The organism is Eubacterium sp. BIOML-A2 (genome assembly GCF_009680135.1).
GTDB classification, from domain to species: domain Bacteria; phylum Bacillota; class Clostridia; order Lachnospirales; family Lachnospiraceae; genus Faecalicatena; species Faecalicatena contortus_B.
The window spans coordinates 1-43,291 of record NZ_WKZK01000043.1 but is presented as its reverse complement, the minus strand read 5'-3'; the positions used below and the strand labels follow the sequence as shown (position 1 = coordinate 43,291).

The 43,291-nt window shown below is 47.0% G+C and carries 40 protein-coding genes and 2 tRNA genes; 4 read left to right on the top strand and 38 right to left on the bottom strand.

All coding sequences use genetic code 11. The annotated features are described in order from the left end of the window. Positions 1-34: 34 nt before the first annotated feature. From GKG43_RS15105 to GKG43_RS15090, 4 genes are read right to left on the bottom strand one after another with little or no spacing between them, the layout of a single operon-like run. Positions 35-1,474 carry a GntP family permease gene (locus GKG43_RS15105; RefSeq protein ID WP_129879289.1) on the bottom strand — a complete coding sequence of 480 codons (1,440 nt, stop codon included), beginning with the start codon at positions 1,472-1,474 and terminating at the stop codon, positions 35-37. A gap of 4 nt (positions 1,475-1,478) precedes the next feature. After that, positions 1,479-2,693, bottom strand: coding sequence for a Tm-1-like ATP-binding domain-containing protein (locus tag GKG43_RS15100; protein ID WP_055153897.1), 1,215 nt, complete (start codon positions 2,691-2,693; stop codon positions 1,479-1,481). A 13-nt stretch (positions 2,694-2,706) separates the two neighbouring features. After that, a complete protein-coding gene (locus GKG43_RS15095; RefSeq protein ID WP_050641656.1) occupies positions 2,707-3,504 on the bottom strand; it encodes an N-acyl homoserine lactonase family protein in 798 nt (265 codons plus the stop codon). A 21-nt stretch (positions 3,505-3,525) separates the two neighbouring features. Then, the gene (locus GKG43_RS15090; RefSeq protein ID WP_050641657.1) at positions 3,526-4,131 is read right to left on the bottom strand and encodes a class II aldolase/adducin family protein; all 606 of its coding nucleotides are present in this window, start codon (positions 4,129-4,131) and stop codon (positions 3,526-3,528) included. A gap of 290 nt (positions 4,132-4,421) precedes the next feature. On the opposite strand from GKG43_RS15090, the gene GKG43_RS15085 reads away from it, so the two are divergent. Next, entirely contained in the window at positions 4,422-5,132 is a 711-nt protein-coding gene (locus tag GKG43_RS15085) for a FadR/GntR family transcriptional regulator (protein ID WP_129879288.1), read from the top strand. A gap of 585 nt (positions 5,133-5,717) precedes the next feature. Here the strand turns inward: GKG43_RS15085 and GKG43_RS15080 are convergent. The 15 genes from GKG43_RS15080 to GKG43_RS15010 all read right to left on the bottom strand — a co-directional run bounded on the left by GKG43_RS15080 (position 5,718) and on the right by GKG43_RS15010 (position 22,975). Then, positions 5,718-6,842, bottom strand: a complete 1,125-nt coding sequence (locus GKG43_RS15080; protein ID WP_050641659.1) for an ROK family transcriptional regulator — start codon at positions 6,840-6,842, stop codon at positions 5,718-5,720. A gap of 483 nt (positions 6,843-7,325) precedes the next feature. Next, positions 7,326-8,360 carry an NAD(P)-dependent alcohol dehydrogenase gene (locus GKG43_RS15075; protein ID WP_129879287.1) on the bottom strand — a complete coding sequence of 345 codons (1,035 nt, stop codon included), beginning with the start codon at positions 8,358-8,360 and terminating at the stop codon, positions 7,326-7,328. Between the two features lie 70 nt (positions 8,361-8,430). Further along, complete coding sequence (locus GKG43_RS15070; RefSeq protein ID WP_055153903.1) at positions 8,431-9,945, bottom strand: sugar ABC transporter ATP-binding protein; 1,515 nt, start codon at positions 9,943-9,945, stop codon at positions 8,431-8,433. Positions 9,946-9,992: 47 nt separating this feature from the next. Beyond that, positions 9,993-11,084 carry a sugar ABC transporter substrate-binding protein gene (locus GKG43_RS15065; RefSeq protein ID WP_055153905.1) on the bottom strand — a complete coding sequence of 364 codons (1,092 nt, stop codon included), beginning with the start codon at positions 11,082-11,084 and terminating at the stop codon, positions 9,993-9,995. Between the two features lie 18 nt (positions 11,085-11,102). Then, positions 11,103-12,092, bottom strand: a complete 990-nt coding sequence (locus GKG43_RS15060) for an ABC transporter permease (protein ID WP_129879286.1) — start codon at positions 12,090-12,092, stop codon at positions 11,103-11,105. A gap of 14 nt (positions 12,093-12,106) precedes the next feature. Further along, positions 12,107-13,384, bottom strand: a complete 1,278-nt coding sequence (locus GKG43_RS15055; RefSeq protein ID WP_129879285.1) for a uroporphyrinogen decarboxylase family protein — start codon at positions 13,382-13,384, stop codon at positions 12,107-12,109. Between the two features lie 179 nt (positions 13,385-13,563). Continuing rightward, positions 13,564-14,769 (bottom strand): ROK family protein, encoded by a 1,206-nt coding sequence (locus GKG43_RS15050; RefSeq protein ID WP_173020117.1) that lies wholly within the window; start codon positions 14,767-14,769, stop codon positions 13,564-13,566. A 157-nt stretch (positions 14,770-14,926) separates the two neighbouring features. After that, positions 14,927-15,757: a carbohydrate ABC transporter permease gene (locus tag GKG43_RS15045; protein ID WP_050641666.1), complete on the bottom strand. Its 831-nt coding sequence runs from the start codon at positions 15,755-15,757 to the stop codon at positions 14,927-14,929. A 3-nt stretch (positions 15,758-15,760) separates the two neighbouring features. Further along, the gene (locus GKG43_RS15040) at positions 15,761-16,675 is read right to left on the bottom strand and encodes a sugar ABC transporter permease (protein WP_050641667.1); all 915 of its coding nucleotides are present in this window, start codon (positions 16,673-16,675) and stop codon (positions 15,761-15,763) included. A gap of 152 nt (positions 16,676-16,827) precedes the next feature. Further along, positions 16,828-18,183, bottom strand: coding sequence for an extracellular solute-binding protein (locus GKG43_RS15035; protein WP_173020116.1), 1,356 nt, complete (start codon positions 18,181-18,183; stop codon positions 16,828-16,830). A 138-nt stretch (positions 18,184-18,321) separates the two neighbouring features. Further along, positions 18,322-19,020 carry a class II aldolase/adducin family protein gene (locus GKG43_RS15030; protein WP_242843879.1) on the bottom strand — a complete coding sequence of 233 codons (699 nt, stop codon included), beginning with the start codon at positions 19,018-19,020 and terminating at the stop codon, positions 18,322-18,324. A gap of 39 nt (positions 19,021-19,059) precedes the next feature. Further along, positions 19,060-20,544, bottom strand: a complete 1,485-nt coding sequence (locus tag GKG43_RS15025) for an FGGY-family carbohydrate kinase (RefSeq protein WP_243125860.1) — start codon at positions 20,542-20,544, stop codon at positions 19,060-19,062. A 311-nt stretch (positions 20,545-20,855) separates the two neighbouring features. Continuing rightward, positions 20,856-21,350 carry an 8-oxo-dGTP diphosphatase gene (locus GKG43_RS15020; protein WP_243125859.1) on the bottom strand — a complete coding sequence of 165 codons (495 nt, stop codon included), beginning with the start codon at positions 21,348-21,350 and terminating at the stop codon, positions 20,856-20,858. A gap of 74 nt (positions 21,351-21,424) precedes the next feature. Beyond that, a complete protein-coding gene (locus GKG43_RS15015; protein ID WP_330377689.1) occupies positions 21,425-22,081 on the bottom strand; it encodes a DUF4317 family protein in 657 nt (218 codons plus the stop codon). A gap of 24 nt (positions 22,082-22,105) precedes the next feature. Beyond that, positions 22,106-22,975 carry an aminoglycoside 6-adenylyltransferase gene (locus tag GKG43_RS15010; protein ID WP_055153921.1) on the bottom strand — a complete coding sequence of 290 codons (870 nt, stop codon included), beginning with the start codon at positions 22,973-22,975 and terminating at the stop codon, positions 22,106-22,108. Between the two features lie 205 nt (positions 22,976-23,180). Here GKG43_RS15010 and GKG43_RS23395 point away from each other — a divergent pair, with 205 nt between their 5' ends. After that, complete coding sequence (locus GKG43_RS23395) at positions 23,181-23,276, top strand: putative holin-like toxin (protein ID WP_242843882.1); 96 nt, start codon at positions 23,181-23,183, stop codon at positions 23,274-23,276. Positions 23,277-23,688: 412 nt separating this feature from the next. Here the strand turns inward: GKG43_RS23395 and GKG43_RS15005 are convergent. The 9 genes from GKG43_RS15005 to GKG43_RS14965 all read right to left on the bottom strand — a co-directional run bounded on the left by GKG43_RS15005 (position 23,689) and on the right by GKG43_RS14965 (position 30,152). Beyond that, positions 23,689-23,762, bottom strand: a tRNA-Pro gene (locus tag GKG43_RS15005). Between the two features lie 63 nt (positions 23,763-23,825). Then, a tRNA-Gln gene (locus GKG43_RS15000) sits at positions 23,826-23,896 on the bottom strand. A gap of 193 nt (positions 23,897-24,089) precedes the next feature. Further along, the gene (locus tag GKG43_RS14995; protein ID WP_129879282.1) at positions 24,090-25,304 is read right to left on the bottom strand and encodes an LL-diaminopimelate aminotransferase; all 1,215 of its coding nucleotides are present in this window, start codon (positions 25,302-25,304) and stop codon (positions 24,090-24,092) included. Between the two features lies 1 nt (position 25,305). Further along, the gene (gene dapF / locus GKG43_RS14990) at positions 25,306-26,157 is read right to left on the bottom strand and encodes a diaminopimelate epimerase (protein WP_050641671.1); all 852 of its coding nucleotides are present in this window, start codon (positions 26,155-26,157) and stop codon (positions 25,306-25,308) included. A gap of 24 nt (positions 26,158-26,181) precedes the next feature. Next, on the bottom strand, positions 26,182-26,730 hold the full coding sequence (locus tag GKG43_RS14985) for an ANTAR domain-containing protein (RefSeq protein ID WP_050641672.1): 549 nt from the start codon (positions 26,728-26,730) through the stop codon (positions 26,182-26,184). Between the two features lie 66 nt (positions 26,731-26,796). Beyond that, a complete protein-coding gene (locus tag GKG43_RS14980; protein ID WP_050641673.1) occupies positions 26,797-28,128 on the bottom strand; it encodes a glutamine synthetase family protein in 1,332 nt (443 codons plus the stop codon). A gap of 212 nt (positions 28,129-28,340) precedes the next feature. Then, positions 28,341-28,589 (bottom strand): HPr family phosphocarrier protein, encoded by a 249-nt coding sequence (locus tag GKG43_RS14975; protein ID WP_050641674.1) that lies wholly within the window; start codon positions 28,587-28,589, stop codon positions 28,341-28,343. Positions 28,590-28,728: 139 nt separating this feature from the next. Next, complete coding sequence (locus tag GKG43_RS14970; RefSeq protein ID WP_347562064.1) at positions 28,729-29,295, bottom strand: polysaccharide deacetylase family protein; 567 nt, start codon at positions 29,293-29,295, stop codon at positions 28,729-28,731. 272 nt (positions 29,296-29,567) lie between these two features. Next, the gene (locus tag GKG43_RS14965) at positions 29,568-30,152 is read right to left on the bottom strand and encodes a TetR-like C-terminal domain-containing protein (RefSeq protein WP_050641676.1); all 585 of its coding nucleotides are present in this window, start codon (positions 30,150-30,152) and stop codon (positions 29,568-29,570) included. A gap of 383 nt (positions 30,153-30,535) precedes the next feature. On the opposite strand from GKG43_RS14965, the gene GKG43_RS14960 reads away from it, so the two are divergent. Together GKG43_RS14960 and GKG43_RS14955 are read left to right on the top strand one after the other, a co-directional pair. Further along, a complete protein-coding gene (locus GKG43_RS14960; protein WP_050641677.1) occupies positions 30,536-31,555 on the top strand; it encodes an NAD-dependent epimerase/dehydratase family protein in 1,020 nt (339 codons plus the stop codon). A 324-nt stretch (positions 31,556-31,879) separates the two neighbouring features. Beyond that, the gene (locus tag GKG43_RS14955; protein WP_050641678.1) at positions 31,880-32,707 is read left to right on the top strand and encodes a C39 family peptidase; all 828 of its coding nucleotides are present in this window, start codon (positions 31,880-31,882) and stop codon (positions 32,705-32,707) included. A 469-nt stretch (positions 32,708-33,176) separates the two neighbouring features. Here the strand turns inward: GKG43_RS14955 and GKG43_RS14950 are convergent, their stop codons facing one another. The 10 genes from GKG43_RS14950 to GKG43_RS14905 form a co-directional block, all read right to left on the bottom strand. Beyond that, positions 33,177-34,136: a carbohydrate kinase gene (locus GKG43_RS14950; protein ID WP_050641680.1), complete on the bottom strand. Its 960-nt coding sequence runs from the start codon at positions 34,134-34,136 to the stop codon at positions 33,177-33,179. Positions 34,137-34,266: 130 nt separating this feature from the next. Continuing rightward, positions 34,267-35,214 carry a GTP-binding protein gene (locus tag GKG43_RS14945; protein WP_129879281.1) on the bottom strand — a complete coding sequence of 316 codons (948 nt, stop codon included), beginning with the start codon at positions 35,212-35,214 and terminating at the stop codon, positions 34,267-34,269. A 61-nt stretch (positions 35,215-35,275) separates the two neighbouring features. Then, positions 35,276-36,514, bottom strand: coding sequence for a CobW family GTP-binding protein (locus GKG43_RS14940; RefSeq protein WP_129879280.1), 1,239 nt, complete (start codon positions 36,512-36,514; stop codon positions 35,276-35,278). Positions 36,515-36,541: 27 nt separating this feature from the next. Next, positions 36,542-37,300, bottom strand: a complete 759-nt coding sequence (locus GKG43_RS14935; protein WP_050641683.1) for an exodeoxyribonuclease III — start codon at positions 37,298-37,300, stop codon at positions 36,542-36,544. A 118-nt stretch (positions 37,301-37,418) separates the two neighbouring features. Continuing rightward, a complete protein-coding gene (gene truA / locus GKG43_RS14930; RefSeq protein WP_129879279.1) occupies positions 37,419-38,165 on the bottom strand; it encodes a tRNA pseudouridine(38-40) synthase TruA in 747 nt (248 codons plus the stop codon). Beyond that, on the bottom strand, positions 38,152-38,808 hold the full coding sequence (locus GKG43_RS14925) for a dipeptide/oligopeptide/nickel ABC transporter ATP-binding protein (protein ID WP_129879278.1): 657 nt from the start codon (positions 38,806-38,808) through the stop codon (positions 38,152-38,154). The genes truA and GKG43_RS14925 overlap by 14 nt, the downstream gene beginning before the upstream one ends. 1 nt (position 38,809) lies before the next feature. Beyond that, the gene (locus GKG43_RS14920) at positions 38,810-39,634 is read right to left on the bottom strand and encodes an ABC transporter ATP-binding protein (protein ID WP_055153934.1); all 825 of its coding nucleotides are present in this window, start codon (positions 39,632-39,634) and stop codon (positions 38,810-38,812) included. After that, complete coding sequence (locus GKG43_RS14915; RefSeq protein WP_173020115.1) at positions 39,631-40,476, bottom strand: ABC transporter permease; 846 nt, start codon at positions 40,474-40,476, stop codon at positions 39,631-39,633. Before GKG43_RS14915 ends, GKG43_RS14920 begins: the two co-directional genes overlap by 4 nt. 4 nt (positions 40,477-40,480) lie before the next feature. After that, positions 40,481-41,419 (bottom strand): ABC transporter permease, encoded by a 939-nt coding sequence (locus tag GKG43_RS14910; protein ID WP_050641687.1) that lies wholly within the window; start codon positions 41,417-41,419, stop codon positions 40,481-40,483. Positions 41,420-41,502: 83 nt separating this feature from the next. Beyond that, complete coding sequence (locus GKG43_RS14905) at positions 41,503-43,047, bottom strand: ABC transporter substrate-binding protein (protein WP_055153936.1); 1,545 nt, start codon at positions 43,045-43,047, stop codon at positions 41,503-41,505. Positions 43,048-43,291 lie beyond the last annotated feature (244 nt).

Sequence of the window (43,291 nt, the reverse complement as noted above, 5' to 3'; positions counted from 1 at the left end):
TCAATATCTACAGTTTTCAAGGTTCAATTGAGCCTTATTTATTTGACTCGTTTTTCCATACATCATTTGACACTATCAACTGAAGCCCCAAACTAGCCAATATTACCATGATTACAGTTACACACATCGGAATAATAACAGATACTACACACATATCTTTATAGGATTGCTTATGGGTCATCCCGCATAACGCAAGCGTAGTGAGTACCGCTCCGTTAAACGGAAGCGTATCCAGTCCCCCGGATGCAAGCGAGGCAATTCTGTGCAGCACCTCCGGTGATATGCCGGCGGATGCAGCCATCTGCATATAATTGTCTGCAAATCCGCTGATCGCCGCACCCAGACCGCCCGAAGCCGAGCCGGTAATTCCACAGAGTATATTTACCGACAGAGCCTCCGATATCAGTGGATTCTGTGAACTTCCGACCAAAAGCTGCTGAAGTCCGGTGTAAAGCGGCAGAGAAGTAATGACTGTTCCGAATCCAACAATCGCACAGGCATTTACGATTGGACCGAAAGTTGTTGTCACGCCGTCTTTTAAGACGGTATTAATCCCCATCCCCTTTAGTTTTTTAATGTTCATTAGTAAAATCACAACGATGGAGATTACAATGGCAATAATTACGCTCCAATTTCCGGCAACCGCCGGCAAGCTGGTTCCGTACTCCTCCAGATATCCACCGTTTACCCGTGGGTAATACACTTTTGATAAAAACAGATTCAATCCGAACATCAGGACAATCGGAAGTACCGCCAGACAGACCGGAGGCACATCCGTGCTATCAGCCATATCGACTGCAGATGCTTCATCCTGGTGTTCTCCATACCCTTCTCCCAGCGCCTTTGCCTTTTTCGCCCTTGCCGACAGCCACAGATACCCCAGTCCGAAGAGCAGGATACTTGCTATGATTCCCAGACCCGGAGCCGCGAAGGAATCCGTGCCGAATACGGACATGGGAATGGTATTCTGTACCTGCGGCGTGCCCGGCAGAGCCGTCATGGTAAATGTAAACGCACCCAGAGCGATAGTTCCTGGTATCAGCCTTTTAGGGATGTCCGCTTCCCGGAACAAAGAAATCGCAATCGGATACACGACAAATGCCACAACAAACAGTGACACGCCTCCATATGTCAGGATCGCTCCCGCAAGCACTACGGACATGATTGCCTTGCCTTTTCCCAGCCGCCGTGCCACAAACCTGGCAATTGATTTGGTATAACCTACACTGTCCATCATTTTGGCAAATAATGCACCCGTAACAAACAACGGGAAGAAATTTTTAGCGAAATTCCCAAAGCCTTTCATATATACTTCCGTATATGCAGCCATTACTTTGGCATCCAGCCCGCTTGCAAACAATATCAATATGATCGCGCCTATAGGAGCTATAATCACGATCGGTGCGCCTTTATAAGAGAAATAAATCAGAAATATCAGTACCGCTATCAAACCTATAACTGCTGAAATCGTCATAAATCTACCTCTTTTCTATTAATTTTTGAACCTCCCGTATGCAAAGGCCAATACAGGCGTCATCATTAATATTTCCTTCCACCTCCAGCACACGGATGTTTTTATCCAGTTTCGACTTCAGCGCTTCCGTAAACGCCTGATCTGCAGCCGGATCACAGAGCGCCTGCCCTTTTCTCCCCGCCTCGCAGAAGCCATCATCCGGAAGCACTACGGTCACCTTTCCCTTCGCACGGTTCAGCCGCTTCGCAGTCTCTTCCCCCAGCTGCCGCATTTCTTCGGGAAATGCTTTTGTATGGCATATATTCGCATTATGAAATACATGCTTCCGTTCCAGAAATCTTTCAGGACGCTCAGTCACTCCATCCTCAAAATAATAATCAATGACATCAACCGCCCCTGGAACGCAGAGTATCGGAATCCCTGAATCAGCAGCCGCACGAAGACGCCCTGGCGCCCCTTCGCAAAAGCCGCCCAGCATTTCACAGGTAAGTTCGTGGAGATTCGCATCCAAAGACACATCAAATACGCCCTGCCTCATCATCTCCTCATAGCATCTTCCACCGGTGCCGTTGGCATGAAAGCAGACAACCTCTTCCCCCATGCCCTTCACAATTCCATCCGCAAATCTGGTGGTAACGCCAAGCATTGTCATGCCAATTTTAACCCCCCCTGCATCCTCTCTGCTATAAGGATGCACTACCATCCCAACCACAGCCTGCACACATTGATAAATCACCTTCCTGCTGATCGAGTTCAGCCCGGAGAAATCTACCACGGAATGCCTGAGAATAATATCGCTCGCCCCCATAAACTGTTCGATCGTTCTTTTCCCCGATATGAGAGGCGATACGATCATCTTAGGCACCCCAAGGGGCAGTTCTCTCATTACCTCTGCCGCCATCCTGGCATTTTGACCTCCCCCAATACAGAGAATCCCCTGGAACCGGCCATCAGCATATGCCGTTTGAACGGCAGTTTTGGCCGCATTCTCCATGGCACTGATACAGTCCGCCTTATCCATAGCCCGGATTTGTTCCTCCCCAATCCCTGCGGCTCCCAGAATCTCCTTCGCTTTTAAATCAGCATGGGCATTCTCCAGCCTGCGCGTGCTCAGATCAATTAGAAAGGTAAACAGGCCTCGTTTTTCTATCAGTTCTTTTGCATACAGTATTTCCTCTTCTTTTGTATCCAGTGAAGAAATCAGCGCTATTGTCTTCATATTTTATCCCCGCCTATACGCCAAGTATTTTTCCCGATTCTACCAGTTCAATCATTTCCGGCGCATGGGTCGGCAGAATAAAGTCCGGTGATTTCGCTCTTCTTTTCAATTCAACAATGCTGTTCCAGGAATCAACTATGTCCAGGAATCTGCCGGGAGGGGTGATGTCATAATGCGCTTCCGGCACCTCTTTTATATTGTCATAAGTAAAGATCAGGTCACCGCAGCAATGGTACTCCCCGTCTTTCGTATTGACCACCACCGTCTGATGGCCAACGGAATGTCCTGTGCTCGGGTACACATAGATTCCGTCCATAACCTCACATTCCCCGTCCAGAAGCGTAATTTCCATATCCGCAAACTGGGGCCGGATTCCCAGCGCCGGGTACTCGTAAGACTTATAGTAAAGCGGGATCGGGTTCATGGCAAATTCATATTCTTTTCGCTGTGCATACATCTTCGCATTTGTAAACCGGTCCGTATAATAGACATGATCCCAATGTAAATGTGTAAAAATGATAGTATCAATCTCCCCGCATCCAATCCCCAGCTTATCCAGCTGTTCGTATACTGCATGCCCTTCCGGCTGCACAGATCCCGGGTGATGATATTTTCCCGCCCTGTCTGTATCAGACATTCCCGTATCAATCAGGATCTTGCGGCCGTTTCCCTGCACCAGAAAAATGGTAACCGGCAAATCTACAAACCCCTCTGTATCATAGTACTTATGTATACTGTGATGGTAGAGGTATGTAGCCTTGTTTGTATGTGTATAACCTGTAATAATTGGGGTAATTGTATAGTTCTGCATAGGTATCCTCCTGATTTTAATTCAACTGTTTTTCATATATTTCATTTTTTCGTCTTCCCAGAAAATCATCGCGGTTTCTTCAATAAGTTCTGCAGTCTGTCCCGCTTTTTCCGCGGTTTTCCCGATTGCAACGATCCCGTGTCCCCTGAGAATAAAAGCGGACAGGGACGGATTGTTTTCAAAAGCGTGAAACACTTTATATAGCTCCTGTGCTTCTACCGCCTGTGTTTTTACATCAATGACAGGGATGGACTCCCTCAGTTTCAAGGCTGAGTGCATCGTGACGAGCTCAACCTGGTCATAATGCAGCGATGCCAGGATTGCATATGGAGAATGGACATGGACAATCCCCCCAATATCCGGAAACCTGTTATATAGATTTCCATGCAGAACAGATTCTCTTGTGGGCTGATAGATACCATGCATGAGTTTTCCGCTAAAATCTGTAACTGTCAAATTTTCTTCCGAACACGCTCCGTACGAAAAACCGCTCGGCTTTACGAGCATACAATGATCATCCAGTCTCACGCTCAGGTTTCCACCCGTTCCGGTTTGTATGCCGCTTTCATATGTACGTCTGGCTGCACGGAGGAAATCGTTCTTTTTTTCTATAAAATTAAGATACATAAATTTTCCTTTCCTCATTGTTTTTGGTTATTTTTTATACCAACTATTTTTCTTTTAACAGGCCCTGTTTATATTAAAATAGTATAACCTTTATCTCTTTTAGTCAATATCACTTTCATTTCTTTTTATTATTCGTTTAATATGCACTATTTTCAACAGTTGTTTTTATACAATAGGTTTATTTTTTATTCCATATTGGTATTTTTATATACCATTTTTTCAAAACCATTGCTTTATGTTCTTGCTTTTGGTATAATTTATTTACAAGATATATTTGCGGAGGAAGAGACATGAAGAAGAAATCCCTTGGAGAAATCATTTCAGAAGATATAAAAAAAGAGATTATATCCGGCAAATATCAGGCCGGAGACAAACTGCCCACTGAGCGGGAGCTTGCAGAATATTATAAAGTCAGCCGTGTACCGGTAAGAGAGGCAATTTCTTTGCTTACCCAGGAAGATATCGTTTCTGTCAAAAGAAGTTCTGGCATATTTGTAACCAATGTCCCGCCATCTTTTATCTCTTCCGGAAAAAATACGCCCTATCTGAAAAATGAAGTAATCTTACAGGAGTCCGTGCAGCTCCGCTGCCTGATTGAATCCGAGGGGAGCCGGCAGGCCGCTGTCCATGCCAATGCAGAAGATATTATCCAGATACAGGAAAGCCTGTTCCGATCCATTGATGAAATCCGTAAATTAAAGGCAGGGCAGGATCATTATTTTTTTCAGGCGGACGCCGACTTCCATCTGGCCGTGGCTAATGCTTCACATTCAGACTTTTTTACCAACTGCCTTTCCGCCATGCCCCAGATCATATCTAATCATCAGTATTGGAGCCTGAAAAACACGACGCCTATGGATGAAGTTGTTTCCTATCATACCTCGATATTTGAGGCGATACTGACAAAAAATCCCGATCGGGCATATGAGGCAATGTACCAGCATCTGAGCAGGGTGAAAAAGCTTCTGACCAGCAAGCCCCCGGAAAACACAGGCAAATAAAGGTATCCAAAAACATTATAGGACAAAGTGCTCATCCCAACGGGAAGGCTTTTTCTATAATAGAAAGGTTCTTTCCCCTTATATAACAAAGTATGCAAGCTTCATCATTGTCAACGGACAGGGACGCTTCATGACAGGGCGGATCCCTGACCGGGGCAGCGGATGTATGAAAGTACCACCAATTCAATACCATACGCTGCCCCCGTATGAAGCTCTACCTTAGGGACGAACTTTACCTACCGGCCGGATGCGCCAGCTCCATGAAGGGATAGCCGAAAGCCTTCCGGAGAACATCCATGTCCTTTCAAAAACGCTCAAAGCGGGGCTTAGAAATTCTTGGTGGGAAACAGCCGCAAAAATGGAGAGATTTTTGGATACCGAATCCAAAAATCGGCTGACCCAGCGCGAGAAATCATCGGATTTCTCGTGATGTGTCAGCTGTGCTCCATTTTTGCGGCTGTTTCCCGCCTAGAATTTCTTAGGCCCGTGGCCGCATTTTTGAAAGGACATGGATGTTCTCCGGAAGGCTTTCGGCTATCCCTTCATGGAGCGTCCCCGTCCGTCGACAAGTCTAAAGCTTGCCGCCTAAATCCCCGATACAAACTCTTTTACATGCATGAGCGCCGCCCCGACCGCAGAGGATTCATACTGATAATAGCAGGTTTTGATAAAGTTCACTTCTTCGCCAAACAGGCTGTTCTTTTGCACCTCAGCCGCTATTTCCTCCACATAATCTCCGAGAAAACTTCCCACATATCCGCCCAGAATGATATCGCAGTCAAAGGATGTCCTAAGGTTTAATATAGTCAGTACCAGATATTCTTTATATTCATCCCACACTTTCTTTTGTATCTCTTCGCCTTTTGCAAGCTTTCTGAAAAAATCTTCCAGAGTCTCCTCCCCCAAGCGCAGGTTCGTAGCAGAGCAATATGCATTCACACAGCCCCTGCGTCCGCAGTAGCACGCCTTCCCCCCCGGCTTTATGATGAGATGTCCGAATTCACCGCCTTTTTGCGTCTCTCCGTAGTAATTCTGCCCGTTGATCAGAATCGCCCCACCCACCGTATTACTAAGCGATAGGTAAATCACATTTTCCAAATTACCGGCCCGCCAAAGCTCTGCAAATCCACCCGCATTAGCGTCATTGCTAAACAGGCAGGGATAGGGAATCCTGCTCCGGAATTCATCCAGGTCTCCGCCGTCAAAGTCCAGCACCTTGCCGACCATCATGTACTTTGAGTCCGCATCAATGATGCCCGGCAGAGAGATTCCCACCCCGAGAATTGTGCTGCGCTCTACATCCCATTCTTCCAAAAAATCTTCTAATTTGATCACAAGATTGTCAAAATATTCTTTTTCGTTTTTAAATGTATAACGTATTCTTCTGTATTGAAGTATATTGCCCTTCAGGTCAATCAACATGAATACTGCGTGATTCCTTGTAATGTCCAGACCAACCGAGACCTTCGCAGCAAAATTACAGCCAATGACCTTTGGCCTCCGCCCTCCTGTAGATTCTTTAACCCCTGAATCCATGATCAAATTCTCTGCCTTCAGCTCTTTCACATTCTGCAGCAGCGTCGGCATACTCATGTCCAATATTCCCGCAATATTCTTTAGTGATTCTGGCCCATGTTCATAAAGGAGGTGATAAACCCTGCTCCTGTTATTCCGCTTAACATCCATATTATTCAGCTTATTTTCCGTCATATCTTCCCTCGTTTTATAAAAGTATTTTATTAATGTATTAATTTTAACACATATTCCTTACCAATACAATCATTTTCCCACAACAGAACCATTCACAATTACGCTGTAAGCACATAATGATCTCCTTTTGCAAAAAACAAGGCTCCTTCTGTGTCCCGGGACTATGCCATACCAGCAAAAGGAAGGGATAGCCGCAAGCCGCCCAAGTGCAGCTATGCCGTTGTGAAACGCTAAAGCGGACCTTAGAAATTCTTGGAAGCCGACAGCCGGGAAAGTGGGGAGATTTTGTGATCTCCGAATCACAAAATCGGCTGACCCAGCGCGAGAAATCATCCGATTTCTCGTGATGTGTCAGCCCGTGCCCCACTTTCACGGCTGTCGGATTCCTAGAATTTCTTAGGTTCGTGTCCGCATATCACAACGGCATAGCTGCACTTGGGCGGCTTGCGGCTATCCCTTCCTTTTGCGCCCCGCCCCCATCTACTACGAAAATGCAATCACAGACTTCACCATTTCGGACTTATGATTGATGCTGTCATCGAGAGCCTGGCTCGTCTGCTCAAAAGTATACGTATTTGTTACAATCTTTTTCAGCGGCAGGTGGTAATCGGATACCGTATGTATCGCCGCCTCGTACAGATTTTGATAACGGAACACCGTATGCAGCTTTACTTCTTTATTCATAATCTTCCCGAAATCATACTGGAAAACCGGATTTGCCGCCATGCCTACCATAACTATAGTCCCGCCTCTTGCCACCAGTTCCGCTGTCTGCTGTGCTGTCTGCTGGCTCCCTGCAGTTTCAAAGACCAAATCCGCACCTCTGCCGTTTGTGGCATCCATGACTGCCTGTACCGCGTCTTCCTGATCAGCCCGGATTACTTTCACTGCTCCCAGTTCTTTTGCCATGTCAAGACGGCTTTGGATCACATCCACCATGTATACGTTTTTCACGCCCATCGTCGACAGCGCCATCAGTGTACACAAACCTATGCATCCGGCCCCCAGGATCACTGCACTCTGTCCCACTCTGGCTTCCGCCTGCATGGCTGCATGCATTCCCACACAGAACGGTTCGATCAGCGCTCCCTCTATTGTATCCATCCCTTTTGGAAGTTTAAAAACCATATCAGACGGATATTTTATATACTCCGCAAAGGCCCCGTCATAAGGAGGCGTTGCCAGAAACACGACATCCGGGCATAAATTATATCTTCCACTTTTACAGAATTCGCACTTTCCGCATGTATAACCAGGTTCCACAGCCACGATATCCCCGCTTTCCAGATTCTTTACCGAAGATCCGACTTTACAGATTTCCCCTGCGCATTCATGGCCTAATACCATCGGCTGGTTCACTACAAAATCCCCGATTCTTCCATGCTCATAATAATGGATGTCGGAACCGCAGATCCCGCAGTGTTTTACTTTAATCAGAACCTCGTCATCCCCGATCTGCGGAATATCCCTCTCTTCCATCACAACTTCTTTTATTTTCGTCATTACCGCTGCCTTCATAGCTGCCTCCTATCCTGATCAGTTACCCTATTCGTTACTATTCACGGCCTATGGGCGTGCATAGTAACCCCTATTCCCTCTTGTTTGATGCCAGGGCAAGAATTTTTTCATCGCTGACATCCTTATGCATAAGCTCACCAGTGATCTGCCCCTCATACATGACAATCACTCTGTCGCAGAGCGAGATAGTCTCCTGCATCTCGGACGATACCATTACGATACTGACGCCCTCTTTTACAAGCTCATTCATAATCTGATAGATCTCTTCTTTGGCTCCCACGTCTATCCCCTGGGTCGGCTCATCCATGAATAATATTTTAGGATGGTTCATCAGACATCTTGCAATTACAACTTTCTGCTGGTTACCGCCGCTTAAGTTTTCAATCAGCTGTCCCTGTGAAGGAGTCTTGATGTTCAGCTTCTTAATATACTGCTCCGTCAGGCTCCTGCATTTGCGGGTGTTTAAAAGCCCCGCCTTAGACCTCAGTTTCCTGAGATACATGACCGATGCATTATCCCGGACACTCAGCTTCAGGAACAGCCCCTGGGTCTTCCGTCCTTCCGGCACCAGCCCCATTCCCTGTTCAATCGCCTCTCCTGTCCTCTGCAGATGGCATTCTTTTCCCAGGATTTTTATAGTTCCGCTCTGTCTTGGGTCAGCACCATACACTGCCTGCAGCACTTCACTTCTGCCTGCCCCTACAAGCCCTGTAATACCCAGAATTTCCCCCTCGTACAGTTTAAATCCTACATGTTTCACTTTGTTGCCCACGCACAAATCCTCCACTTCCAGTATCACACGGCGGTTCTCATAATCATCAAGGAAGCTTTCTCTCACCGTTATCTTGCTGTATTCCCTGCCCACCATATAGGAAATCATCTTCTCAATTGTCATATTGCTTTTGTCGTCAGTCACAATATGGCAGCCGTCTCTCAGCACCGTGATTTTATCCGCCAGCCGCATGATTTCATCGAGTTTGTGCGAAATGTAAAGAATTGTCACTCCTGATTTTTTCAGTCCCAATATGATCTCTTCCAGAAAGTTTGCTTCACTGGCCGTAAGAGAACTTGTGGGTTCATCCATAATAATCAGTTTTGATTTCAGTGCCAGCGCCTTTGCAATCTCCACTAACTGCTGCTGAGAAGTGCTGATATCCCGGATCAGTGTATGGGCATTTAAATAATCCAGCCCAACTTCTTTCAGCGCCTCCTCCGTTTTAGCATACAGTTTCCGGATATTCAGGAAGCCGCCCTTCCCTTTTGGAAGTCTGCCCGCAAATATATTTTCGGCAATATCCAGCGCCGGGGACAGGGAAAGTTCCTGATGAATCATCGAAATCCCCATATCCTGTGCGTGACTTACACTCTTTAGCTCAAGCCTCTCCCCTTCGAACACCAGGCTGCCCGATGAGGGCTGGTAAACGCCTGATATGATATTCATCAGTGTAGACTTACCCGCCCCATTTTCTCCGACAATTGCGTGAATCTCCCCCTCCATGATATCGAAGCTGACATCATCCAATGCCTTGACACCTGGAAAATATTTGCAGATATTCTGAAATTTATAGATTGCTTTCCGCTCCATATGCGCTCCTTTTGCCTTGCAGCATTCTTATCACCTGCAGTCATTATTTATTCCGGAAAATATTCATTTACATTTTCTGGTGTTATCACGTCTAAAGCAGTAAACACATTACCGGTTACTTCCGGCTTTCCTGTAATCACCTGATTGTATCCATAAACGATCGGATTTGCGCCCTGGTCAAATGGTCCCTGGCTTATAGTTGCATTGATTGTTCCCTTTCTGAGAAATTCAATGACTTCATCCATATAGTCGTAGCAGACAATTTTCACTTTTCCTTCCAGCCCTAAGTCTTCAATTGCCTGAGCCGTTCCAATCTGGCCGTTTGCAGTACAGATAATCCCGCTCAGATCGGGATTGCCGGTCAGAAGGTCTGTTGCCACATTATAGGCTACCTGGTCATTATCACTGCACTCTATGGTTTCCAGTAATTTGATATCCGGGTATTTTTCTTTAAACTGGTCTTCGCTTCCTGTCCTGCGCAGTTCATGGGCATTGACGCTGAAGAGACCTGTAATGATACCCACCGTGCCTTTTCCGCCAAGTATATCTGTCATCAGGTCAGCCGCTTTCTGTCCCGCTGCATATAAATCCTGGCCGATAAACGCTACTCTTGAACATTCCTGGGCCGTGTCTGAATTGTAGTAATAAACCGCAATACCAGCGTCCGTTGCTTCGTCTACGATGGGGCAGATGGAATCGGATACGCCGAATGTGCTGATCACATCGTATTCCTTTACGATACAGGTCTGGATTGCGTCATAGAACAGCTGGCCGTCCAGGGATTCCAACGGGATCAGGTCTACCGTACAATTATAGTCCGCAAGCAGTTTCTTTGCGGATTCCATTCCGTTTACGACTTCCAGCCAGAATGGGCCGTAAGGTACACATAAAGCTGCAATTCTGATCTCTTCCCCGGAAGTATTTTCAGCCGGTTTCACCGTGATTCTGGAGGTATCCACCACGACATCGTCCAGAATATTGTCGTCTCCAGCCTCTTCCTCTGCATCATCCTGCTTCGTTTCCCCGGTTGTCTCCGTTTTCGCCGCCTTTTCTTCTGGCGCATTGTCTGCTCCGCATCCTGCACAAAGGCAGATTACCATTGCTGCACTTAAAATAAATCCCAACACTCTTTTTTTCATAAAATAATTCCTCCCTTTTTAAATTCCTTTGTTGATTTTCCGCTGTTTAAAAAATGCCTTGACCGGATCAATTGACACCGCAATAATGATTACGATTCCAATGCTTGCCGTCTGCCAGTAAGAAGGTAACCCCAGGAGCACAAAAGCATTTTTCAGTACCCCCATGATTGCCGCCCCGACCATGACGCTCCAGATCTTTCCTTCACCTCCGCTCATACTGAAGCCTCCGATTACAACGGCAGCAATGACATCCATCTCATACCCGTTTCCAAGCTGGGAATCCGCGCTTCTGAGTTTACCTGTCGCAATCACCCCGCATAATGCGGCCAGAAACCCGTGGATAACATAGACCAGCACCTTAATACGCTCTACTTTGATTCCCGAGATCTTTGCTGATCTTTCGTTATTTCCCACGGCATAGATGTTCCTTCCGGACAATGTATACTTGGAAAAGACTGTTCCTATTATAATCACCAGCGCCATAATAATAACGGCAACCGGGATCTGTCCTACTTTTCCATTTCCCAGCCAGTTCAGGGGCGTATTTACACTGATCGGCATTCCATTTGTAATCAGCAGGATTAACCCCTGCATAATCTTCCCTGTGCCCAATGTGACAATAAATGGGGCAAGTTTCATATATGTAACCAGCACACCGTTCACTGCACCAATAAAAACCCCCATCAGCAGGACACCGATAAACGTCAGCCACATATTGCTGCCCTTACTTATCATGCTTGCAAGCATACAGCCGCAGATCCCTACCGTGTAACCGACCGAGAGGTCAATTCCGCCGGTCAGTATGACAAAGCCCATGCCGATTGCCAATATGGCATACTGGGAAACCTGATACAGGATATTTATAATGTTAGAGCTTTTTAAAAAATAGGGACTTAGGAATGACATCGCTATACACAATAATGCCAGTGCAATGATCACGCCAAACTCGCTGGTACTTGTAAACTTATTGATGGATTCTTTATTTTGAACCTTTGCCTGCTCTCCCATGCGCCGTCCCCTCCCTATTTTGCCATCCGGTTATAATCCCGGACAGCCTCAAACATCGCATTTATATTTTCTGGTTTGGTCGGACCCTGGATGTTATGGATTGCATTAAATACAAAGCCTCCGCCCGGCGCAAATATTTTCAGACGTTCCAGCACTTCCGTATAAACCTCTTCCGGTGTCCCGAAAGGAAGCGTCCTCTGCGTATCTACTCCCCCGCCCCAGAAAACAAACTTGTCTCCCCATTTTTCTTTCAGCATCCTTGGATCCATGCCGTCCGCGGAACATTGTACCGGATTCAGGATATCAACGCCCGCCTCATATAGTTCGGGCATTAGTTTTTCGATCGCCCCGCAAGAGTGGAAAAAGACTTTCCAGTCTGTATTCCGGTGGATCCAGTCATTCAGTTTTTTATGGCGGGGAAGGTAAAATTCGCGGTACATATCGTTGGATATATACTGTGACCGCTGTGTCCCCAGATCTGTACCGCTGACAAATACGGCCTGGATTTTATTCCCCGCTATTTCTTTTAAGAGCTTCACGTTTTTCATCGCTGTTTCTAACTGCATCTCATAGCATTCATGGACATATTCCGGAACCGTGTAATGCGCTACCAGCCAGTCTTCCGGAGAACGGATTCCCTTTGGAAGCTTCTGTGCCGGTCCCGGTATATAAGCCATATCCCCCATAGCCGTCAGTGCAGCCGCACCAAAGATTGCGTAATCCGTATTGTTGTAATAATAATCAATCTGTTCTTCCATGAAGCGAAGCTGTTTGTCTGTGTAGACCTGATAATCGTTCTTATAATCTTCTCTGGCATTGGCATTATCTTCGTCGAACTCTCCCACTGTGTGATCCACGTTGTCGAAAAAATACCCCCCAGCCGGCAGCTTAGCGACAGGCTTTGCGTGTCTGTCTCCGCACGGGTACATGTATGTATTATTCTTTTCGTCAACTGAGCAGACAAAACCGGCCGGCACCTCTACCTCCAGTCCCTGAGGAAGATGCCAGGACTTCCAGCCTGCATTTTCGAAGCCATAGATCGTCGTGTTTGTGCCAATTCCCACAATATCAATTCCAAGAGCCTTCCTGATCTCCTCATCTACCTCGCCCAGCAGCTGAAAGGGTTCGCTGATCCGTTCTCTTTTAGGAGTCAAACCCAGATAACTGCGCAGATTAGACAGCGCTTCTGCATGAATGCCGGTTGTAGAAGCAGCGCCCAGGTCCACCACTACTTGTCCAGGGTCCTGATGATGAATCGTTTGAATAAATCTTTCTCTTGATGTACCGCCCATTTTGCACCTCCGAATAAAGTAAAATACTTTATTTAAATTGTTTTATAAATGTATTATAGTGAATAAGTGTGAATTTGTCAATTCGTGTTTTTTACTAATCTTTTCTTTTGATTTTTTGCTATTTCTACCAAAAAAAAATGCCATTCGATAAAAATCGAATGACACTTTAAAGCTTTTCTTTATATCGTTTTTTCCACAAACTCAAATTCTTCCTGCATAACCAGCGCTGCCGCACCAATGGCGCCCAGATCCCGGCCGAATTCAGAGCCAAGTATCTGCAGCCCTTTGTAATTTTCTTTTAAAGAGTTTTCTTTTACACATTTTCTCAGTATCTCAAAAAACGGTTCACCGATCCTGACCATCTCGCCGTAGAATACAATTTTTCTGGGGGCAAATATATTTACAAGCATACTGAACGTCTCGCCCAAATACCCCGCCACCTGTTTCATCAGATTCTGTGAATCAGGATGCTTCAAAAGTACGGAATCCACAAAAGTTACGATTGTAATTTCACTCAGATCACCGTTCACCATATCCACAATTTCCCGAAACCGCCCTACTTTGATCCCATCTTTAATCTTACTCACGATTGCAAAGTCCGATACTTCCGTGTTCAGGCAGCCGTAGCGCCCACAGGAACATATCCGGCTCCCTCCGCTTACCTTTACATGGCCAATCTCCCCCGGAAAGCCATTGATGCTGCTGACCGGCATATTATTGATAATCGGCATAACCCTCGCACCGGTACGTACAGAGAAAAAGAGCATATCTTCACATTTTCCGTTGTATACCAAACATTTATATGCATAAATCATACCGCTTACATTGTTCTCCATGTAACACGGAAGCCCAAACTCCTCTTCAATCATCTTCTTCAGGGGTATATTATCCCAATCCCTGATGTGACTGTACGAAATGGCGATTCCCTTCTTTTTATTGCTGTATCCGGGCACACCCAAACCAATACCAAGCACTCTTCCCTTTTTTCCATGCAAAATGTCCATAGCCCGGTAAATATTCTCTTTCAGCATTGTCAGAACTGCATCCGCATGGGTTTGTGACTCTGCTATTACACTTTCTCTTGAGTATATAACATTGCCGGCAAAATCCAGAACAACACAATGCATAATCCGGCCGTTGAATTCCAGGCCGATGAAATATCCTCCATCCGGGTTGATCCGAAGCCACACCGGCTTTCTTCCTACTCTTGCTTCCGCACATTCCTCCTCATATATCAAACCTTCGCCAAGCATCTCTTCTATCGTATTCAATACAGTTGTCATACTATATGCTGTTGCTTTTTTCACATCATATCTGGAAACATCCTTCTGATACCGAATAATACTCAGCATTTTATTCCGCTGATAATATTTTCGACTTTCCATGATGGATTCCCTGCTCATAGCCTTAACCTCTCGGATTCATGAATTTTATATATATTCTTTATATATCATACTCTTAATCCATCCGGCATGCAAGCTTTAGCGCCCATTTTCAGGGGCTTCCTATCCTTTTGCAAACAGTTCGGTCCCGTCTGGACTGTTAGCCCTTTACGGCCCCTGCTGTCAACCCCTTTACAAATTGTTTCTGAACGATAATATAGAATACAAGCATCGGTATCGTAATCAATGTCAGCGCAGCGAATAATGTCCCCGGCTGGCTGAAATAAGCTCCATTGTACTGTTGTGCGATCAGCGGCAGCGTTTTCACAGACTCCTTGGTCAGCGTACACATGGCAAGAAAGAACTCATTCCATGAAGTCAAAAACTGCCAGATGACAATGACCACAATCCCCGGCTTCAGAAGAGGACATACAATCTGCAGGAATAACCGGATAATCCCGCACCCGTCAATCACCGCAGCTTCTTCCAATTCTTCTGGAATGCCTACCATAAAGCCCTGAAGAATCGTAATGGCAAAAGGGATTCCGAGCGCAGCATATGGAAAAATCAACCCTAAGTAATTATTAATCCAGCCCAGTCTGCTGTTCAGCTGCGTAATCGGAACAACAAGCCCCGCTATCGGCACCATCAGAGTACATAAGAGGATATTGTATATCAGAACCTTCCCATGCACATTCTTTCTGGAAAAGCCGAACACAGCCATGCTTGCACAAATTGTAACAAGCGCCACTGATGTAACCGTAACAATCACGCTTCCCATAAAATTCTTCCATAGATCAGGGTTCTGTCTCAGTACATTTGCATAGTTTTTAAACGTCACGTCCGATATAAACAGCTGCGGTAATCCGATGGTATCCGGTGTCCGAAGAGACATGCTTACCATGAAGATCAACGGAACCATAAAAATCAATGTCACGACTATGAGAACACTACTCCAGATTATCTGTTTTTGCTTCTCTTTTGCTGTCATGGTTTAATCCGCCTCCTTCCTCATAAAATCGCCCGCTCCGAGTCCCTTCACCTGGAATACAGTAAGCACCAGAGCGAACAGTAATATTACTACGGATAAAGCGGAAGCATATCCCATCTGCTGATTTGTAAACCCGGACTGGAAAATGTAAGTTCCGGGCATCTCTGATGCATGATTCGGACCTCCTCCGGTCATGGTATAGATCAGGCCGAAGGTCTGAAGTGAGCCGATGATGCCAAGCATCAAAAGGGATTTATGTGTGGATGCCAGTGAGGGAATATAAATATAAAGAATTTCCTTCCACCGCGTCGCCCCATCTATTTTGGCCGCTTCTTTCATATCCTCCGGGATCTGGGACATTCCGGCCACATACATGATCATGGACCACCCCGTCCATTCCCATATGTTGGCGATAATACAGCCAAAAATTGCAGTATTGGGCATTCCGAGGATATTTACCTGTCCTCCGATACCGAGAACCGATAAGTAGTGTGTAATGATCCCCTGATATGGCTGCAGCATTTTTCCCCAAACAATAGCTACAACTACTACAGACGTAACTACCGGAAGGAAAAATACTGTTCTGAAAATACCTTTTCCTTTTTGAAGCTGTTCTTCTATTATATATGCCAGGAAAAATCCGACTCCCGCCTGAATCGGCACTGTCGTGATAATCCAGAAAAGAGAATTCCTCATAGTCGTCAGAAATACTTTATCCTGAAAAATTCTGATATAATTCTCCATCCCGACAAAAGTCATATTTTTCAGAGTAGACCAACTGAACAAACTGCTCCAGCCTACAAACCCTATCGGATATAAAATATAAAACAGGAAGAACAGTACAGACGGAAGAATAAACAAATACCCTGGGATATTATGTTTTTTCTTTCCCTTTGCCTTTACTGCTGTGTTACTCATCTTTTATCCTCCTTCCAGCCGCATTACTGTATATGTTTACACTGCCGTGTTCAAATATGGGAGAACCTCTGCCCCATAAAAAGGGTTTGGTTCTCCCAGTTAAGTTCACCTAAGGCTTATCTGTTTGGGATTATAAACAGTGGCTCCGCCGCCTATAATGCATCCTGCGCATCCTGTACTGCCTGGCATCCCTGCTCTGGCGTGAGTTCGCCGGAACCAACGCCTGCAAGTGCATTCTGCAGTGCTGTTTCAATCGTAGGCTCGCCGATCCTTTGATTCATTGCGCTGTTCAAATCTTCTGAGAAGCTGTTATACTGTTCAACCAGGTCTTTATTCAGTTCTGTATTCTTAGGTTCGATCCCTTTGAACGCCGGAAGATTGTTTACATCATCCACACATGCCTGGATACCAGCGCCTGCGCTGAATGATTTGAGTGCTTTCCATGCGGCATCCGGATTTTTGCAATTCTTTGTGATTCCATAACCAAAGTCAATTCCGCCTACTGGAGTTGCCGGATTTTTAGCCGTACCTACAGCCGGCAGATAGAAGAACCCAAAATCCCAGTCAGCAATCGTTGTTGCCGGATCTCCAGCCGTAAATTCCTGACACCACCAGGAACCAAGCGCCATCATTGCCGCTGAATCTGATACGAAAGCAGGAGTTCCGTTCGTATTTGCATCTGCAGACATCGCTCCCGTCTGAACGATCCCATCATCAAACATCAGTTTAAAGTTGCTCATTGCCTCCACCATAGCAGGATCTGTCCATTTAATTTCGCCGGACTGTGCTTTGTCAAATATCGTTGTGTCCAGCTGTGAACACAGCATTGTAAAGAGATTTACACACTGCCATCCATTGGCTCCGCCAAAGAACAGTGGCGCCACGCCATTATCATTCAGTGTCTTGCAGACCGCTTTAAATTCGTCATATGTTTTCGGAATATCGAGGTCGTATTTTTCGAATACGTTCTTATTGTAAACAATAGAAATCACCTGTGCCTCTACTGGAAGTATGTAATTGCCTTCATCTCCTGACTTATTCCCCATCTGAATCTGGTCTGCAATCATCTCCGGGTAATTATCTTTCCAGTTATCGCCCCACTCCTCCTGTGCGTAAGAAGAATAATCCATAAGGTAATCCGCATACTGCGCGGTCAGGGAGCCTGGCTGAAGGCCAATAATATCCGGAAGATTGTCCGATGCAGCAGCTGCAGACAATGCGGAGAGATATTCCGGATCATAATTATAATAGGTAAACTCAATCTCAATATCCGGATTTTCTTTTTCAAAAGCCTCAATCATCTTGTCACATGTACGTGTAATCGGGGACCATGACCACATGGTCAATGTCGTCTTTTCTGTTTCGTTGCCGCTGCTCTCACTGGCTTTGGAATCACTGGTTTTGCTGTCACTGCTCTTGCTGTCTCCGTCTGAAGAGCTGCCGCAGGCTGCCAGACCCGCAACCATCGTCAATGCTAATACTACACTTGCCACTTTTTTCAACTTCATACTGTTTTCCTCCATCTCTTTCTACGTGTTTCGCCTTGTTCTGCTGTTTTACTGCAAAACGGTTCCCCGGGGGCGTGTATGACAGCATGCCCTTCGGTTATATTACTCTCCCACTAGTGGAAGTAGGATTCCTCCCTGTTATTTAACTCTGCCTAAACGGTTCTCCTTATATATCTCAAAGAATCTTGCTATTTCGTCCACATCCAATGAAGCTTCTCCGCCAAGTATATATTTTGTAATCAAAATCTGTTCTGCTATTGATTCGCATGCTTCCACAACATTCATGGCTTCCTCCACAGTCCTGCCTACGGCAAGGCTTCCGTGGTTTCCCAGAAGTACGATTCTGTAGCCCTCCGCAAAGTAAGGCTCTGCCATCGTCATAATGAACTTTGTTCCCGGCGCCCCATATGGCGCACAGGGAATCTTATGGAAGTTTCCCATCATCTCCGGAAGCGCCGTTGTCTCCACATCCAGCCCCGCCATAGAAAATGCAGTCAGTACTTTCGAGTGACTGTGAACAACACCTCCCACATCCCAGCCGTTCTCTTCGCAGATATCATAGGCCATACTGTGCATGATAATTTCCGAAGTTTCTTTCATCCCAAAGATACGCTCCCCATCCCGATTCACAACAGCAATCTTCTCCGGTGTGAGAAGGCCTTTATTTTGTCCGGTTGGCGTAATATAAATTTTGCCGTCCACTTTTGCAGAAATATTCCCTGCAAAGGAATTGACCAGTCCTTTGTCGTCCATGCGCTTAGCTACGGCCAGCACCTGATTTACCACCTCCTCGGATATTCCCAGTTCTTTCATTTTTTCCATGTAATTTTCGCTCATCTTTGTCCTCCTTTTTTTACATGCAGGTTTCTTCCCGTACTACTTGCAGATCCCTTTTTCTGTCATTTTCTGCAAATCCTCTTTCCATCTTTCTTTTTCTTCTGTATGCGGCTGGTATTCCTTCATTTCGAATGAATTTGCGGCTAATTCCCGGATCTCTTTGATCGACGCCACCTCCCCCATCGAATACATCTGTGTCATCACATTACCGGCCAGTGTTGCATATGGCATGCCCCCATAGACAGGCATTCCCAGCGCATCGCTGATGAACTGCATCAGCACGTAATTTCTGCTTCCGCCATTTACTCCCGACACCCTCTCTACCGGAATCTCAAGCTCCTTATTCAAGTACTCAACACAATACATGACTTTCAATGCAATGCTTTCCAATATACAACGGACGAATTCTGCATCCGTCTGCAGTGTCTGCTGCCCGGTCTGTTTCAGATAGGCATTTATTTTTTCTTTTGCGTTGCCGCCCGCATTATTTAAATGTGTATCATCGGCATCCACGTACACCCGCTTTGATTTACATGAAAGGGCCATTTTCATAATTGCGTCATACTCATAATCATGTCCCTCGGCCTTCCAGGTTCTTCTCAGTTCATTCAGAAGCCAGAATGCCGCAAAATCCCGATATAGAATCTTCCGGTCTTCTATGACTCCCGCATTTTTAAATCCGCCTTCATAGGCCTTATCAGTTATAATGCAGCGGGAAAGTTCGATTCCCATATTAATATTGGTTCCAATACTCATGTATACCTGGTTTACGCCGAAGCCCGGGATTCCAACCACCGCCGACGCTGTATCATGTCCCGGCACTGCAATGACCTTCGTATCCGCGGTTCTCGTAATCGAAGCAATCTCCGGGAGAACACAGCCTTTTACCGATCCTGTATCCACAATGTCCGTCAGCATCCTTTCCTGTATGCCAAGCCTTCGGAACACCTCCCACGCCCAGTCATCCTGCTCCGGCTTCATGAGCCCCGATGTTCCGGCAATCGAACGCTCGGTTGACATCTGCCCACAGAGAAAATATCCCAGCAGATCCGGCAGAAAAAGCATCTTATCTGCCAGCTCAATGATCTTATCCCCATGTTCTATGTAAGAGTAAAGCTGAGGCAATGTGTAAGAACGATTAGGCTGGCATCCGGTGAGTTCAAATAGTTTTCTCTTCGGAAGCACTTCGTAAGATTTCTCCAGAGATTGTTCTGTGCGCAGATCCCGATAATGATAAACCGGCTCCAAAAGCCTTCCCCTTTTATCCAGAAATCCGTAGCTTGCCCCCCATGTATCAATACCAATCGTGGCTGCCCCCTGCTCCCTGGAGTAAAAGTCAAGACCTTTTAATATGCTATTGTAAAGCGCAAACAAATCCCAATATAGATTTCTATTCAAGGATAAGGGCCGGTTTGGAAAGTCAAAATAATCACCAATCTCGACGTGATCCCCGTCAAAATATCCTCTTGCCATCTTACCGCCGCTGGCTCCCAGGTCTGCCGCAATAGATATCTGCTTCTTCATTGCTTTCCTCCTGTTATTTTTTCTTTTTCGATAATATTATTCTACCTAATAACAACTTAAATGTCAATATTTAAATTCTGTATCGATTATATTTAGTATTTTTGCCTAATATTATTATTGTTTTCGATATAAATGCCCTCTAAAATCTTATTATTTCTCTATAAAAACGCACAAATGATACAATGCCCTTTTGCGGCCAAATATAAATGGCATTAAAAAATAGGAATATGCCGTGATAAATCATGTGCTGGAAAGCACTCAATTCCACGGCATATTCCTATTCTTTGGTAAAGGACTTAAAACATATCTGTTCAGTACAAAGTCCCCACATATCCATCTGCTTTCTGCTGCATATAACATTCGCAGAACTGACTCGATTCTATGATCTTCAGTGCATACTCCATCCCTGCTGCAAGTTCTTTCTCCTTTAATTCGTCCATCGGGATCCAGTAGACCCGGCCTTCTTCTGAGCTTTTTAATTCTCCTGCATATTTATCTGCCTTATACAGGAAGATTATATGATGAATCCCCGCTTTCTTCCAATGATAGACTCCGCAAAAACGGGGATTTTCTATATCCAATCCCGTTTCCTCATGAATCTCACGAACTACAGAATCATGAAAATTTTCTTCCTGTTCAACATGCCCTCCTGGAAATGTTGTTCCGGTATAACTGTCATTGACTTTATCCAACGCAAGTACATTCCCTTTTCCATCCTGGATCATGCACATATTCATAAAACAGACGGTTTCTGTCTTATTTTCCGATTTTACATTCAGTGATCGCTTTACTCTCTTTGTCTGCAACAATTTCCCCTCTAACATTTTATGATTTTTTTGTGGCACCGGGATCATCTCCTTCCTTCAACAAATTGTATATACTAAAATAATTGTACCCCCAGCAGCTCCAGTATTTCATCATGTGGGGCGTCTGCGTCCGCCTGGAACACATCAATATGATTCAGATCCCCGCATCTGTCTGTGAACGCAGGGAATAAGAAGCCGCACTCCGGATTCCCGGGATTGTATTCCCCAAGAAGCGGGCATACAGCGCAGATAATATATTCAAATACTTCCTCGGACTCCCACAGGCGTTCATGATCAGATGCCTTTGCCGGAATGTCATAGCGGTCATGAAATAGTAGAACAGCGTAATCCGATTTTGCGTGGTATTGTTCCATCACAGTTTCATAAAATGTGTCCAGCAGGGCATCATTTTTCAACCCGCATTCTTTTATTGCCATAAGCATCTGCCACATACTGCCTGGTTTTTGCTGTTCCTGCGGAAATTCATATTTTTTCAGATTTACATTCGTAGGGGAGTAAGGAATTGCCTTCGCCAGCGCCAGCTTATTTGTCCGCTCCGCCGGGGACAGTTTTAAAAAATTTATATTAAAACTTCCGTCGAATATTCCTTCTCTGTCTGCATAGCACCCGGCAATTCTTGTAACCGAATTACGGGCGAGGGTCATACGTCTGGTCAGTTCCAACATGTCTTCTCTGTTTATTATGCTATTTGTGTTTTTTGTTTTTATCATTATTATTCTCGCTTTGATTAGTCACTATATTTCTGTTGAATCCGGGGGCAGGTTTCTTATATGCACCAAGAATGCTCTTGCAGCTTTGCCTTCATCCTGATTATAAACGTAACCGCTATGTTCTGCTACCCAAAGAGCTGTGTTTTCGAAAAGATCACACATTAACATAACAGATTTCCACGCTTCATCAACACGCCCCCCGAAATAGGTATCTAAGTATAGCTGATATTCTTCGCCCGAAAGCCACCGGTACATGTATTTTGCTGATTTTCCCACGCTTACCTGATAATCCGTCATATATCCTATTTTCCAGGACAGCATCTTTTCCAGCTGCTTACGCACAACGTAATTTGCCATATCCTGCACATAAGGAATTTCTTTGCGCCATAACCCCTTTGCTATATTATTACTGCACCACCAGAATTCATTACAGCACGCAGTATATTGTTCTGCTGTGGGTTTTTGTACCCAATACTGCTGATCGGTGGGTTCCCCTATCAGCGGCAGTATACCCTTTTTATCTAATAAGATTTGACACAGCTTGTCTTTTTCAATATTCTGCAGTGCATGTTCTGTTGATTCGACGTGTAAGTCCACGCGGATGCCATCTTTGAACTGCATAAGCCAGCCATAAAAATTTTCCTTATCGTTAGGGTAATCCGGGCTTTCATCCGGATACTGCATGTACATGATATCCCCAAATTGGGTTATCCACAGGAGGTCATTTATGAAATCGGCAGTTTTTTCTACAACATATACGATATCATAGTCCTGAAAGATATCCTTCGGCGCATTTTTATTTGTGCGAGAGCCGTTCATATATACCGCTAATATTCTGTCATCATTGTTTGCTATGTCTAAAAAGAGTTGGTACATTTCCTGTTCGTTTCGCATAGGTATCGTTCGATTTTCCTTTTCCATTTTATTAAAGATGTGTACGGCACGGTCTAAACTATAACCATTGCTCCCAGACAGAACACCCTGACAAAAGCAGTTTCTTGTTTATTGCCGAATCAGTCTGATAATGATATAATCGTTCAAGAGTACCGTGTACAGGGTAGGATCCTCCCAACTTCACAGAAGAGGGGAGGTGGTGCGGATGGACGCTTATGAAGTGTTGTCGTTGCTGTTTTTAGGCGGCGGTTTTCTGCTCGCATTACTTACCTACATAGATAGGCATAATAAGCGAAAATAAAAAATGCCTACCCTGTTCGGCAATAACGGGGTAGGCGCGTCCTTATGTAGGACGTAATCCTAAACTGTGAGGCTCCCACCACTGTGGGCGGTACTCTCCTTATTTCTAAATATAACACATCTTACATCTGATATCAAGTTTCTATTCCTTAAAAATCCACAAAAGACAATCTATGAAACCTTTCTAAGCCCCAGTCCTAAATATCAACCAAACCATACTTAAAGATAAAACATAAAAAAAAAATACACTATCTCCTATTTTAAATTTTTCTAAATTCTTTCAAAATTATTATCCCCCAGTATCACCTGTCACAAAAAAATTCTTAACAAAATTCTTAATTATCGGTATTTTCATTAAAAAGAAAGAGACTGCAGAAATCTGCAATCCCTTATGTCTCCAGCCTTGTAACCAATCGGAGTGACGTGATTCGAACACGCGACCTCTACGTCCCGAACGTAGCGCTCTACCAAGCTGAGCCACACTCCGATATGTATAAACCTCTGCTTCTCTTAAAGAGAAAATTAAGAATCTGCTTTCGCAGATTCTCAACTACGGATGAAGGACTCGAACCTTCACAAACAGAGTCAGAGTCTGTTGTGCTGCCATTACACCAATCCGCATTATCCTGTCTTGTCCTTGTCAGACGCAACATGGTTATTATAGCAGACTCCCCGGAAAAATCAAGCCCTTTTTGTAATTTCCATCAAAAAGTTTTTTGAGACTCTTTTTTCTGAATATTCTGAATACGGTGTGCAATGGGGTCAGACCCCTCTGAAGAGGGGTCTGACCCCATTGCACTGCCCCCTTACCATTTTACAATGCTTTTATTCTTTCTATTGCCTCCACCGTTTTCTCATGACTGCCGAACGCAGTCAGACGGAAGTATCCTTCTCCGCTTGGACCAAACCCTGATCCCGGTGTTCCGACTACACCTGCCTTCTCAAGCAGATGATCAAAGAAATCCCAGGAGCTCATTCCTTTCGGGGTCTGCAGCCATATATATGGCGCGTTTACTCCCCCGGACACGGTGTATCCGGCATCCTTCAGGCCCTGATATATGACTTTCGCATTGTTCATGTAATATGCGACCTGTTTTTTCAGCTGTTCTTTGCCTGCTTCGGAGTATACGGCTTCCCCGGCACGCTGTACAATGTAAGGTGCTCCGTTGTATTTTGTGCCGTGGCGTCTGGCCCACAGTGAATGCAGGGTTACCCCATCGCATTTTATGTCTTTCGGTATGATCGCCGCTCCGAGACGCACGCCTGTGAAGCCCGCGTTTTTGGAGAAGCTTCTGAGTTCGATTGCACAGGTTCTGGCGCCTTCACATTCATAGATTGTATGTGGGACGTCCTCCTCTGAGATATAAGCCTCATAAGCAGCATCGTAAATGATGACTGCCCCTGCCTTGTTTGCATAGTCTACCCAATCCTGGAGCTGCGCCCTGGTTATCGTTGAACCGGTCGGGTTGTTGGGGAAACACAGATAGATGATATCGGGTGTCTCTTTTGGGAGCTCCGGTGCAAAGTTCGTTTCTGCTGTGCAGGGCATGTAGATCACATCGCTCCATGTCTCTGTCTTCGCATCATAGACGCCTGTCCTGCCGGCCATGACATTGGTGTCTACATAGACCGGATATACGGGGTCACATACAGCGATTTTGTTGTCTGTGCTGAAGATTTCCTGGATATTTCCGGAATCGCATTTTGCACCGTCCGAAATGAAGACTTCATCCGCGGAAATATCGCAGCCGCGGGCCTGATAGTCGTCTTCCGCCATGGCTTTCCGCAGGAATTCATAGCCCAGATCCGGTGCATACCCGTGAAATGTCTCTGCTTTTCCCATCTCATCCACAGCGCTGTGCAGGAATTCGATGATGGCCGGAGCCAATGGCTGTGTGACATCCCCGATGCCAAGGCGTATGATCGTTTTTTCCGGGTGCTCTTCGGTAAAGGCATTCACCTTTTTCGCAATTGTAGAAAATAAATAGCTTCCCGGCAGTTTTAAATAATTGTCGTTTATTTTGAACATGCTAGTTCTCCTTTGCTGATGATTGATTCCATTCCCCGTCAAAAACAACTTCCGCGGGGCCCGTCATATATACGGTATCCTTTTCCCGGTCCCATTTGATCAGCAGGTCGCCTCCCAGCAGCCTGACTGTCACTTCGTCCTCTGTCAGGCCGTTTAAGATACTGGAAACAGCTACTGCGCATGCTCCCGTACCGCAGGCAAGCGTCTCCCCGGAACCCCGTTCCCACACGCGCATGCTGACCGTATGTCTGTCGAGGACAGCCGCAAACTCTGTATTGATCCGTTTGGGGAAACGCTCATGGTGTTCAAATTTGGGACCTGTCTTTTCTATATCCAGATGCTCGATATCCTCCATGTAGACAACCGTATGGGGATTGCCCATAGACACACCCGTCATCTTATATTCTGTTCCGTCTACTATAATCGGTTCATTGATTACCAGCTCTTCCTCTGAGATAATCGGAATCAATGCGGCCTTAAGCTCTGGTTTTCCCATGTCTACCTTCACCTGCACTACTTTTCCGTCCTCCACGGAAAGCTCCAGATATTTGATGCCGCCCAGCGTCTCCACCGATATCGCAGTCTTGTCCGTGAGCCCGTAATCGTAAACATATTTTCCCACGCAGCGGATACCATTTCCGCACATCTCCCCCCTGGAGCCGTCCGCATTGTACATTTCCATCTCAAAATCAGCCACTGCAGACGGATTGATCAGAATCAGACCGTCAGAACCGATTCCAAAATGCCTGTCGCTGACCTGTACGGCCACTTCGGACGGATTTTCTATTTTCTCGGTAAAGCCATTTACATAAACATAATCATTTCCCAGTCCCTGCATCTTTGTAAACTTCATTCTTGTCTCTCCTTTTCGCATCTTCTATTCTGACATGATCGTCAGTACCATCTGCGCAGTCTCCAGCATATTGTTCCCGCTGTCCATGCTGCACTTCTGCAGATAGCGGTGCGCCTCTTCTTCCGTCATATGATTGCGCTCCATCAAAAGCGCTTTTGCCTGCCCTATGAGCGCCCGCTGCCCGGGATCCCTGTTCCTGGCTGCCTCTCTTCTCTTCCTGCGTCTTCTCTGCATGGTCTGCATCATCATTTGCAATGTGTTCAGCAGATCATAGCCTTTGACCGGCGTCGGAAGCCCTATCACGCCCTTCACCAGATCCTGGCTCCACTTATCAGGCGAGGCAATCAGGAGCATTTCGAAGGATTCGGGCAGGCATTCCCTTAGTTCTGAATATAACATATCCTGCATTTTATATCCACAGATCATAATGCCTTCCCCAAAATTATCTGCATATTGAAGCGCCTGGGCCCCGGTGGTACAGATACCGGATATGTCAATGCCGCCCCGTACTAACAGGTTGCGAATATTTGCCGCAGTCTCTTTTTTGGGAAATACTACCACAATACTGCTCATACCCGCTTACACCTCCTGCCCATTTTCATTCCAAGCCACACTGTTTTCGTTCCCCATACAGGACGTTTACATTTTATGAAGATAATTCGCAAGTTCCCAGTCCGTCACCTGCATACAATAATCATGGTATTCCTTTTTATGTGAGGCAATCGTTTTAGCTGTCAGGTCCGCTCCCAGCACTTCACGGATGAGTGCGTCTCCCTCCAGTTCGCGAACCGCCTCCATCAGGTTCCATGGAAGAGCTTCAATATGGAGCTCACGGCGCTGTTCCTCTGACATTGCCTGAATGTCTTCATCCACACTGTCCGGCGGCAGAATCTGATTTTTAATGCCGTCCAGCCCGGCAGCAAGCAGAACTGCCAGTGCCAGGTACGGATTCGCAGAAGGGTCGGGGCTTCTGAGCTCTATCCGCGTCTTCTCCCCGCGGACAGACGGAATGCGGATCAGCGGCCCCCTTGTTCTTGCTGACCAGGATATATATACCGGCGCCTCATATCCCGGCACAAAGCGTTTGTAGGAATTCACAGTCGGGTTCGTGATGCAGGTAATGGCCTTCATATGTTTCAGCAGGCCGCCCATAAAATAATACCCGTCCCGGCTCAGGCCGTTTTTATCATTGCTATCCTGGAATATATTCGTGCCGTCTTTTGAAAGTGACAGGTTCAGATGCATTCCGGATCCATAGGTTTCGGATTTGGGTTTAGGCATAAATGTAGCATGCAGTCCGTGGCGTTTTGCAATGGTCTTCACAACCAGCTTAAATGTCATAATATTATCCGCCGTGGCCAGGGCTTCATCATACCGGAAATCAATTTCATGCTGCGCAGGGGCGATTTCGTGGTGGGATGTCTCAATCTCAAATCCCATTTCCTCCAGGGTAAGCACCATATCCCGCCGCGCATTTTCACCGTAGTCCAGCGGCCCGACATCAAAATAACTTCCTCTTTCATGTGTAATCGTGGTCGGAAGACCGTCATCATCCGTATGAAAAAGGAAAAACTCGCACTCCGGGCCGGCATTCATAGTATATCCCATTTCCCGGGCTTCACGTATGACTTTTTTCAGCACGCAGCGGGGATCACTTTCATAGGGTGTGCCGTCCGGGCGGTATACGTCGCATATGAACCGCGCCACCTTTCCCTGCTGCGGCCTCCAGGGGAAGATCTCAAACGTATTTAAATCAGGATATAAGTACATATCTGATTCTTCTGTCCTGGAAAACCCCTCAATAGATGAGCCGTCAAACATGCACTCGTTATTCAGCACCTTCTCCAGCTGGCTCACCGTAACGGCCATATTTTTCATGGTGCCGTAGATGTCTGTAAACTGAAGGCGGATAAAGCCGACGTCCTCTTCCTCTACCATTTCTAAAATATCTTCTCTCGTGTAATCATTCATAAATTACCCTCCTGACTGTTATCTGACATATTTATATCTTTTATACTTCTCACGTGCTTATTTTGTTTCTGTTTACAGGCTTGCCTGCGGAAAAGTTTTCTGGAATTTAAAAATGGGCGTTCTCTCCCCTGAAGAAAACGCCCTTGTTTCGTCTTATTATAACGACCCTGTGAAAAAATGTCAATCTTTCTTATCCGACTTTTTTCATTTTTTTATTTTATGAATTTGCGTATTTTACTTTTGAGTTTTTCAAACTCTCCGCTGTGTACCTGGAGTTCCATTTCGTCATGCATATTAAGGCTGCAGATTCCTAAAATTGACTTGGCATCCACGGTCATTCTTCCCTGCGCCATATCAAGATCTCCTTTATATTCCTTGATAAGCTGTACAAATTCCTGAATCTCGTTAACAGTTGCAAATCCCACTCTTACTGCGTTCGCTGTTAATATTTCCCCCGCCATGGTTCTTACCTCCTGATTGCTATAGAGTACACCCATCCATTGACATTTGATGGAACCGCTTGTTACGTGGCAATATTTCATCACCGATTCAATATTGTACACTATCTTGCACAAAAAGGAAAGTCCTAATGTTAAATTTTTATCTGCTTTTAATCTGCCTTCCGGATGCATCCATATGATAGTCTTCCTTATAGATCAGCTCCGAAACCGGTACAATCTGGTACCCTTTTTCCTGAAGTCCTGTAATCACCTTTTCCAACGCGTCCGCCGTATACTTTGCGCCATTATGGCAGAGGATAATGGAGCCGTTCTGCAGGGATTTGTTATCCAGAACTGTATCAATGATGTTCTGTTCGCCATAATCCTTCCAGTCCAGACTGTCCACGTCCCACTGAATCGCATAATATCCGCATTTCGCGGCAGTCCGGATCACCGTATCATTGTAATCCCCGTAGGGAGCGCGGAACAGCTGCATATCATAGCCTGTAAGCTTCTTTACCTTGTCGTGCACGCCCATGATTTCCGCTTCCTGTTCCGCCTCGGAAAGCTGGCTCATATTCGGGTGTGTCTCACTGTGGTTTCCCAGGTCATGTCCCGCCGCCAGTATGGCTTTCACATCCTCCGGGTATTTCTCCACCCATCCCCCCGTCGTAAAGAAAGTCGCATGGATCTTGTATTTTTCCAGAATGTCCAGAAGCTTCTGCATAGACTCATTGCCCCATGCGGCATCAAAGGTGAGCCAGCCTTCTTCTCAGGTGTGTCCACGGAATAGATGGGAAGCTCCCTTCCGCTTACATTACTCGCCACCTTGGCATGACCCGCCATATACTTCACCGAACATCCTAAAATCATAATAACCAGAAACGCACTAAAACTGACCTTGAACAGCCTTTGTCTCATAAAAAACTCCAGAGTATATTTGCTTAAAATAAGTATATGCTGTGTGGGCACAAAAATAGAAGCAAAGGGGTCAGCCCCCTATGCACCTCTCTCCCCCGTTTCCATCCCCTGTACACAGCTCCGGAACATCCGGGCCATGAACTCTGCGATCTCTTCCGGTTCTGCCTCAAATCCGTTCAATGCCCATTTCCGTATAATTCCCTCACAGCCATTTACGATAAATTCATACAGCCACTCCAGCCGTTCCTCTTCCATTCCCGGATACAGCCTTTTCCAGGCGACGAGAGAATCTGCCTTTGCAAAATACATCATCCTGGCAAGAAATTCTTTATCTCCATATTTGCTGAACATCGCTTTGCACAGCTCTTCATTCTCTCTGATTTTTTTTAATATTTCAGCCGGCAGAATTCCTGTAAGATTTTCCTGCCCCATATCCCCCGCAAATGAGAGTACCTCCTGATAAAATTCCTCCTCAATCTTGCAGAGAAGGTCATACACGTCCTCATAATGAGCATAAAAAGTGGCCCTGTTGATGTCGGCCTTTTCGCAGATCTCCTTAACTGTGATTTTTCCCAGCGGTTTTTCCTCCAGCAGCTGCAGAAAACTGTGCCTGATCATTTTTCTTGTATACTTGATCCTGCGGTCTAAATTTGAATTTTTCATGAACAATCAACACTTCTTTCGTTTTTGTTGTATTACTTACAGATACACCTAATCTGGCGGTTGCCATTTTCTGATACCTCTATTATATTTAAAATAAGAACAAAAAGCAACGCTGTGTCGTATATCTTTCACCAGATTTACCCAGACGTTACTATTCACGGCCCAGGGGCCGCGCATAGTAACGGCATCTGGGCCATTTAAAGTCGCCTGGGGCGAGGGCCCAGATGCCCGGCTCCATTACTTTAATGGCTCGGATGCCGTGCAGCGGGGTGCACGGCCCCGTGAATAGTAACACCCAGACAGCAGAATATTCCTGCCCCTGGCAGTATGTATTTCACCGCTGCACATCAGGGATGTTCCATCATGATCGGGAGGTGTTGATTATGAAAAATACAATATATATCGTTACCGGAGCCGCCGGCCATCTTGGCAGCCATATCGTTTCGGAACTGGTCAGAGAGGGGAATACAGTGCGGGCATTTATACTGCCCTCCGAAGCCGGACTGATCCGTACTTCTTCCCCAAACCTCACCTGGATCACAGGGGACGTCTGCCTCCCGGATACTCTGGAACCTCTTTTTCTGCAGGAAGATTCCGGCCCGGCAGAGGATCTCATCCTGATCCACTGTGCCGGCCTGATCTCCATCTACGGCGGGAAAACACCGGGTGTATACGCCGTCAATGTGGAGGGCACGAAAAATGTGGTGGACGCCTGTATCCGACACCATATCAAACGCCTGGTATATGTAAGCAGCGTTCATGCAATCCCCGAGGCGCCGCAGCATAAGGTTATTTCCGAGATCCGGACCTTTTCCCCCGGACACGTCACGGGATATTACGCAAAGACCAAGGCAGAGGCCACCCAGTATGTTTTGGACAGTGCCGCACGCGGGCTGGATGCAGTCGTCGTACATCCGTCCGGGATTATAGGCCCCGCAGAGCGCCCGGCGGGAAGCCTGATGCATATGATATCCAATTATACGAAAAAGGGCATGCCGGTGGCCGTACACGGCGGGTACGACTTCGTGGACGTAAGAGATGTGGCTTCCGGGGCCATTAAGGCCGCCCAAAAAGGCAGAAGCGGGGAATGCTATATACTCTCCAACCGCTTTATCTCACTGAAAGAATTATTCACAGAAATGTCAAAAGCCGCCGGACAGAAAAAACCCCGTCTCTTCCTGCCAGCCTGGACTGCCAAATGTGCGGCCCCTTTTGCACAGCTCCACTATAAATGCTGGAAGAAAACCCCCGTGTTCACCCCCTATGCCATGTATACCCTGACTTCCAACGGAAACTTTTCACATGAGAAGGCCAGCCGTGAACTTGGATACCACCCCAGGCCTCTGCATCAGACCATCGCTGATATGATACGGCAGCTCCGGGAACATTCCGTCAAAAAATAGAACCGGCCGGGTGCGGCGGTGTAACCAGCACTCTGCATCTGTCCTAGAGCGTGTCTGAAAATTCATTGCCGCAAGATACCGCCCCACTTCACGGTCTATTTACTGCCAAATCCAGAGGGCGTAGCCCACTACGCCTCCTGTATTTGGCAGTAAATACCCCGCAAACTGGGACAACATCTTGCAACAAGCAATTTTCAGACACGCTCTAGACTGGCTGGGGTGTCAACAGTAAAGAATTTGTATTCCGTTTTTTTAGATCCTTCAGAATATAGGACAATCCCTGGTGATTATAATATATATAAGAAGCAAACACAGCGGTGTACAATGGCAGAAAATGGCAGAGACAGCAGATATAGGAGGCAGCGGCTCAGAATCATACTGATCGGAGGCATTGCGGCCGCCAGCATTTTGTATACAAAGGCAGGGCAAAGGGGCACGGCTGCTGCAGGAAATGAAGAAACGGCAATCGAAGAGAGCCGGGCGGGAGAAAGCGATAAGCAGGATCCGTCCGGCTCTTTAGAAACACAGCCAGAGAAAAAGATCCTGCCAGTTCCATTTCTGAGCCAGAACGATTATCCAACGGGCTGTGAGAGCGTGACCGCTGTCATGGCGCTTCAATATGCCGGGGTTGATGTTTCTGTGGATGACTTTATTGACAAGTACCTGAGAATCGGGACTTATTATGAAAAGGACGGCGAGTATTACGGCAACAGCCCCTACTATTATTTTATCGGAGATCCAAGGACCGGCAGTGGATTTGGCTGTTTTGCACCGGTGATTCATGATGCGCTTGCAGCGGCAGCAGGAGCGGACCGGGTGAAAGATCTGACCGGAACGCGCCTTAAGCAGATTACGGAGAAATACATCGGACAGGAGATACCGGTGATCATCTGGGCGACCATTGATATGCAGCCAACCTACGAAGGAAATGGGTGGACCATACTGGAAACGGGGAAGTATTTTACGTGGCCGGCGGAGGAACATTGTCTGCTGCTGGTGGGATGGGATGAGGAGTACTACTATTTTAACGATCCAAACCAGGACGGGGGTGTGACAGGATATGAGAAGGCGGTGGCAGAACAGCGTTATCTCGAGATGGGAAGCCAGGCGCTGGCTGTGCTGCCTGCGGACAGCGGCAGCCCGGAAAAATAATCCTGCTCTGCGAGCGGAACCTAATGTGGAATTAACCATACCCAAAGGGCACCCCGTAATACCTGCCCCTTCGGGGCAGGTCTGCAGCAGAGCTGCAGAATAAAATATAACTTTCTTTTTCTATGTACCGTTGCTATTCTATAACACCAAACGACTCAATACGCTGCCCCCGTTACGAAGCCACCCCCAGTTGACAACCTTTACTGCCGATTGGATGCACCCAGCAAAATGAAGGGATAGCCGCCAGCCTCCTAAGGGCACACATGCCGTTCCGAATTGCTAAAGCAGGCCTTAGAAATTCTTAGAAGCAGCCATCCCGTGCCCCACTTTCGCGGCTGGCTGCTTCTTAGAATTTCTTAGGTCTGTGTCCGCAAATCGGAACGGCATGTGTGCCCTTAGGAGGCTGACGGCTATCCCTTCATTTTGCGCCTCCATCCGCCGACAATACGAAAGCTCGCCAACTGCCTCCTTACCGTCCTATTACTTCCAGAACGTCCTCTTTTTCAGGCATAGAACGGATAGCTCCCTTCCGCGTCGTTATCAAAGCTGCCGCAGCATTTGCAAAGGTCATCATCTCACCCAGCTGTTCCTCCGTCAGATCCTCCATACCATGCTCAAGCACATAATTCAGCGAACTTCCGCAGAACGTATCTCCTGCGCCCGTCGTCTCAATCGTATCCATCTTAAACCCGCTTCTCTCTACACGCATGTCTTTATAGTAGGCACGGCTTCCGTCTTTGCCGAGCGTCAGCAGGATCAGCGGAATATGATATTTCTCCTGCAGATACTGGATTCCCTCATCATAATCCTCTTTGCCGGACACGAACTGAATCTCATTGTCAGAGATCTTCAGGATATCGCAGAACTGGAAACCATATTCCATCTGTTCCTTTGCAAGCTCCAGGGAACTCCAGAGCGGCGGGCGCAGATTCGGGTCAAATGAAATCAAAAGCCCGTTCTCTTTCGCGATATCCAGCGCCTTTTTCGTGGCCTCACGGACGCCGTCATGCGTCATGGACAGGGTGCCAAAATGGAACAGCTTTGCTTTCTTTAAAAATTCTGCGTCAATCTCGTCCGCCGTCAGCTTCATATCTGCACCCGGATTGCGGTAGAAAGAAAACTCCCGGTCCCCGTCAGGAAAGGTATGTACAAAAGCAAGCGTCGTATTGACATCCGCATCCATCTTTAAATTAGAAGTATCGATCCCCGCCTCATCCAGCGTATTTTTCAGCAGAACCCCGAACTGGTCCTGCCCCACTTTTCCAAGAAATGCCGTCTTTTTTCCCAGTTTATTCAACATGGCAAGCACATTGCAGGGAGCGCCGCCGGGACATGCTTCGAACATGTTGTTTCCCTGTTCGCTCTCACCATTCATTGTAAAATCAATCAGCAGTTCTCCCATTGCGATTACATCAAATTGCTTTTCCATAGACCTATCTCCTTATTCCTGTATTTGTTATAATTTTAACGCAAATCAAATCTTTCTGCAATCCTTTTATAAAACTCCAGCGTGCATTTCATGTTACTGTGCACGCCCAAAGGGTGTGTACAGTAACCATTTAATTGAAATAAACCAGTTCCTCAATTGCCTCATCGTCCTCTATGTGCTCTGCCTCCAGAACCGGACCAACACCGCCGTATACAGACACTCTTGCGAACCCGATCTTAGCCCGGATCTTCACCCACTGTCCTTTTTTGAGCTTAGGGGCGTAGGGGCTTTTACACACATATCCGAGAAATGTCGTATCATCTGCGCAGCAGGTCATTGCCATACGCCCCGGCATGAATACTTTTGACGGAAATCCCTTCGGCTTCAGTACCCGCGCCGTAAATTCCACCGTCTTCCCCTTGTACCGTTTTGGATGTTCCATCACATCCACATACCAGATCCCGTAGTCTTCCCGCCGCACCTCGATAACCGGTGCATCCAGATCATAGGGAACCTCATCCAGGAAAATATTTTCCACTTCCCCGTTTTCATCCTCGAATATCACTTCCGCCTGGGGACTCACGACCTTGACGCTCCTCCGGTACCCAGCCAGAGGCTTTCTGTCCGTGCATCGGTTAAATACCACCATCTCGGAATCCCGCACCATCTCCACAAACAGAGGCTTCAGGTTCGTCAGATACATCTGGAATGTGCTGGCATCCACGGTTGTCAGCTTCTGCTCGATTCCCCAGCCCTCGGGAAGTTTCATCTTCTCAAAATCACTGACCTTCCACATCCCGTTATACTCAATCACAACACGCTCCGGATGATACTTACCGTCCATTTCCTCCAGCCATGCCTCCGTCAAGTCTGCCTGTTCCTGCACACGCTCAATTCTCACGTTGTACTCCAGCATTTCCTGCGGATCGTACTCCACTTCGCCCTCCTCACAGAGAATCAGAAGTGTGGTTCCCTCGATCTGGAAATAATCCTGTGAAAGTGTAAACTTTAGAAATTCTGTTTTACCGCTGTCCAGGAATCCTGTCATCAGATATACCATTACATCAGGTTCTGTCATATTTAATCTCTCCAATCTTTACAGCAGCCTGTTCCCGCACAGGCCGCCGTCAGGCTCCTGCTTATTTTACGCCAAACAGTTCCGCCAGTTTTTCTTCATTCAGATTTGAACCGATTACACAGATTCTGCCTGTATACTCGGCGGCACCGCTGCGCACCTCGTGCTCCCCGGGAACCATGTCAAAATAAATCCACTCGTTTTCCCCTGCGACCATCCCTTTTGCCCTCAGAATGACTCCGAATGATTCATCGGATTCGAGAGTCTTCAAAATATGCTCAATTTCCTCTTTTGTATAGGTCTTAATCGTCTCTCTTCCCCAGCTTGAGAACACCTCATCCGCATGATGGTGACCGTGGTCATGGTGATGGTGGTCATGGCCGCAGCCGCAAGAATCTGCGTGCTCCTCATGGCGATGCTCATGTTCCTCATGATGGTGCCCGCAGCCTTCTCCGTGACTATGCCCAGCTTCCTCATGATGGTGCCCGCAGCCTTCTCCGTGACTATGCCCAGCTTCCTCATGATGATGCCCACAGCCTTCTCCGTGACTATGCCCCTCTTCCTCATGATGGTGCCCGTCCCCTTCATGGCAGCATCCCCGTCCTTCATGGTGATGGTCGTGCCCGCATCCGCAGCTCTCCCCATGCTCATGATGTCCTCCGCATTCCGGACACATGATCTCCGCCAGCAGTTCTTCCTCCAGCGTTTTACTGTGTTCCATCGTCTCCAGCAGCTTATCCCCCGGCAGTTCTGCAATCGGCGTGGTAATAATCGGAGCCTTCTCATTCAATTCCCGAAGGATCTGATAACTCTCCTCCACTTTCTCCGGTTGAGCCTTATCTGTACGACTCAAAATAATAGCCCCGGCATATTCCACCTGATTGCTGAAAAATTCCCCGAAATTATTTCTGTACAGCCGGCACTTCATGGCATCAACCACGGTCGTAAAGCTGTTCAGCTCCGCGTCGATCTCCTCCTGGACATCCTGCACGGCTTTGATCACGTCCGAAAGCTTCCCAACACCGGACGGCTCAATCAGGATACGGTCCGGGTGATAAGTTCCCACCACTTCCTTCAGGGATTTTCCAAAATCACCGACCAGTGAACAGCAGATACATCCCGAATTCATCTCCCGAATCTCGATCCCGGATTCCTTCAGAAAACCGCCGTCAATCCCGATCTCGCCGAATTCATTCTCAATCAGTACGACCTGTTCCCCGCCAAACGCCTCTTTCAGCATCTTCTTGATAAATGTAGTCTTACCGGCGCCCAAAAAGCCGGATATAATATCTATTTTCGTCACAATGACTGCCTCCTAATCTCTCAGTGATTACTTTTCGTTCATTTCCAGCATAACAGGGCAATGGTCCGATCCCATAATGTCTGTCAGTATCCCCGCATCTACCAGCCTGTCCTTCAGGCATTCGGACACACAGAAATAGTCGATGCGCCACCCCGCATTCTTCTCGCGGGCACGGAAACGGTAGGACCACCAGGAGTATACCCCCTCCTGCTCCGGATAAAAATACCGGTACGTATCAATAAACCCCGCCTCCAAAAGCTCCGTGAACTTCTGCCGCTCCTCATCCGTAAAACCGGCGTTCTTCCGGTTCGTTTTGGGATTCTTCAGATCAATTTCTTTGTGCGCCACATTCATATCGCCCGTCACGACAACCGGTTTCTTCTCTTCCAGCTTTTTCAGCCAGGCGCGGAAGTCGTCCTCCCATTTCATCCGGTAATCCAGGCGTGCAAGCTCATTCTGGGAGTTCGGCGTATAAACCGTAACAAAGTAAAAATCATCATACTCCAGCGTGATCACGCGCCCCTCCTGATCGTGTTCCTCAATTCCGATACCATTTACCACGGAAAGCGGCTCTGTCTTTGAAAATACCGCCGTCCCCGAATATCCCTTCTTCACCGCATAGTTCCAGTATTGGTGATAGCCGTCCAGTTCCAGCTCAAGCTGCCCTTCCTGCATTTTAGTTTCCTGTATGCAGAAGATGTCCGCGTCCGCCTGGCTGAAGAATTCCAGAAACCCCTTCTGCACACATGCACGGATTCCATTCACATTCCACGAAATAAACTTCATATAAACCTCCTTATCTTTTATGGAGCAGTCTTATTTCAAATATACAAAAGCCGGACAACCGGAACAAAGAACTCTCTCCTTCCCCGTAATCCGACTCCATCCAAATGAATACACATTTTTATCTGCCCTTATTATAGTAAACTTCCTTCAGAAACAGTCCCCTGGCCGGAGCCAGAAATCCCGCATACTCCCGGTTTCCCGATTCCAGCGCCGCAGCAGCCTCCTCGGGTCTTTTCTCACCCGTGCCGACCTCCAACAGCGTCCCTGTTAAAATACGGACCATATGGTATAAAAAGCCTGTCCCATAATATTCCATCCTTATTTTGCTGTCCTGTTTCTCAATGATTATATCATAAATTGTCCGTATTGTGGTTATTTCATCTTTTTTATCTGTAAATCCTGCAAAATCATGTGTTCCGATCAGATACCCCGCAGCTTCTTCCATTGCAGAAATATTCAGCTCATGCGGATAATGAAAACAATATTTCCTGGTAAAAACATCTGGTTTTTCCCTGGTGTCAATAAAGTATTCATAGCGTTTCCCTTTCGCATTGAACCGCGCATGGAACCCGTTTTTGACGAGCGTCATCTCCTTCACACGGATATCCTCGGGCAGCGCTTCGTTCAGGCTCGCGCAGAATCCCGTTTCTTCCACTTTGCCGGGCAGCACCATACTGGCGGTCTGCCCTTTGGCATGCACGCCTCCGTCGGTTCTGCCGGAGCCGTTAATCTCCGTTTCACGTCCCGTGACCTCAGAGACTGCCCTTTCCAGAATTCCCTGAATGGTTCTCTCCGTGCTTTTCTGCCTCTGCCAGCCCTGGTACCGGCTGCCGTCATATACTACCGTCAATTTATATGTCCGCATATTCCTCCACTTTCCGGTCTTTTAAAAAGAGCACCCTGCTGCACAGCATGCTGACCACATCCAAATCATGAGATACAAACAAGTAACATATCTTTTCTTTTTTCTGCAGTTCTTTCAACAACTCTATGATCTGCGCCTGTACCGTCACGTCCAGCGCAGACAGAGGCTCATCGGCAAGAATGAATCTGGTTCCCGTAATGAGTGCCAGCGCAATGCTTACCCGCTGGCGCTGCCCTCCGCTCAATTCCCGCGGATAGCGCCGGTAAAACTCCCTCGGAAGGTGCACCTGCATCAGCATTTCCTCCGCCCTTTTTCTGCGTTCTTCTTTGGAATATCTCCCACGGATCTTAAGCGGCTCTTCCAGAATCCAGCCGATGGTCTTCTTCGGATTAAGGGAACCAAAGGGATCCTGAAATATCATCTGGGGGTGTTCTGTATAATGAATGATCTCGCCCTCGTATTCCCTGAGCAGCCCCAGAATACATTTGCACAATGTAGACTTGCCGCTGCCGCTTTCGCCGACCAGTCCGACAATCTCTCCTTCATATAGTGCAAATGTTATGTCTTCCAGTACCTGTTTTTTTCGTTTTCCTTCTTTGTAATATGCATTTACAGCTTTCAGCTCCAGTACCTTCTCCGCCATTTCACTCACCTGCCTTTGCTCTCAGGAGTTTATAAAAAGCAGTGCTCTTTGTCCTGCCCGGAATCGCTGCAACCAGTTCTTTTGTATAAGGCGTTCCGGGATGTTCAAAGATATCTCCGGCTGCCCCCTCCTCCACGATCACCCCGTCTTTCATGACCAGCACACGGCGGCACAGCTCGTTGACCACCCGGAGATTATGTGAGATGAACAGGATCCCCATATGATATTTCTGATTCAGCTTTTTCAGCAATTTTAAAATGCTGTCCTGTGTCCCCACATCCAGCGCCGTTGTCGGCTCATCCGCGATCAGCACCCTGGGCCTGCATACAATAGCAGCTGCAATCATAACCCTCTGCCGCATGCCCCCGGACAGTTCGTGGGGATACTTCCCGTACAGGGCCTCCGGATCTTCCAGCTCCACATCCTGAAGCGCCCGCACCGCCTTTTGCCTGCGTTCTTCCTTTGAAAGCTTCGTATGCAGCACAAGCGCTTCCTCCACTTGTCTGCCGATCTTCATCGTAGGATTCAGGGCTGTCATCGGCTCCTGGAATATCATGCTGATGTCCCTGCCCTGGATGTCTCTCATCTGTCTTGGAGACAGCTTCAGCAGATCTGTATCATCCAGAAAAATACTGCCGCAATCCAGTACTGCCTGCTCCTTCAAAAGCCCCGCAATTGTCAGCGCTGTCATGGTTTTTCCGGACCCGGATTCTCCGACGATCCCGAGGATTTCACCATCCTGGAGGCAGAAAGAAATGCCCCGCACAACCTCCTGCGTTTCACCGCCCTCTCCAAAATGGATGGACAAGTTCTCTACTCTCATCATGATCTTCCACCTCCGAACCTGTCCAGAATCCCTTCTCCGAGCATTCCTGCCCCCAGCACTATAAGTACCAGGAACAGCCCGGGAAATACCGCGCACCACGGTCCGCTTGCCAGATACGTCTGGGATTCCGACAACATTCTTCCCAGGCTGGCATCCGGCGGCTGCACGCCGATTCCCAGATAGCTTAAGCCCGCTTCCGCAAGCACTGCGTTATTAAATCCGATCGTCAGTGCAGAAAGCAGCGCCGGCAGAATATTCGGAAGGATGTGCACAAATAGGATTCTCGGGGCAGATACCCCGATCAGCCTGGCGCTGGTTACATAGTCCGCCTCCCGGCAGCGCATGAATTCTCCCCGCACAATTCTGGCAAAGCTGGGGATAAATGCAATTCCAAGAGCCAGCATAACCTTATATTTCCCGGTTCCCCACACGGTAATGATGACCAGTGCAAGCAGCACGCTTGGAAAAGCCGCCACGGCATCATTAACCCGCATCAGCCCCTCGTCCAGCCAGCCCCCGAAATACCCGGTTACCGCTCCCACGATAATCCCGATCCCGCCGCCGATCAATATCGTGCCGGCTGCAATCAAAAAAGTACTGCCTGCTCCCGCAAGTACTCGGCTGAATATGTCACGGCCAAACTGATCTGTTCCGAAAATGTGCAAAAGCGACGGCGCATTCAGTTTCACGGACCCCTGCATAGCTTCTGTATCATAAGGGGTCCAGAAAAAGCCGAGCACAATCAGGGCTGCCATGATGATGGTAAGCACTATGCCAAATGTAAAGTTATATCCAGTTTTTCCCATTTTCCCATTTTTTATTCGCTGCTTCTTCACTTTCATACCCCTAAATCTCAATCCGTTTATCCAGTTTCCGGTACAGCAGATCCACAATCACATTGACCACCAGTATAATAACTGCTATCAGGACAATCACCGCTTCCACCACCGGATAGTCCCGCGATGAAATTGAGGAAATCAGAGTCCGGCCAAGCCCCGGTATCCCAAAGACCTGCTCGATCACAATGCTGTTGGCTATCATATCTGCAATTGCCATCCCCAGAAACGTAACAACGGGAAGTATCCCGTTACGGAACGCATGCCTGACCAGCATTCTCCACGGACTGTTGCCCCGGCTCATGGCTGTACGTATATAGTCCTTGTGCATTTCCTCCAACAGAGAATTCCTCAGCATCTTGGTTGTCATTGCCGCCTTTGGAAGCGCTATTGCAATGGACGGCAGAACCAGATAACCCAGAAAGCCGCCCACACTCTCCGTATAAGGCACATATCCCCCAGGTGTAAAGAGCCGAAACGTAAGCCCGAATAATACAGTAAAGATAATGCCAACAAAAAATGGCGGAACCGACATGGTAATCTGATTTAAAACCAAAAACAGCCTGTCCGCAAATTTATTCGCATATCTCACACTCAGCAGGCTGACCGGTATGGAAAACAACAGGATAAAGACAAATGCCATCGAAGTCATTGCTGCCGTAATGGGTACTTTATCCCCAATCATTTCTCTGACCGGAACCTGGTAAGAATAAGACGTTCCCATATCTCCTGTGACAAAATCCTTCACCCACTGTCCATAACGCTGCGGCAGGGGACGGTTCAGTCCCATCTCCTCCCGCAGAGCCTGGACTTTGCTCTCCGTAGCTTCCGTACCCAGAATCGACCTGGCCGGATCCCCGGGAATTACTTCAAACGCGAGGAAGGCAAGTACGCTGACAATTAATAATGCGATTATAAGACCTGCTATTTTTTTTAAAACAAATTTCATACTTACCTCCCCGGAGCTTAAAAGACTTTCATCCTATTATGCCCCATTTGCATCTGAATGTGTATTTTCCGTAACAATTCTATCTATTCCACCATATAAATTGACGCCATATCCTGCACATACAGCGGATAGAATGTATATCCGTCGTATTTATCACTGATGGCCACAAGATTAGCCAGATCCTGGATATATACATTGGCAGCCTTCTCAGCCAGAATCCCCTCCAGCTCCTTATAAAGCGCCGTCTGTTTTTCTTCCTCAACGGCAGAGATGGCTTCTTTGAATTTGCTGTCATACTCCGCATCCTTAAAGTTAATGAAGTTGCCGCTGTTGTCGGATGTAAATCTTTCCAACATCGCGCGGGCGGACAGATTGGATGCGTCGACACCCACTACGGTGGACTGGAAATCGCGGTTAGCATAGACATCTTCCAGCCATGCCTCCCACTCAATCGGCTTAATCGTCACATTGACACCGATATTCTTCAATTCTTCCGCAATAATCTGAGCCGTATCTACATGCGGCTGGTCCGCAGAGCTGACGGTAATCTCCAGATCAAAACCATCCGGATATCCCGCCTCTTTGAGCAGTTCTTTTGCCTTCTCATAATCCTGCTCATAATAGTGCGCGTATTCTTCATCATAATACTTCTTCAATCCGGGATACATGCTCGTACCGATGCGCACGCCTTTTCCGTCGGCCATCATATCCATGATTTCATCCGGATTAACAGCATAACACAGCGCCTGCCTCACCTTCTCATTGTCCAGGGGTTTGGCATCGTTATTCAGATACAGCGCCTGCACCAGGTTCATGGTGCCCTCTTCTATATGAAAACCATCCGTCAGCTCCGCCGCCTGGCTGGAAGTCAGACGCATTGCCATGTCAATAGAACCGCCCTTGAGATTGGTCACCAGCATGTCCGCATCCGCCACAATCTTAAACTCCACCTTGTCCAGATGCGCCTTCTCTCCCCAGTAATCCTCATTTTTCTCCAGAACCACATTTTCCTGAGGGCTGCGTGACACATACTTAAACGGCCCCGTTCCCACCGGAGCTGTCTCCAGGGCATCATAATCCTTCGGGATCACCGCAGTCGTCATATAGGCAAGAAATTCCGTATTCGGTTCGTTGAGGCGGATTTCCACGGTCTTATCATCCAGAATATTCACACTCTCTATAATAGAATACGCCGATACCAATGGATCACCATTTGACGTATCAGCGCATCTGTCTATCGAATATTTTACATCTTCCGCCGTTACGTCATTCCCATTATGGAACTTCACCCCATCACGCAAAGTAAATGTATACACCTTTGCATCATCCGAAATTGCATAATCGCTCGCCACGGCCTCAATTAAATTACCATCTTTGTCCGGCTTAACCAAGCCTTCATAAATGTTAAATAAAACCTCTTTTGTTCCTGCCGCAACTGCTTTATGTGGGTCAAGACTGTCTAAATCCTGGGATATACCTACCTTGATACTCCCGCCCTCGACTGGGTTTCCTGAAAGTTTATTCTCCGTCGTTGACTTCTGCTTCTCCTTGTCACCTGAACATCCGCTCAGTGCAACAGTTACAGCCATAGTGAGCACTAAAAGAATCCCTGTTACTCTTCTCTTCATGTTTGTCTCCTTCTTCAAATAACCTTCATTATTAAATTGTCGACTTAATTGTAAAGGATTTGGGGCAATTTGGCAAGCCTTTAAATCGGGATTTAGTTGGCTAGTTTTAGACTTGTCGACGGATGGGGACGCTTCATGACAGGGAGGCCGGGGAGGCGCTGGGGCTATATATGCCGTTGCGATATGCACCCGTGCTGCTAAGTGTTTCTAGAACAGCCGCTGCCGGCTAGGCGGGTACGCTGAA

What these genes read in the sequence shown, in the direction of transcription:
- GKG43_RS14965 (WP_050641676.1), bottom strand. Translation starts at nt 30,152, where the DNA reads ATGAAAAATTCAAATTTAGACCGCAGGATCAAGTATACAAGAAAAATG.
- GKG43_RS15010 (WP_055153921.1), bottom strand. Translation starts at nt 22,975, where the DNA reads ATGCGAAACGAACAGGAAATGTACCAACTCTTTTTAGACATAGCAAAC.
- GKG43_RS15065 (WP_055153905.1), bottom strand. Translation starts at nt 11,084, where the DNA reads ATGAAAAAAAGAGTGTTGGGATTTATTTTAAGTGCAGCAATGGTAATC.
- GKG43_RS14905 (WP_055153936.1), bottom strand. Translation starts at nt 43,047, where the DNA reads ATGAAGAGAAGAGTAACAGGGATTCTTTTAGTGCTCACTATGGCTGTA.
- GKG43_RS14935 (WP_050641683.1), bottom strand. Translation starts at nt 37,300, where the DNA reads ATGAAGTTTATTTCGTGGAATGTGAATGGAATCCGTGCATGTGTGCAG.
- GKG43_RS14915 (WP_173020115.1), bottom strand. Translation starts at nt 40,476, where the DNA reads ATGAAAGTGAAGAAGCAGCGAATAAAAAATGGGAAAATGGGAAAAACT.
- GKG43_RS15045 (WP_050641666.1), bottom strand. Translation starts at nt 15,757, where the DNA reads ATGACAGCAAAAGAGAAGCAAAAACAGATAATCTGGAGTAGTGTTCTC.
- GKG43_RS15105 (WP_129879289.1), bottom strand. Translation starts at nt 1,474, where the DNA reads ATGACGATTTCAGCAGTTATAGGTTTGATAGCGGTACTGATATTTCTG.
- GKG43_RS14960 (WP_050641677.1), top strand. Translation starts at nt 30,536, where the DNA reads ATGAAAAATACAATATATATCGTTACCGGAGCCGCCGGCCATCTTGGC.
- GKG43_RS14955 (WP_050641678.1), top strand. Translation starts at nt 31,880, where the DNA reads ATGGCAGAAAATGGCAGAGACAGCAGATATAGGAGGCAGCGGCTCAGA.
- GKG43_RS15085 (WP_129879288.1), top strand. Translation starts at nt 4,422, where the DNA reads ATGAAGAAGAAATCCCTTGGAGAAATCATTTCAGAAGATATAAAAAAA.
- GKG43_RS15035 (WP_173020116.1), bottom strand. Translation starts at nt 18,183, where the DNA reads ATGAAGTTGAAAAAAGTGGCAAGTGTAGTATTAGCATTGACGATGGTT.
- GKG43_RS15080 (WP_050641659.1), bottom strand. Translation starts at nt 6,842, where the DNA reads ATGACGGAAAATAAGCTGAATAATATGGATGTTAAGCGGAATAACAGG.
- GKG43_RS14920 (WP_055153934.1), bottom strand. Translation starts at nt 39,634, where the DNA reads ATGATGAGAGTAGAGAACTTGTCCATCCATTTTGGAGAGGGCGGTGAA.
- GKG43_RS15070 (WP_055153903.1), bottom strand. Translation starts at nt 9,945, where the DNA reads ATGGAGCGGAAAGCAATCTATAAATTTCAGAATATCTGCAAATATTTT.
- GKG43_RS15025 (WP_243125860.1), bottom strand. Translation starts at nt 20,544, where the DNA reads ATGAAGAAGCAGATATCTATTGCGGCAGACCTGGGAGCCAGCGGCGGT.
- GKG43_RS15055 (WP_129879285.1), bottom strand. Translation starts at nt 13,384, where the DNA reads ATGGGCGGTACATCAAGAGAAAGATTTATTCAAACGATTCATCATCAG.
- GKG43_RS15030 (WP_242843879.1), bottom strand. Translation starts at nt 19,020, where the DNA reads ATGAGCGAAAATTACATGGAAAAAATGAAAGAACTGGGAATATCCGAG.
- GKG43_RS15090 (WP_050641657.1), bottom strand. Translation starts at nt 4,131, where the DNA reads ATGTATCTTAATTTTATAGAAAAAAAGAACGATTTCCTCCGTGCAGCC.
- GKG43_RS14910 (WP_050641687.1), bottom strand. Translation starts at nt 41,419, where the DNA reads ATGAAATTTGTTTTAAAAAAAATAGCAGGTCTTATAATCGCATTATTA.
- GKG43_RS23395 (WP_242843882.1), top strand. Translation starts at nt 23,181, where the DNA reads ATGGACGCTTATGAAGTGTTGTCGTTGCTGTTTTTAGGCGGCGGTTTT.
- GKG43_RS15100 (WP_055153897.1), bottom strand. Translation starts at nt 2,693, where the DNA reads ATGAAGACAATAGCGCTGATTTCTTCACTGGATACAAAAGAAGAGGAA.
- GKG43_RS15050 (WP_173020117.1), bottom strand. Translation starts at nt 14,769, where the DNA reads ATGGAAAGTCGAAAATATTATCAGCGGAATAAAATGCTGAGTATTATT.
- truA (WP_129879279.1), bottom strand. Translation starts at nt 38,165, where the DNA reads ATGCGGACATATAAATTGACGGTAGTATATGACGGCAGCCGGTACCAG.
- GKG43_RS15015 (WP_330377689.1), bottom strand. Translation starts at nt 22,081, where the DNA reads ATGATAAAAACAAAAAACACAAATAGCATAATAAACAGAGAAGACATG.
- GKG43_RS14945 (WP_129879281.1), bottom strand. Translation starts at nt 35,214, where the DNA reads ATGACAGAACCTGATGTAATGGTATATCTGATGACAGGATTCCTGGAC.
- GKG43_RS14980 (WP_050641673.1), bottom strand. Translation starts at nt 28,128, where the DNA reads ATGAATGATTACACGAGAGAAGATATTTTAGAAATGGTAGAGGAAGAG.
- GKG43_RS14925 (WP_129879278.1), bottom strand. Translation starts at nt 38,808, where the DNA reads ATGGCGGAGAAGGTACTGGAGCTGAAAGCTGTAAATGCATATTACAAA.
- GKG43_RS14985 (WP_050641672.1), bottom strand. Translation starts at nt 26,730, where the DNA reads ATGAGCAGTATTGTGGTAGTATTTCCCAAAAAAGAGACTGCGGCAAAT.
- GKG43_RS15095 (WP_050641656.1), bottom strand. Translation starts at nt 3,504, where the DNA reads ATGCAGAACTATACAATTACCCCAATTATTACAGGTTATACACATACA.
- GKG43_RS15040 (WP_050641667.1), bottom strand. Translation starts at nt 16,675, where the DNA reads ATGAGTAACACAGCAGTAAAGGCAAAGGGAAAGAAAAAACATAATATC.
- GKG43_RS14975 (WP_050641674.1), bottom strand. Translation starts at nt 28,589, where the DNA reads ATGGCGGGGGAAATATTAACAGCGAACGCAGTAAGAGTGGGATTTGCA.
- GKG43_RS14995 (WP_129879282.1), bottom strand. Translation starts at nt 25,304, where the DNA reads ATGTTCAAAATAAACGACAATTATTTAAAACTGCCGGGAAGCTATTTA.
- GKG43_RS14970 (WP_347562064.1), bottom strand. Translation starts at nt 29,295, where the DNA reads ATGCAGAAGCTTCTGGACATTCTGGAAAAATACAAGATCCATGCGACT.
- GKG43_RS15060 (WP_129879286.1), bottom strand. Translation starts at nt 12,092, where the DNA reads ATGGGAGAGCAGGCAAAGGTTCAAAATAAAGAATCCATCAATAAGTTT.
- GKG43_RS15075 (WP_129879287.1), bottom strand. Translation starts at nt 8,360, where the DNA reads ATGAAGGCAGCGGTAATGACGAAAATAAAAGAAGTTGTGATGGAAGAG.
- GKG43_RS14950 (WP_050641680.1), bottom strand. Translation starts at nt 34,136, where the DNA reads ATGGAAAAGCAATTTGATGTAATCGCAATGGGAGAACTGCTGATTGAT.
- dapF (WP_050641671.1), bottom strand. Translation starts at nt 26,157, where the DNA reads ATGAAGTTTACAAAGATGCAGGGACTGGGAAATGATTATGTTTATGTA.